A 57671-nucleotide genomic window follows, 5' to 3' on the forward strand; every position below is an offset into this window, starting at 1 on the left:
CTGCTGACCAGTTGGAACAGCCTGGACGACCAGAATACCGGTGGTGGCGACTGGCTGGAGTCCAACCCCACCACGGGACGACTGTCGGAATTGAAGGAGTCCGGCGCGTTAACACTCGCCGCTGGGGCAGTCTTCGACTTAGGGTCACTCTACAACCTCGGAATTGGTAGCAGCGATTCCGATGTAGCCTTCAGCTTCCTCATCAACGATGGCGCGGAAGGCGAATCGATCGCCACGCCAGGAGAAGTGCTATTCGCAACCATCCCTGCCGGTTTGCCGGGTGACTACAACGGCGACAGCGTCGTCAACCTGGCCGACTACACCCTGTGGCGAAATAACCTGGGCGGCGATGCATCATCGGCTTTTGCCGCCGGGTCGCGCAACCCACTCAACACCGGCGTGATCGATGCCGACGATTACACTTTTTGGAAGTCGAACTTCGGTTCGACTGCGCTTAGTGCAATCCAGGCACCTGCTGCTGTGCCCGAACCCACCACTTCGTGCTATCTACTCCTTGCGGCGGGAGTACTCATGTTTAACGCCAGTCGCCAGAAGCTCATGTGAACTAGCGATGTGAATTTGAAGCAATAGATGTCGAAGAGTTTCGCAGCAAGCAACTTGAACTACCGCTAATGAACGCTTACGCCTCAGATTCCGGACTAATCGCTAGCTGCTTTTCATTGCAGCAGCTTGCGGTTCTTCGTTCGGGTATTCTGTTCTTCGTTGCTTTTCTCGGCGTTCCTGTTCAAGCGCAATACGTGTCGGTGGACCTCGAAACCGTAGGCCCCATGAGTTCGTACAATCAGGCGGCGTGGTGGTCGCCAATTGTGGTCGATAATCGAGGGGCTGTTTACGCAAGCTATCTTTCACCGAATAGCCCCCGAGACGATGTTTTCGTAGCCAAACGTACAGGGAACAATACGTGGGTTCTCGGAGATACAGCATTCGATTCCAGGTACGATCTTGGTCATACCCAGGCGTCAATGGCGATCGACGGCGACGGCACCCTGCATGTCTTCTACGATATGCACGGCAACCCCATTCGATATTTGCAGTCAGACGCACCGAATAGCGTTACGAGCGGTTTCACCAAGTTGTCACCAACCGCTTTCGATGGCGGGAATTTTACGTATCCAAATGTTACTGCCACGCCTAATGGCGATCTCTACGCAATAATTCGCGATTACCCGACGGGAGAGCTTTATCACTTCGATAACACCTCGGATACATGGACACAACTAGCTACCTTTGCAGCACAGTCAGGCACGACGGTCTACCCCGACCATGTTTACCCCGATGCGTCTGGCGACTTGCATCTAGTCTGGGAATGGGCTGCAGGTGGAGCACAAGGATCGCGGCACTATGGATCTTACGCGCGTTACGACGTCCTGGACGATGTCTTTTACAGGGCGGATGGTAGTCCCTATCCAGCAGGGCCTATTGATATTGCCAATGCCGATATTTTTCAGGACCTTGAGGGCAACGAGACCTTTACATCCGGTGTCCACGGATTCCAGTCGGCAAAAATGACGCTCGACGGACAGGGGTACCCGGTCGTAACGTATGGCTACTCGCTTGACGGTACGGCGAGTGGCTACGAACACCGACTTGCCCGCTGGACCGGTACGGATTGGGAAGTTAGTACCGTGACGCCAGGTCCTTTCAACATCGATAAATCTTGGATCACCTATTCGGACGGTACACTAAGATTCTACGGCACTCTTTCACCGAGCGATCCGCTTCATACCGGCACGGACGATATTTTCCTAAAGACTTCAACCGACTTGGGGGCGACTTGGTCGACCCCGGTGGCAATCACCGAGGGCGTGAATGTTCAGCGGCCGGTCGGAACCACTGTCGGTGGTAAAGACTATCTTTATTTGCCTTCTGTGGACGAGAAGATTCTGCGGGTCGCAATCGTACAATCGCTAGCCCAATCACCTTTGACGCTTTTTGTTGACCGTGGAACTGGGGAGTTGCGAATTGCCAACCATCTTGGTGAGGATACTTGGAGCTTCGACGGATACACGATTTCATCACAGGCTGGGCTACTCAATACCGATTGGAATAGCCTGCAAGATCAAACAATTGCCGGAGGATGGCTCGAGGCGAACCCATCGGTCAATCGCTTGTCCGAACTGCAAGAGTCTTCGTTCACCGAGCTTTCGGTAGGCTCGGAATTGGTATTGGCAAACGGATACTCGGGTGCAATTGCCTTTGGAATTGATGGGGATTTAGAGTTTTCGTACACGGGACCTGATGGCAATGTGATTCAGGGACTGGTTGAGTATACAGGCCAAGTCAACAACCTAGTGCTCCAGATCGATCCGTCGGATGGCCGTGCTCGTCTGGTGAACCAATCGCAGTTCTCGGTTGACATCGACGGCTACACCATTACCTCGGAAGCCAACGCGCTGCTGACCAGTTGGAACAGCCTGGACGACCAGAATACCGGTGGTGGCGACTGGCTGGAGTCCAACCCCACCACGGGACGACTGTCGGAATTGAAGGAGTCCGGCGCGTTAACACTCGCCGCTGGGGCAGTCTTCGACTTAGGGTCACTCTACAACCTCGGAATTGGTAGCAGCGATTCCGATGTAGCCTTCAGCTTCCTCATCAACGATGGCGCGGAAGGCGAATCGATCGCCACGCCAGGAGAAGTGCTATTCGCAACCATCCCTGCCGGTTTGCCGGGTGACTACAACGGCGACAGCGTCGTCAACCTGGCCGACTACACCCTGTGGCGAAATAACCTGGGCGGCGATGCATCATCGGCTTTTGCCGCCGGGTCGCGCAACCCACTCAACACCGGCGTGATCGATGCCGACGATTACACTTTTTGGAAGTCGAACTTCGGTTCGACTGCGCTTAGTGCAATCCAGGCACCTGCTGCCGTGCCTGAACCGACCACTTCATGCTATCTACTCCTTGCGGCGGGAGTACTCATGATTAACGCCAGTCGCTTGAGAGTTGCTAACGGTTTGATTTGAATTGCCAACACACAGCCTATGTCCTCGCAAATGCGAGAGTGCATTGACGACAGGATTAAACTGACTGTGCCACTTTTCGTTTCCTCTCATTTTACTTCTTTGTGGAGACCAACAATGATGCGTCGAACAGTTCGAAACCGTTGTATGACACTAGCAATCTTGCTGACGGCGATTTTCTCAGCCGGATTGGCATCGGCAGACATCCTTGTCCTGACTCCTACAGACGATGCGATTCTTCGCGAATCTGCCACGAGCCCTCAGGGCGGCAATCCACTCGTAATCATTGGCGATACAACAAACGCGAATGACTTTCTTCGAAGTGCGTTTGCTTTTGATCTCTCTGGAGCAGAACTCGCTGGCGCAACCATCAATAACGTCACTCTCAGGCTAACGGCAGACAGAACGGATACAAGTAGCCAGAATGCAGACGTAGTGATTGATTTTCATGAACTTTCCGCCTCGTTCACCAACGATGATGTCACATGGACAAGCCGGAACGGCATTGATAATTGGACCACTCCCGGTGGTGATTTCGGCGGTGTCATAGCCAGTCTGACTGCCAACGCCGCCACAGTCTCTCCTGGTGACGAGCTAGAATGGTCGAGTGCACCTCTGGCGAGTGCAACGCAAGATGCCATCGGTGGTTCGCTCTACTTGATCGGCAAGCTGAATGTCGAAGACAGTTCAACTCGCAACGCCTTCTTCTTCGAGTCCCTAAGCGCGGTGGGTGCTGAGCCGGAACTAATCATCGACTACACCTCGATCCCTGAGCCTGGCTCGCTGGCCCTGATCGGCCTTGGTGGGGTGATTGTTCTGCTTCGCCGTCGCAACTAGGTGATCATAGTTTCTTCACGACGGGGCGTCGCGTTCCCTAGGTAGCGCGACGCCTTTTTGTGATAGAGGGCTCATTGTTTTCTGTTGCTGGTTTAAGACATACCTTTGAACCGTCCTGCTGGCGCACGAACGCTACTCCTGTTGGCTTGCTAGATGCTGCGTCGAGCCTTGCTCTAGCTCTACAGGCCAAGAGGATGAATGCTAGATTGGTATTTAGCGAGCAGTACCTTTCGTAATTGGATAGCGACCGAGAAAGTGTAATTAGATGAAGAATAAGAGGCTAATTATCCTGTTCTTTGTACTAGCACTGTCTAATCGCTTGTACGGTGGCAGCGTCATCCCCATCCCAGCCATTCCAGGTGCCCCCGCCAGCGATACTTATCAGGTGTGGGTGGATGGAACTCGAGTGTCGGTCAACGACGAGAGCTACTTCGATTTCCACACCGCATTCTTCACGATGGATGGGCCGGTCACAGTCCGGGTGCAACTCAATGGTGGCGCCGAGTTCGCCTCAATCCATCCCGTACGCCACCAGATAGAAGTGCGTCGCATCGACGATTCGATCACCTTCACGCTCGATAAACCTCTTAAACTTGTGATCAAGCTGAAGAAGGGTGAAAACTTCCGACCACTCGCTTTGTGCGCGACTCCGCCGGAGCAGGGCGCGCCCAGTCCAGACGATGAGGGGGTTTTGTACTTTGGACCAGGTACAAGCGAGCCGGGCCCGATCAAGGCGACCTCCGGCCAAACTATCTACCTCGCACCCGGCGCACTGGTCAAAGGGCGCATCGAAGTTCAAAATGCCGAACACGTCACCATCTGCGGACGGGGCACACTTGATGCACGTGGCTACTCAGTGCGAGAAGACAAGACGGGTGCCATTCTTTTCGACCGTTGCAAGGACGTGCATATCGATGGCATTGGTGTTCGCGGGGGCAGTTGGTGGATGACCTTGTTCTTGCTGACAGACGACGCCTCCGCGACGAACATGAATCTCTTCGGCAAGACTGTCAACACAGATGGCATTGACATTGATGGAGTTACAAACTTCGTCGCCCGCGGCTGCTTCATCCGCTGTGAGGACGATGGCTTCGGTTGGCACGCACTCGATGCCAAAGCAAACGGCGAACCCCCGACAACGAACTGCCTGGCAGAAGACTGCGTGATCTGGAATACCGCTGCGGGGAACGGCTTGCGGGTTGGTGCCTCGATGGAGACCGGGCTCTTCCGGGATATAACTTTCCGCAACATTGATGTGCTCGAACACGCCGGGGCAGCAATCTACAGCGACCATTCCGACTGGGCGAAGTGTCAAAACATCCGCTTCGAGAATTTCCACATCGAGTCTGCTGGGCAAAAGGGCCGGCAGGCCATCACGATGTACATCGCTAAGACGCGATACAGCAATATGACCGGCTTCCGCGACGCTCGCGGGCATTACGACGGTTTGCACTTCATCGATGTGACAATGCCGGCGGACACCCGTTTCACGCTCAATGGACATAGCGCCGCACACCGAATCGACAATGTGTTCATTGCGGATTGTATTCGTGGTGGTGAACCCATCGATTCGCTTGACGATATCGAGACGAATGAATTCGTCGGGCCAGTCACTTTCAAGAGCTCGACGGAGGCCAATGGTTCCAGCCACAACGTGGGTATCTCAGCATATTGTGCACCAGAGAAACGGGAAGCTGCCTCGGGGCAGCATACCGATACGTCCGTTGCGGGCACCATTGTGCCAATCCCGGCCACGCCTGGGGTTATGGCCGACGCTCGTTTTGCTCTAAAGGTCAATGGCGAGAAGGTCTTCGTTGGGGAGGAGGTGTCGCGAAACAAGCGACTTGCGATCGCTTACTTCGATATCGAAGGCGAGGCCGATGTTGAAGTCGAGGTGTCGGAGGATTCTTCCGACGTCAAGATAATGCCCAGCCGGCACCGCATTGAACCAAAGAAAGAAGGCAAGACGCTTCTGTTTCAGATTAGTGGTCCGGGGCATTTCGTTGTGCGAGTGGAAGGGGTTGGCGACCTGCTGCTGGTAGCAACACCTTTGGAAAAGGAGGTGCCCAACCCAGACGACCCGAATGTGCACTATTTCGGCCCGGGTACGCACGATGTCGGGCGGCTCAAGGTCAAGAGCAACGAGACCGTCTACATCGCCGGCGGCGCTCGCCTCTTCGGAACGATTGAGGGCGAGGAAGTCCACAATGTAAGGATTCTTGGCCGAGGTGTGCTGGACGGTTCGAAGCACACAACCTGGGAAGATCGCATCTTCACGCTGGTCTTCGACCGCTCGAGCAACATCAAGATCGACGGCGTCCGCATCCGTGAGGCATACTGGTGGGTAACCGAGTTTTTGCTCTGCCAGAATGTCCAGATCAACAACTTCTTTATCTTCAGCAATCACCGCAACAACGGCGGAATTATGGCTGACGGTTGTACGGAGCTTACTGTCCGCAACTCCTTCTTCATCACCGACGACGACTGCATCTGCCCACACGCTCTTAACGCTGCGGGCAACGGCGAACCGGTCGGCGACCACTTCCTGTTCGAGGACTGCGTACTGTGGCAGACCGGGTCGGGCAACTGCATACGCATTGGTGCATCCTTCGAGACGTCACAGGTGCTAAACTGGACTTTCCGCGGGATCGACTGCATTGGCCACACCGGTGCCGCGATCATCTCAGACCATTCCGACTGGGCGACCGTCCGCAACCTTCGCTTCATCGATGTTCACGACGAGCAGGCCAAAGGTTGGACCGTTAACATGTTTATTGACAAGACCCGCTACAGCTGCAACACCGGTTACCGCGACGAGCGCGGGCATTTCGACGGGCTCTACTTCGTGAACCTCACGTCGACCGGCGGGGGGATCCGTCTGATTGGGCACGACCCAGACCATACGTTTAATGATGTTCGCTTCTACAATTGTAAGATTGGGTCTAGTTCCATCGATTCGATCGACGACCTGACGGTAAATGAATATGTGACTGATGTGAGTTTCTATACCGATGGCTCGAAGCCTAAACCGGATACGCTACTCCCTCCGAAACTCCCAGCCGCGAATAGCCCAGAGCAGCTGTTTATCGACAACACCTCCGCACAGTTCCGGGGCATTGGGTTTGAGTTCAAAGACAACAAGCCAGGCTCGATTGGCGATGACCTGCACGTCGCCACGGTCCCCCGCGGGTTTAGCAATTTCAAAGCTGCCATCTACGAACCCTCGATCGAAGGAGAGTATGACATTTACATCCATTGGGGGCATTTCAAAAACAAGGCGACGAACGCCCGATGGATCGTCCGGCACACGGGCGGCTACTCTACGAAGTATCTGGACCAGAACGAGTCAGCGGGTTGGCATTACCACGGCCGGTACCGGCTTGATGCCAACTCTAGTGTTCGGCTGGCGCTGCCCGGGTACTTCAGCACTGCCGACGACCCCGTAGTCGCAGACTCGGTTAAGTTTCTGGCAGTGCCAGGGAATTGATGCATACCATGCTTCGGAATCTTGCCTGATGGAATTCTATATCAAGTTGAGTTGTACGGAGTTCGACGGTACTGGAGCCATCGACCCAACTGGTTTAGCTGTAGTCGACGCAAGAGGTTCTAAAGCGGTGTCTACTGGACGAACTCTTCGCAGCAAGTAGCCAGGGATCAGTCCCTTTCACCAACCGGTTTCATGCGCTCTGTGATGCGCGTTGGTTGACGGTGTCAGCGTCGTGTTTAATTCAAGACCGTCGGTTCCGCTTCAAGAAGTTGTACGGTCGAGAAGCCATCCAAATCTATCTCCTATTCGCCTCGGTCGATCCGAACCAATCCCAATATCTTGTGGAGTTCACCATTGCTGGTGAGTGTGCGCTGCAGATGCGGCTTACCCCGCGATGGATAGTTGCCCATGTTGCAAACCGGGGCAGTCTGCTTGCAATCAAGCCCGAATTACTTGCATTTCCAGGCCTGAGCTGTATTTTGACAACTGCGCAACTTTTCAAAACTTCCCATATCTCATCCAATCCCGCTGTGTCGTTATCCACCGATACAGAGTCTCTGGTTTCGGTGGTTTGATGACCAGCAACGTGGGCAGCATGCCTGCGCCGAATTGGTGAGCGAACTCAGGAGCACTCATCACAGATGGACAGTATGATGGTTCTTTTGCGGCGGCTTCTAGGCGGATTTGCGGCGGTCTCGGCATTGGCATTGTGCCAGGTGTCATTTGGCCAGAACGGCACTTGGATTGATCCTTTTGACGGTTCGTGGACGGCTGGTGGAAACTGGGCGAGCGGTACTATCGCCAACGGTGCCGATAACACAGCCGACTTCAGCACGCTAGACATCGACGCGCAGACCACTTTGGATAATGTAGCTCCCGCTGGAGATGGCACCGGCTTCCCTCGCAATGGCATCGATATCTCGCCCTCCCGCACCATTGGGCACATGATCTTTGGCGACACGAATACGGCCACGCCTGGTGGGTTCGAAGTCTACAATCTGAACGCTCCCGCATTTGGCGAAGTGTTGACCCTAGCGGGTAGCGCGCCATCGATCACCGTGCACGAACTCGGCTCGGTCGATCCCACAACGCTGACCTTTCCCAGCGGAGTTACTCAGGTTCCCGCTGGAATCATCGACGACGTATTGATGAACGCCTACATTGCTGGCTCCAACGGTTTCACCAAGTTCGGCGATGGAATATTGACCTTGGCGGCCACTTCGGCGCCCGACGCCTTCGAAGGGAACCGTTTGAACGGAACCGTTACGATTGCTGAAGGCAGGCTGCGACTGGCCTCCACATTTACCTACTACGATGCTTTCGATGCCCAGCCAGAGGATCAGTCGATTGACGAGTTCCGAATTCTGGACGGAGGGACGCTAGAACTCGATACCAACAATGCTTCCAACATCACCATGCCGGCCAATGCGACCGCCACTCTGATAGGTGACAACGGCTCCTTTGTTGCAAATGTCACTGCCGAGGGCGACGCAGCCAACCCATCCGTAGTGAACGTGGTGGTGATGAACAGAGACTCTGCTACTAGCGAGCAGTTTTCGGCACACGGCGATTGGGCCGGCATTCATACACTCAATGTTTCAGGTACGGTCGATACCATGGGTGGCACGAATCCGCTCGACAACTTTCGCCTTCGCCCTAACGGCGGAGATTTTGGGAACGCTAGTTTTGCCGAAACGGTAGTCAATCTTGATAATGTCCGCCTCGTCACTCGATCCAACTCTTTTGGCAACAACATTGCCATTGCCGAGTTGCACGGGACATCCAGCACAGAGATTGCTGGCGGAGTTATCCCGGGTGGAGTAGCCCGCTATTTCATTGGCGGAAACGATCAAGATTCGGATCATGCGGGTGCAATCACGTCCGATAGTGGTGGCCTTGATTTGATCAAAGAGGGCGCCGGAACATTGACACTATCCGGTGCACTGACCTACTCCCCAGTCAACACCGCTGAGGGAGGTCAGGCTGGTGATCCTGCCCGTCGAGGGGGCATCACCACCATCGCAGCGGGCACACTTGCGGTGACTGGCACAACATCCTTGCCCGCTGGTCTCGACGACACCGGCACGGCTAGCAACCTTGGTCTGCTATGGTCGACCGTCGATATCCAGTCGGGCGCCACTTTAGATGTCTCTGGTGCGACGGGCACCTACTCCACAGCTGAACTGCAGCAGGTAATTGGCAGCGGGACAATCGCTGGAAACTACAACCACGACGAAGGTAGGATTGCTCCCGGTGATGACAACGCAGGGACCTCAGCCGACCTAGTGCGCACCGCTGGTACGTTGAATTTCGCCAATGACCTGGTCGTGAACGGCGGCGAAATCCTCTACGACATGGGAACGACTCCCAGCGATCCCCATGACATGCTGGAGATTGGTGGCCAACTCAATCTAGGTACGGGAGGAGTTATTACTCCCAACTTCCTTGGCGCCGTGCCAACCACCGGGACGTATACCGTGGCAACTACGGTTGGCGGTATTACGGGCAGCCCCGGTGGTTGGTCCGTCGCATGGCCCGGACGTGGTGCGGGCCCGACCGTAACGGTCTCGGGCAACGATTTAGTGTTCGATGCGGTGCCAGTTACCGGCGGGGCGGACCTGGAATGGAGGGGCGACGCAGGGACCGGCGATTGGGATATCCAAAGCACGGCGAATTTCCACAACCCGGGCACCGGCGCTGATGTGTTCTTCGACGGTGACAATGTCACCTTCGCCGACACGTTTGACGGAGGCACAGCGGTGGCCAACTACAACGTCAACTTAGCCCAAGATGTCCAGCCAACCTCAATCACAGTCGACTCGACCAACGATTACACGTTTGGAGGTCCTGGCGGTATCGTCGGGTTTGCCACGCTGACCAAACGTGGCACGAGCACGCTAACCATTACACGTAATAATACGTACAGCGGGGCTACGACGATCGAAAGTGGAACCGTCGACATCGGCGCTAACACGGGGGCGCTGGGCACCGGTGTGCTCACAATGTCCGGTAGTACCCTAAGAGTGGCCAACGATGTGTCGGCTGGGATCACCAACTCGTCATTGGTCGTTAACGCATCGACATTCAACACGGTGGTGGCCAACGGATCAACTGGGGCTCCGGCGAACAATCCAGTGACGCTTCCTTCATTGGCGGGAAGCGGCGACCTGACCATCACGACAGAAGTGCCGCCCGATGTGGATGCGGGTCGTCTGGTAGACCTATCGGCCGACAACTCGTCCTTTAGTGGATCGTTGACGCTCGAGCCCGACGGTGTCAATACCACCCTTATGGGAGTCAGGTTCGCCGGCGACACCAATTCAGGAATCCCTAACGGCACGCTGCATTTGGCGGCTGGGGTCACACTCAGTCAGCGTACCAACAACGTGAGCACCATTCCTATCGGCGCACTCTCGGGCGATGCAGGATCGACGTTAGCCGGGTTTGCGGGAGGCGGCACTCCGCAGAACAAGATTTGGGAGATTGGTGCGCTCGGCACTTCGACCGCCTTTGCCGGCAACGTGGCAGACGGAGGTATGCCAAGTACCACCAGCATCACCAAGGTTGGCGCCGGATCACTCTCACTCACCGGCGATCTAACTTACACCGGCGACACTAGAGTAGAAGACGGTGTTCTGAGCATTACCAGTGCCGACAACCTGAACCTAGGCGACGATTCCACCGTTTTCATCAGCAGTGGAGCCATGTTTGACCTCGATTTCAGTGGTAACGATACCGTCAATTTCCTTTATTTGGGCGGCGTCCCACAGGCCCCAGGTATTTACAACTCGGGCAACTCGGGCGGGTTGATTACCGGCTCCGGTGGTTTGAACGTGTTGGCCATGGGACCCTCGTTGGGGTTGCCAGGCGACTTCAACGATGATGGGGTGGTGAATATCGGAGACTACACCCTCTGGCGCAACAACCTCGGCGGTACGTTCGACCTCAATGGAAACGGCGACGAAACCGGCGGTAGTGCTGGAATAGTCGATGAAGCCGACTACAACCTCTGGAAGGACAACTTTGGTAACGCCGCCGCAGCCATCCAATTCGGGTCGGTAGCAGTGCCTGAGCCCTCGACGTTGACCATTGTGGGAGTGCTGCTGAGCGCGGGAGTTCTGGTCGCTCGTCGGCGTCTTGTCATGTAGCTAGTCATCTCTTCGTGTTTTGCTTCTTGTAGAAGAAAGGAAGTAGTTCTCATGTTGAAGAATGTGTTTGGTCGGGCCCTCGCGCTCGGCATATGCGGGGCCATAATGGCCTCGAGTTCCAGCATGGCTGCCGTCATGTACGTCAGCACTGCAGATGGCAATGGTGCCGACACTAGCCTGCAGAATGACGGTCAAAATGGTGGTACCAGTGCAACCGTATTCGGAGCAGGGGAAACCGCTGACTTCCGGCGGTACGATGACGTGCGTCAGAAGATGCTGCTGCTGCGATTCGACATCTCGGATCTTGATCCAGCTGCTTACAACGACGCCATCCTGCGGTTGGATGGCTATTCCAACCGTGGACGTGACCTGCGCGTTTATGGCATCGCCGATGGCGCGCTGGATAACTGGGACGAGGCTACTACAAGTTACGCCAACGCGCCTGGTATATTACAGCCCGGCGACGGAGGTCCCGCTTATGACTTGGCTGGCTTCGACTTCCAGAACTTCAGCCAGATGTTCTTGCCGCCTGGAAATCCGCCGGTGCCGGCTGCGTATCCCCTAGGCTTGATGCCTGTGGAGGATACGGACCCAACCCCTGGATACAAGCCGTTCGTGTCCAATCCCACGGACTTGCCGTTGGGCGACTTCCTTGCTGCAGATACAAACGGGATTGTGTCGTTCCTGATTCACCACGACATCACCCACACCAGCCATACCGGCAACATCCGCACCAAGGAGAGCGGGGCTTACCAAGCGCCAATGCTCGGTATAGTGCCTCCTAACTTCATTCCTGAGCCTTCCAGCTATGCGTTGGTTCTGCTCGGAATTGGTGCGGTTGGTATGATTGTACGCCGTCGCTAGGTGAATTACATTGTAGATTACTGTGAAGGCACGACGTAATCACGTCGTGCCTTCTTTTATAGTTGACCAGGGAAGTGCTCTTATGCGAACGATGCGATCTGTCTGCTGTGTGCTGTTGGCTGTTGCGAGTCCCGCGATCGCGGCGGAGTGGTCCATCGTCGAGTTTGGGGCGCGATCCGACGGCGAGATCCACACCAGCGCCATTCAACGCGCCATCGACTCGGTCGCAGCAGAAGGGGGAGGTCGACTTGTTGTCCCTGAGGGAACGTACATGACGGGGGCGCTCTTCCTCAAGCAAAGCGTCGAGCTGCATTTAACCGATGGCGCTGTTCTGCTTGGGTCGACCGAACTGGACGACTATCCGAAAAAGATGACACGCATTGAAGGCCACTTCGAACCGTGGCGGCCGGCGTTGATCAATGCCGAGGGAGTTGACCAGGTTCGCATTACTGGGAGTGGCACGTTGGATGGCAACGGCAAGCCATTCTGGGCCGCCTTTTGGAAGAGACGCCAAGAGAACCCAAAATGCACCAATCTTGAAGTCGAGCGCCCCCGATTGATGTTTATCGATGGTGCGCAAGATGTATTGATCAGCGGCATTCGTTTCCGGAATTCGGGATTCTGGAACTTGCACCTCTATCGCTGCAAGAACGTGCTGGTCGATGGTGTGACTATTACCGCACCACACGGCGACCGGCCCAAGATCATCGACGTAGCACAACCATGGGACGAGATGTCGATCGATCGCGCCCCCAGTTCAGACGGGATCGACGTCGATAGCTGTCAGGGCGTAACAATCCACCGTTGCACTATCTCGGTGGGCGACGACTGTATTGCACTCAAGGGTACGAAAGGGCCCCTCGCTATGGAGGACGAGACGAGTCCACCGGTGCAGAATATCGTGGTGACCGATTGCGACTTCCAAAGCGGCCACGGCGTGTTGACCTGTGGCAGCGAGGCAACCATCGTGCGAAACGTGACCGTCAGGAACTCCAAGGTCGGCGCCGGCATCCCGGTGGTGCGACTGAAGCTGCGTCCGGACACGCCTCAACTCTATGAGAACTTCGTATTCGAGGATCTGCAACTTGACGGAGCTCAGGCATTGTTTGATGTCAAACCGTGGACCCAGTTCTTTGACCTTGGTGATCACGAGCCACCGGTTTCAACGGTGCAAAACGTCGTAGTGCGAGGCATCCAGGGGAACCTGCGTACCATCGGTGAGTTGCGTGGCAATCCGGGCGACGTCATCCGTAACGTATTGCTTGACGATATCGAGATAACGGCTGAAAAATCGAAGTTGGTGCGCGGCAAGATCGAAGGACTCTTGGTGCAAGACGTGCTGGTCAACGGCAAGCCGCTTGCGGTCGAATGAACCCACCTGGCTTGCAGCAATCGCATGCCTGGCAATGGCATCGAGTAGGGTAAAGCACCTTCCATGAAATTTCGAATGAGAACAGGCCAGTTTCTATTCATTGTCACGACGTTACTTGCTTGGCTCCCAGCGGTCGCGGCCTCGGCCGAATTGGAGCCTCGTGCGGGTAGCGGCGGTCGGCTCGTTGTCGAGATGCTTGCGGAGTGGAAGTTCCATCGTGGGCCTGCCACAGACGCCTGGCAAACAGCTTACGACGACACCGATTGGCTCCCAATCACGGTGCCCCACGATTGGAGCATTGCAGGTCCGTTTGACGAATCTCACCCGGCATCAGGCGAGGGTGGATTTCTGCCGACAGGTGTTGCCTGGTATCGACGAGCGTTGCCTGACAGTGTTGATCTCATCGGCAAGCGTGTGTTTGTTGAGTTTGACGGTGTGATGGCCAACAGCGACGTATGGGTCAATGGACAGCACTTGGGGCATAGGCCAAATGGATACGTGCCATTTCGGTATGAGATAACAGACCACCTGGCTCGTGGAGATGCGGCTGGAAACGTGCTTGCCGTACGTTCCGATACGAAGGAACAGGTGGCCTCGCGGTGGTACACCGGCAGCGGAATCTATCGCAAAGTGCGACTGATGATCGTCGATCCGTTGCATATCGAAGACCGAAGCGTATTCGTCACTACCCCGAGCGTTGCGCCCGAGCAAGCCAAGGTTCGCGCTACGTTCGAGGTCGTCAACTTGGGCGAAACTCCGCAACGCGCCGTTGTGCTAAGTCGCCTGCTGGACAGCTCTGGAACGGTCGTCGCAACGCAAAGCAGCGAGCACGACTTTGACGCTGGAAAGACGAAGGCCCTCGCGATTGATTTCGAAGTCGCCAAGCCGCAGTTGTGGAACCTACATGACTCGCGCATCTATACGGCTGAGATTCAGCTGCATACTGGCGGGCAAGTGGTTGATCAGTGTGAAACTCCCTTCGGCATTCGCCAGGCCGAGTTTCGTGCCGAGACCGGTTTTTGGCTAAATGGCCAGAACACAAAGATCAAAGGTGTTTGCCTCCACCACGACGGCGGGGCGTTCGGAGCCGCCGTGCCCCAGAGTATTTGGCGAGATCGCCTAGAGGGGTTAAAGGCTCTGGGAGTTAACGCTATCCGGACAGCGCACAATCCTCCGTCGCCAGAGTTTCTCGACCTTTGCGACGAACTCGGCTTCGTGGTGATGTGCGAGTTCTTCGACTGCTGGAAGGTCGGCAAACGCACTCACGATTACCACAAATTCTTCGAGGACTGGTGGCAACGCGACCTAGAAGAGACCATTTGCAGAGTTCGCAATCACCCATCGATCGTCTTGTACAGTGTGGGCAACGAGATACGCGATACCCACCGACCGGAACAAGCGAAGCGAATCCTGGGCGGCCTTGTTGACGTTTGCCACAACTCTGACCCAACCCGGCCGGTGACGCAAGGACTATTCCGCCCTAATACTACTCATGACTACGACAATGGTTTGGCTGACTTACTGGACGTCGTCGGTACGAACTACCGCGATGCCGAGTTGCTCGCCGCATGGCGTGACAAACCCGGGCGGAAGATCATCGGCACGGAACAATCGCACGAACGGAGCACGTGGTTGGCTTGCCGCGACAGTCCACCCCATGCTGGGCAGTTCTTGTGGGTCGGCATCGACTACCTGGGTGAATCTCGTCGCTGGCCCATCACGACATTCAATAGCGGTCTACTCGACCGCACCGGCAGGCAATATCCTCGGGCCTATGAGCGGCAAAGCTGGTGGAGCGACGAACCGATGGTACGCGCATTTCGGCGAGTCGCACCCACCGAGGCAACCCCCACCGACCCCGGCTATGAGGTCGTGGAGTGGAGACGCCGGCGGGTGCTATTCGACGACTGGTCACCATATCTGCTGAACCATCAGAATCCTACGGAGACCGTGGAGGTGTATAGTAATTGCGAAAGTGTACAACTTGAGTTGAACGGCCGCGCACTGGGTGCAAAGTCGTTACCTGCCGACGCCAGACCGCGAGTGTGGAAAGTGCCCTTTGAGCGAGGGACACTGGTGGCTATCGGCACCAACGATGGAGCGGAAGTTGCTCGGCATGTGCTACGGTCAGCGGGAGAAGCCGCATCGCTGCAGGCGAAGTGCAATCGAAGCAAGCTCACTTCGGACTGGGATGACGTGGCCACTATCCGAGTCGCGGTAGTCGACGGTAACGCAACGCAAGTGCCATCGAGCAACCATGAAATCGAATTCGAAGTCGAGGGCCCCGGTGAGATTGTTGCCGTCGACAACGGCTCGATCGTTAGTCACGAGCCATTCCAGGCGTCGCGCCGCCGTGCCTACCAGGGCGAGTGTGTGGCGTTTGTTCGAGCAACTGGCGAGTCGGGGGAGATTCGTGTGACCGCTCGATGTGACGACCTCGCCGGTGGATCCGAATCTGTCGTTGTGACCCTCCGTGCCGAGCCATAGTGAAGGGACCGGAACGTGTACTGCACTTTGAGCCGTTGGCTTCTAGCCGCTTTGCTGCTTTCGATCCCAGGCAGTTTGGCGGCCAACGAGAGGATGAACGTGCTGTTCATCATCTCCGATGACCTTCGCACGGAGATGGGTTGCTATGGGAGCAAGCTGGCCCATACGCCAAACTTGGATGCTCTCGCCACCGATGGCGTGTTGTTCGAGCGCGCCTATTGTCAATTTCCGTTGTGCAATCCATCGCGGACGTCTGTGCTGACCGGCCTGCGGCCTCTCACCACAGGCGTGTTAGGCAACCGCCACTGGTTTGGTGCAATGTATCCAAAGGCAGTGAGTCTTCCTCGCTACTTCCGCGACCATGGATATGTGACTCTCAGGGCGGGTAAGATCTTCCACGGCGGAATCGACGATGCCAACGCATGGACCGACGGCGGGCGGGAGCGGTACTTTGGTGAGGGTGCAACCGCGGAAGTCCCGCAGCGAGACCGCAGGGATGGCATAGCAAGCGGCTCAGGCGGTCGAGCGCTAACCAAGGCCGAACGAAGTGATCGCTGGATCGTCCTGGAAGGCGATGGTGAGAATGATGGAGACTATCGTGTCGCGACTCGAGCGATCGAACTCTTGAAGCAGAACAAGGACAAGCCCTTTTTCCTCGGGTGTGGGTTCAGCAATCCCCACAGCCCTCTGGTAGCGCCCCAGCGTTTCTTCGAACTGTTTGAACTCGACGCGATTCCCCTGCCCATAGACTTTGCCCCGCGCCCCACAGTTCCCGATGGTTTTCCCGCAGGCGCAATTCGTCCCAAGAACGCCGACTTGTTCATTGGCCGCGACGCCACGCCAGATGCGGCTCGTGAGATGATTCGCGCCTATCTAGCTTCCACCGCCTGGATGGATTGGAACGCGGGACGGGTGCTCAAGGCACTTGAAGAGTTGGGTCTGAAGCAGCGAACCATAGTCGTGTTTTGGGGCGATCACGGTTATCAACTTGGAGAGAAAGGCAAATGGTCAAAGGCCGGCTCGTTGTGGGAGCAGGGAACTCGGGTGCCGCTTGTGATTTTCGACCCGCGAGTGCGTGGCAACGGCCAATCGTGTCCTCGGGTTGTCGAGTCGCTCGACATCTATCCAACATTGGTCGACGTATGTGGCTTGCCAGCCACCGACCGTGTGGAAGGGCGCACGCTGGCACCGCTGCTTGCCGATCCATCCAGAAAGTGGAATCACCCGGCCTACACGATCTGGAGTGAGGACGGCAAAACCGCCAGCGGCGTTTCGGTCCGCACCGAACAATGGCACTTTGCCGAGTTCTTTGGGCGCGGTGCAGGCCAAATGCTCACGGACCCAAGCAACGATCCGCACGAACTTCACAACTTGGCGAATACGCCAGAAAACGCCGAAGTTGTTGCAGAACTGTCGCAGCTGGCCCACGAGTACGTGGGCCGCTAATTCTGAAAGCGCTCTAGCGTTGTCAGAGACGTGGATAGGGAACTACTAGAACGGCGCTTCGTAAAGGTCTTCGGATGCTCGACTCGCCATGCGGTAGAGCACCTGTTCCACGTCGACATCTTCCTGAATGAAATGCGCCGATCCGTCGCACATCCCAACATGAGTGCCACCGGGATGGTTGCTACCCAGGCTGACATCGGTCAGGTGCGAAGTTGCCTGTCCCGTATCCACATCAACAAGGGGTTTTTCATTGATGCCGTACCGAATGTTCTTGGCATTCTGAACGTAACCCGCCTGTTGATTGATGTCGCTGCCTAGACTGGTGCTGCCGACAATCCATGGCCCAAACGGTAGTGGGCCACTGTCATCTCGCCCCACAAAGTCGACGTCCCAAGACAGCTCTCCATACATAATCGTTTTGCTGGTGCCGTCGACTATCTTGGAGAACTTCACGTTCTTCACCCTTGAGGTAACGGGGAGGATGGTCCCATTTGTTGCGATCCCGCCAGAGCTAGCAGTAAAGCCACCGTTAGGGCATGGATCGACTGTTTGTGTATAGGAACTCAGAGGCCAGGGCAGGTTGGCAATACCTCCTCCTCCGCCGCCGTTCCGACCTCCGCCAGAGCTACCGCCGCAGTCGCGTGGACGCGCCCCGCAGTTGCCCATGTAGTGACTTGGCAGCGAACTCGACTCATGCTGTTCGCCTTCCCGGAAGCGGAAACTAGTCCACTGTTCCTGCGCTCCGCTGGGGCAGCGAAGGAAATCTAGTGTCGTGCGGAGGGCTACCGAGTTGGATGGGTGCCGCCAATGCTCCTCCTGGTTGACCAGAGACATCAGGTTCTGCTTTTCCATAAACGGCAGCAACCGTGCCTGGCTGCTAAGTGCGGTCGGAAAGTTGCCATGCGGGGGCAGTTTTCCCATCGTGTCATGAAAATTATGAGCTGCGAGCAGTAGCTGTCGCATGCGGTTAGTACAGTCGATCTTGCGAGCCGACTCTCGCGCAGCCTGCACGGCAGGGAGAAGTAGCGCAACCAGAATGCCAATGATGGCAATGACAACCAGTAGTTCAACCAGCGTGAACCCGATACGGGAAGAAGTTTGATTGGTATGTTGACCAACGCAGATACGGCGAGGCATGTGGTCCTCCCATGCATCGATGAAGAATAGTTTGTGACAAGAACCTGGCCGTCGCCAGATTCGTGGTTTTGACTACCCGAATATTTCCAAGGCACGCTTGCATGTGCCTGCTGGCAAGTCGAGGTGGAATGAAAAGTTGATCCGCGTCATGAGAAGCTAGTCTCCAATCAAACTATCACAGCCGTTGAACACCCACAATTCGATTACTCTCGGATTGCGATAAACGGATTTGGCTTTGCGTCCAAGAGGTCGCACAATATCCGTATAATTCAGCTACAATCGCGATTGTATTGTCTCCCGATGGCTATTCGCAGGCGTTCTACCTACCTCGCTAGCGGATTACCGGTCTGCGCAATGCCGCAATACGACGTGGGCTCTGCATCACGTTCCCAATATAGATTTCCCTTCTCGCTTTTACTTAGCTGATTTGAACCCCAATGCAACGCTTCTCGCCTGGTCGTTCTTTGCGGGCGCATTCCCGTCGGCTGAGTATCGAACCGCTTGAGCCACGGCGGCTATTGGCAATCACCACCGTGGTAGCTGAGGCTGATACCTACACGCAAGCCGGTGTCGGAGCTGGTTCGGCGATGGTGCTCGATGCGCTGGACACGAACGGCAATGGCGACTCGACCGTGTATGTCCGGTTTGACATCTCGGGTGTCGACCTCGGCGCAATGGAGTCGGCAACTCTCAAGCTCTACAAGACCGCCGGTACCCGCAACGATACTATTGTCGAGCCCCGGTTCGACGTCTACGGCTTACTATCACTGATTGGCAATACACCGCAAAATTGGGGCGAGGCCACCCTCGCCGAAGGAAATGTAGGCGCGGAGTACACGAATGTGTCGGGCGACGGGCTCGATACATCTGTGCTGTTTAATCTGGATGAAGAAAGCGGGGCCAACGTCTCGGAAACCGTATTCAATGCCAACGATGTTGCGCAGGAACTCACCGGGCCAGACCTGATGACGTTTCTCGAGTCGCGACAAGCGGACAATGGACTGGTCACATTTGTTCATTACATCGACGCAGGTAATTTCCGTGGCTGGGGTTACCATTCGCGCGAAGCAGCCACTTCAGCGCTGTGGCCCGTCCTCGAGTTCGACGATGGCGAGACAATCAGCGATGCGTACCCGGACGATCCCATCGTGCTGCCCCGACAAGTTGAGAAACTCGATCGTGGTGTGGTGGCAGTGCATCCCACCGCGTCGACCGCCTACATTGGATGGAGAATGCTGGGCAGCGACCCAGCAGACGTTGCCTTTAACATCTATCGATCGACGGATGGCGGAGTGGCTGCGAAACTCAATGATTCGCCGCTCACCGAGACGACCGACTACGTTGATAATTCGGCGAACACGAGTGGAGAGCACACATACCATGTTCGGGCTGTGATCAATGGCATCGAGCAGGAGCCCAGCAAGTCGTACACGCTGGCTGCCTCCTCGCCGGTGCAGCAGCATGTCGACGTTCCGCTACAGGTGCCCGACGACGCTGTGATTGTTTTGCCAGCCGGAACCGAAACACCACCTCCAAACCAAGACGACTCGCCGCATCAGCCTTTTCAGTCGTACAGCGCAAACGATGCAAGTGTTGGGGATCTGGACGGCGACGGCGATTACGAGGTGATCGTCAAGTGGGAACCTAGCTACTCTCAGGACCCGTCTCGGGAAGGGCTGACTGGCAACGTGCTGTTGGATGCCTACGACCTGGAGGATGGCCTGCTGTGGAGGATCGATCTTGGTAGGAACATTCGCGCCGGCGCGCATACCACGCCGTTTGTGGTGTACGATTTCGATGGGGACGGCCGCTCGGAAGTGGCCATGATGACCGCACCGGGAACCATTGCCGGCGACGGCCAATTTGTACTTCTTCCCGGCGACAACGCCGATGACGATTACCGAGATGGTTATACCGGATCAGGAGATGGCCGCTGGGGCCGCGTGATCGACGCCCCAGAATACCTTACGGTGTTCGATGGCCTGACCGGAGCCGAACTCGATACGGTGGCCTTCGAACCGGCTCTGGAATCGGTCTCTTCATGGGGCGATAGCTGGGGCAACCGCAAGGATCGACTCCTGGTCGCGCCTGCCTACCTGGATGGCAATCGTCCCAGCATGGTGTGGGCTCGCGGCTACGCCGGACCCTCCGGCGGGTTCAATGCCCGAAACGAAGTTGCCGCATTTGACTATCGCGACGGCCAGTTGTCGTCGCGGTGGATTTTTGAAGCCGCGACCAACGGGGAGAATCTCGGCTACGTGGGGCAGACAGCCCATAGCATCACGGTGGGGGACGTCGACGGCGACGGCAAGGACGAGGTGATCACCGGCGCGGCTGCTTTGGACGACGATGGCACGCTGCTCTACAACACAGGCCTCGGGCACGGCGACGCGTTGCACTTGTCCGACATGGACCCCAACAACCCGGGTCTGGAAATCTTCATGCCTCATGAAAGCCAGGGGGCCTATGAGAGCAACGGACGTGACGCTGGCGGCGAGTATCGTGATGCACAAACCGGTGAGTTGTTAACGCAGATTCCCTCCAACAACGACGTTGGACGCGGCGTGGCGATGGACATTGATCCCAACCATGAAGGATACGAATTCTGGGCGACTACCAACCAGGGCACCCGGATGATTTACAACGTGTCGGGCCAGCCTTTGTATGCCACCCCCAGCAACATGATGTACAACTTCGGCATCTGGTGGGACGCCGATCTTTCGCGAGAGCTTTTGGATGGCACTACCATTTCGGAGTGGAACAATCCGGGAAGATCCAACCTTGTTTCGTTCGGTAGTAGCGGAATTAATAGCACGTCGGGGCTGTCTTCGAACAACGGTTCCAAGAGTACTCCCAGCCTGACTGCAGATGTGTTCGGCGATTGGCGAGAGGAAGTGATTTGGCGACGGAGTGACAACACCGCGCTCGAGATTTGGACCACCTCGATCCCTGCGTCGTCGAGGCTCACCACGCTGATGCACGACACGCAGTATCGTGTTGCAGTCGCCTGGCAAAACTCCGGTTATAACCAGCCGCCCCACCCGAGCTATTGGATCGGCCAGGGCATGGACACACCGCCGCAGCCTTCGATTTACTTTGGCGGGGAGTTGCAAGGCGATTACAACGGCGATGGCGCTGTTGGCATATCCGATTACACAGTCTGGCGTAACTCACTTGGCAGTACCCAGAACCTTGCCGCCGACGGAGACCACAGCGGCACGGTCGATGCTGCGGATTACGACGTCTGGAAATCGAACTTCGGCGCCACCACACCTTCCCCCGCAGCTTTGGTATCCAGCGCGTCCAGCCCCCTGATGGCAGGTGCAAGCGAGGAGTCCCTTGCACCCGAAGGCAACCACGACACTCTAGGGGCGGCATTTGCATCCCTGGGCCAGAAGGCGAATGCTGACCGGGACCCCGCAATCGCCCAGTCCAAAGAGTCCAACGGACAATCCGACGCGGCGGCATTACTGCTACTTCGCTGCAGCGTCCAAGCGACAGATGGTCCGGACGCCGCCGATTGGAACGCATTAAGTTCCGTTGAAGAACTGAATTCGCCAATGGATGCAGCCCTGGACGACTTCTGGGCTCAGTTGGCCGTGGGTTGGTTGCGCGAAGAGTTCTAGAAGACAGCCGGATATGTTGAACGCTTTGGTTGTAGCTACTGGCATTAGGCCGACGTCAGCCAGAGGCGACGCCAGCGGAATTCGACCTATCGGGAACAGCTATGTTTCCCAGATAGGAGAACCCAACGATATCGTATAGAGGAGAGGCAAACCACTACCAATGAGAGAGCGACAGTTGACGGTTCGGGCACTTGGCTGTGTTGCCAACTTGCTGTTATTGGCGTACTCTCGCCAAAATGCAACTTCCAACTTGCGTACTGCTCGGCGCCGATCACGCCACCATCAATATCGTTGGGCAGTGTACCAGTCGGCGCACCAAGGTTGTTCCGCCACACGATGTAGTCGGACAAGTTAACAATGCCGTCGTCATTGTAGTCGCCTGCCAAAACAGGAGTGATTGGAGTGATCTGGGAAATTGAATACTCGAATGAGTTTTGAACATCCAAGCGTTCCACGTCATAGTAGGGCGAATAGGTCCTGACGCGCACCGTTGAGCCATCTTCCAGGAACTCGACAATCCTGATGAATCCTGCGCCGCCATTGGTGAGGAACTGGGCGTTAAAGAACATCTGATGCACGTGATTCCCACCCGAACCAACGCTGTCGATATACCCGGCACCGTCTCCACCAAAGTGGCCGTTGAACACCATTTCGAAGTTGCCATTGTCCTTCACCAACTCCTGCCATAACTCCTCGCCTGATGCGTCGGCATCTACACGGCTGTTTGCGTACCGCTGCTCCTCCGACTGAACAAAAGCGTGGGTCAGCAAAATGGCCGTGTGGTCGGCATACTCCGGTAGTGAAATCACTCGGTTAGCCCAGTCGACAGTCTGGGGGCGGGGTTCCCACTCAAGCGAGATGACAAGCATCTCGCGGCCATCAGGGGCGGTGAACTCATAGAACGCGTTTTCAATCCTTCCTGGGTTCTTGATCCCCTTGAGAATTCCTCCCTGTGCCGGATCGACTAGCGAATTGTCGGTCATCGAGAAGTATTGGTTGATGAAGGTCTGACGGCTCTGTGCATTGGTTGTGCCAAAGTCATGGTTGCCGGCGGCGAGGATGTACGCGACTTCGTCATCCAGAACGCTCATCGATGCCTTAGCATTTGCCCACTGCTGACTACTAGTCTGATCGCCACTGGAGGGGTTATCCGTATCGTTATTGTTGACGATATCTCCTTCGTGGAGCACGACCTGAACGTTGTACTCATCTCGATGATCACGAATCCACTCTGTCATTTCCGTGAAGATGTGAGCGTTCTCACTGGCCTTTGAGTAATTCTGCGTATCGGGCAACAGGACCATCGACCACACTGCGTCCGGCGAAGGAGCAAATGGCGTTTGCGATACGTTGCTCACAGTTCCCGGCGAAGCGTGGTTGATTCCGAACGAACTCTCTACAAACCTAGCGTCGTAAGCGCCTCCGAAGGAGGGTATCCAATTAGAGCCACTTCCATTGGCAAAATTGGAAAGCCCCTCGGGCAGTAGCATCAGGCTGTGGCCGTTCGAGCCATTTAGTAGGGGCCAGCTACCCGAGTTTTGATAATTGACTGTGTCACGCAGAACTCCCGTGGCGTCACGAAGCGCCACGGTTTCATTCGTTGCAGTAGGACTATTGGCCAGTATCGGGAAGTCGGCGACTTCCACGCGATTGATGCCGCCGCCCCATTCGCTGTCGAGCGTTGCCGCGTCACCTGTTACTACCAAAGCAGTTGCTGGCGGAACAATCGTTCCGGCGGGAAAAGGGCTTGCGAAATCGCCATCTTGCGAATCGCCTACCGACCAACCACTTATGTCGATTGCGCTTTCACCTGTGTTGTACAGTTCCACCCACTCTCGATTGAATCCTCCCGCTCCGTCGTCGCGGTCGGAACCTCCCGGGTTGTACATGATCTCGCTGATGATAACTTCACCGTGTACTCGATGTACCACGGCCAGTGCGACGAAAATCGCGAAGCAGAGTAGAACGAAACGAGTGAGAAGTGAAGTGCTCACCAATGCAATCCGATGAAAAAAGAGACAGAAGCGGAAGTGAGCAACACGGTGCTAGTGATGATGGTGACCATGCATTGGCTGGTGATCAGGCGTGACGGGCAGTGGCAATCCTAAATCATCCCCATTCGCCTGAAAGCCATTCCCGTCGGTATCGATATAGATCGGATTCGATACAGCGATCGGCATCGCGGTTCCTTGCTCCTCGCCGTATACTCGTCCGATTTGCCGACCTTCTGCGGCGGCAACCACGATGAGATGCGTGTCCGTAGTCACCGGCAGATCGAAGCTGCGGTCGAACTTCACCACTCCATTGTCGAAGTACTCTGCATGTTCGGTGCGAGTGAAGTTGTACTTGCCAGCGGGGCTGCCGTTCAAAAAGAACTGCACTCGATTCACATCCAGCCAGTTAGGGCATTGAACACGAACATGGACACTCACCTGCTGGTCCTCGCACCGCAGGTCATCGCCTGGCCCCACTTTATTCTGAGCATCGGACACCTCCACCTCGAGAAACGGTCCGTTGGTCATCACAACCTGACCATGCTCCAAGGCGTGGCAAACATCCATCAGTTCCAGTTCTGATGGCACATCCGACTTTGCACGAACATAGTTGCGACGCCAGCCACTGCCGTAGTAGTTCCAGTGTGCATCGGTGTTCACTACTCCTGGAATGCGGTATCCCAAATTCAACATTTGAATCCAGTTCATCACAGCGTTTCCACGATCTTTGCGATCTTCGCCACCAAGCTCCAGATCTTCGAACACCTTCGACAGGGGATGAACCTCGATGATGTCCGCGAAATGGAACATCTTGCGGAAACCTCGATCGGGGGTGCCGTCGAGATCGCGATCTCCAATCATCTGGGCGACATTGGGGTGATTAATCTGCACAACCTTGTCGCTATGATTGTCCCACAACGCTATTCGCTCAATTTGAACCTCCGGATCGACGTCAATTGCCGGCGCGCCGCCATCCTGAGTATGCGAATGGAGCTTCAAGGGAAACACATTCTGGTGATTGATCGGTAGCGGTTGTCCCGTGAGTTCCATGCCACTGCAGGTCAGCACTCGGTCCACGGCATCGAATTCTACTAAGTGATCCTGGTAGCTGCTGATGCGTTGGTGTTCGGTGCAAGGGATGAACTCGAGTTGCTCCACCAGCAGATTAAGCACTCGCCCCTTCTGGCTGGAGGTGTTGTCGCCCGATGGAGATGAGTGGCTGTGCAATTCGGCGCTGATCCACCCGGTCGTATCAACGGAGTGCTTCAACTGCCCCTCGACGCTCGTGTGGTTGCCAGCCTCCACTTCAATGGTCTCTACCAACGCGTCGTATTCAGGGCCATAGCTGATCAGCAACTCGTACTTGCCCGGCAACAGATCGACCTCGAACTGCCCATGCGGGGTGTGCCATAGGTTGCGGACTCCATATACCGCACTGTCGGGGCCGAAGTTGGGATTAGGTACGTCCTGGCCGAAGAAAGCAATACGGCAGGGAATGGGGTTGCCGTCGTCGTCCGTAATCCGCCCCGCCACCGTACCAAGTTGAGGTAACTTCACATGCACCGTAGAGGACTTGCCAACATCTACTTGGGTAGCTTGCGAAGACTGTGTGCGGCCGTTGGCCTCCACCTCCCACTGGTACTTACCTGCAGGTAATGCAGTTTTTAGATGCCCTGTGGAATCCGTGTGGCCACTACCGATCAACTGACCACCTTGCATCGCCTTGACGTATGCATCGGCCACAGCTTTGCCATCGGTCACGCGGACATCGATTCGACCGGTTGGTAGTTTGCGGTCCGAGGCGATGTGATCAACTAGCGTCAGGGTATCCGGCGCGACGTAGAGTCTACGTTCGAACAGCACCGATCCCCCTGCGGGTACAACCACCGTACCCGAATCGCCGTTCAAATACTGAATCTGGCGGGGTGCGCGTCTGGCGCGCTTCCGATCGCCGGTGTGCCACTGATCCCCCTGAGGCGCGACGCCGTACGCTTGGCGCCAATGGCTATCCTGACACCACCAAAACCGCAGCGACTCATCAGCACCGAAGGCAAACTCCCCATCCGCACGAACCCCGTCGAGCAGCTTGAACGTCTGGTCGGAATCGGTGGGGTTTTCGATGAGCGACTTGATGGTCAGGTACTGCTGGCCATCAACCAATTCGTATCCGATTCGAATGGTGCAGGGGCTCTTGGCCAGGGGCGACTCCTCCGGCGCCTCTAGTTCAAAGGCAAGTTGCGCCGCCCCCTCGTGCGAAGGCATCTGGTCGGGCCAGTCGATGGGGCCTTGCAGGGTCCAGCCACCACCGTGTGGATAGAAGCAACTAAGCTGATCGCTTTGGAGATCCCGTTGTGTAAAATCAATTAGACAACCTCCAACATCCTTGACGGTCATGTTTGCATTGCGGCGTTCGGCTGGATTGGCGATGACAGCCACCAAGCGATCGCTCGCCAGCACATGGTCGCCGTAGATGCAGTCCACTTCCTTCCCTGCGGGGGCAAACTTCTTCCAGTTTTGTTCGTCGAGTACGATTTGATCGACGCCAATTACTGGAGAGACTATAAGCAATGCCCCTACCAAGACAGCCGCAATGTAAACTGGCTTCATTAAGAACCATCCTCATCGGCTACTGAATTACCAACCATGGCCGACCACAAGGGCCGGCCATGAATAACTTCGCCTGGGTTTTGAACCACCGCCGCCTTACCGACCGCTGAAGACCTTGCGACGCATGCCGATTACCGCGATGCCTAGTACTCCGAGCACGAAGGTCGTCGGTTCCGGCACGGTGTATATCCGTAACATGGGAGCCAGGTCCGGATCCACGGCGCCGGAGGTAAATATCTGCCAACCGTCCGACGTGCCGTCGGATCCGATGTAGAACCCGTAGTTGGGATCTCCGGAAAGCCAGTTGTCCACGACGCTCGTCACGTCCATGGACATGTACTCGGCTTCGTCGATCTCCACAAAACGCCCAACTTCGGGAGCGATTTCATTGGCTGCGAGCATATCGTCGACGTCACCAGAATAATCGCTGTACACACTGGTGGTGTCGAACGGCGTGAGCATCTGATGTACGGTGTAAGGGCCGCCTGAGTCGGAGACGCCGCTGGAGAAGCCGGTGGCAATCAGCAACTCGGCCTTGTAAACACGGCCAGTCAGCGCTTCAACATCGGCAAACTTGATCAGGTAAGGTGTATCGTACGAATCACCGTCGTTGTTGCCGTCGAGGAACAACTCGCTCTCGGTGGATGCATCGATTCCACCTAGCACGGTGTCGTCGTCTCGTTCAGGAGTACCACCAGTGTCCGTAACCAGGTTCAACATCACGTCGGTCGTGCCATCGTATCCACCTAGTCCGTCTTGGAATTCGTGCACTTGAACATTTGGACTGGTTGTGTAGGTGACCGTAAGTTTCGGTCGGTACGACACCTCCGACGAGCCCGTCGAGTGTACTCCCCACCCGTTGTCGTTGTCGCGGTGGTCGCTCACCACGGCGAGTCCATAATTCGTGTCGCCGTCTACCCAACTTTGGACAGCACGTGTGACCGATGCACTATAGGACTTGTCGAAGTCCATGGGCGATTCGCCGATGGGATGATCAAAAGTCCCCAGGATGAAGTCGGCTTCCCCCTGCTCGGGTTCCACACCGTCGACGTAGTTGGTAAACAGCCCATCACCATCTCCAAAGTCACTATCGAGCGTGGAATTACTGTCAAATCCTTGAGTCAATCGATAGACGTTGAAACTTTCGGTAGTGTCGGCCGAAGAGCTGGCGTCGGACGACTGAGTCCGAAGCGTTAACTGAGCATCCAGAATGATCGCACCGGCCGGGATGCCCGCGCCCCCCAAAATGTCGTCGAATCGAATCAGATAGTCGTCTCGGGCTGCATCTTCGGGATCGCCATCGATGAAGAAACTGGTAGCTGTCGAGTCGACTGTGGCGCCATCCTGCCCGCTGGTGAGGCTGATGCGACGGTCAAAAGTTCCCGAGTAACCGTCAGCGCCATGCTGGAACATAACCGATTCAACAGTGATCTGTGCGTCGGCAGTTTCTGCGGCAACTAGGACGGCGCAGATGGACAAGGCCGATGATAAGAAGTACGGCCGAAATCGTCTGGTCATTGGTGCTACTCCTGAAGCTGAGTGAAAGAACTGCTTACAAGGTTGCCTTTTCCCTGCTAAAGCAAGGGTAAAGTTTAGCGTCCAAAAATGAGGTCTAGGTTAGCACGATGTGAAGATCGTGTTAACGACTCAAGCTGCAACATTTTGGACTACTAACGCACAAAACGACGAAGCTGCTGGTAGAATGAAAAACGAAAGGAAGAGAAAAGCATCAAATGCGAACGCATCTACGTAGCGAATACAACCTCCGATTAGTGGTCATTGCGGCGACGCTTGTTTTTGTATTTGGTCGCGCACGACAGACAGAAGGTTTCGTCCCTCACGACCGATGGTATCAGACGGCTACAGGGATTTCAAGTTTTCGAGGTGCACCAATTACCTTGACCTGGAGCATCGTTCCCGATGGAACCACCATCGACGGGGGTGGAACGAGCGGGCTAGTTGAGATGCTCGACAACCACTTCGACGTCGCCAACCGATCAGAACCACTTGGAAATCGGCCATGGAAGTGGCTATTCGACTCGGCATTTAGTCGTTGGGGTGAAGTGGGAGGGGTTAGCTTCCACTACGAGTCGTTCGACGACGGCGCGATGCATAAAAATTCACCGGGAACACTCCTCACACGCGGCGATATACGGTTCGCCGCTGAGTCGATTGATGGATCGCGCGGTATTCTTGCGAGCAGTCAGTATCCCGATGGAGGTGATATTACCATCGACATCGACGGACCGGGATACTTGCTTGATCCCGCGGGAGATTACCTGCGATTCCGCAACACCTTGATGCACGAAATCGGGCACTCTCTTGGATTAGATCACTTGGTTTCAAGCGACGCACAGTTGCTGATGGAACCAGTGCTTTCACTCGACTTCGAAGGACCTCAACTCGATGACGTCCGCGGTCTGCATTACCTCTATGGAGATCGTTTCGAAAAGTCTGGCAACAACACTCTGGACCAGGCAACTCCACTAGGGACGCTGTTGCGCAATGAATCGATATTCATCGGTAGCGATGCGGGGATGGAGCAGGCCCTGACGCCAAGTAGCACCGATTTTTTAAGCATTTCCGGACAATCGGACGCAGACTACTACCGCTTTACAACCGACGAGTCTGGCTTGCTTAGTGTTGTGTTGTCGCCCGTTGGTGGCCGCTTCCGACAAGCAGCGGTTGGCGATGTCGAACTGCTGACGAACGCAGCCGCGAGTAGCAATCTCAACCTCGCGCTAATTGATTCAAATGGCAACAGTCTTGCACTGGTCGACGACACCTTACACGGCAGCGCTGAATATCTATTCAACTACTCGATTGAAGCTAACAGTGCCTACTACATTCGCGTACGTGGAACTCGCGACACCGTGCAACTTTACACCTTGAATATTTCGCATCAGCAAGGTATTTTGGTTCCAGAGCCGCTAACAGAAACAATATTGTTGGCATCACTTTTCTGCACTTACTTTCTACATCGTTTGCGTTGCCATCGCAGAGTCTTGCCAACTCGCCTGAGGTCGCAGGGTTAAAGCAAATTGCGACGCGAGATTGAGTAAACGCTTCTTCGGCGCTCTTGTGCCTCTTCCATAGAAGAAGTCCATAGCGTCAAACGCTGATCGTTAAGGTTAAGTCATTGAGTCTTAACTGTTTCTGCTCGCTGTCTTCATACCGCCTTAATCATTGCTGGGTGAAATCTCAATCCACGGGGAGCCACGCAACTAAACCTAGATGGAGAACCTTCGAGATGAGACTGCGCAACGTTGAGATGATTCGATTTGCTTGTGTCGCACTGCTTGCCAGCGGCGTCCTTAGTACTACGAGTTATTCCCAAGTCACGACGACCAGTTTTCAGAACGGACTGAATGGCTACAGCGGTAATTATGTTCGCCGCATCAGTAGTACGCCCGACCGGGACCTGGAAGGTACCGATGTCACTTACTTCTACGTCGACGGGTACAACGCAGCAGGCTCCCCTGATGACCAGGGGTTTATCCGTTTTGACAACATCATCGGCAATGGCCCTGGCCAAATTCCCTCGGGCGCCACAATTCTCGACGCCCAGCTTCGCCTTGTGACCGCCCTGACGGGCAACGCCGATAGTGGGGGTCCGTTTGGAGTAGCTGGTCTAATGCAGCCGTTCGACGCAAGCACTTCGTATTTCGGCAGTTTCAGCAGCACGACCGATTACACGAGCCGCGGTGCATGGTGGCAGGATGGCTCCGCCACGCGGCCGGTAGGCGGGTATGGCCCCACCCTTGAAGGTGATGTCGAACGAGCGCCCATCACGTCGATCGTCCAAGGCTGGGCAGATGGCAGCCTGGCGAACAACGGATTGGTAGTGCAGGCGGGCATGAATGACGCGCTGGCCGAAGATAACGCGGGACACACCACCAACGGTTGGGCATTTCGTTCCACAGGTTTCCCATTTAGTGATGCCCGACCCAAGCTCGAAGTCAGCTACACCACCGAGCCGATCGAAGTCAACACGTTTCAACGCGGCCAGGACGGTTACAACAGTGACACCATGGCCATCGTTCACAGCGGAGACAACGCGCTGATTCCCGACACCGACAATGTCGAGGAACCGGAGATGACCACCGATGGGTCGCTGCTCGATCTGGCGTTTCTCGACGGCGTTTTCTTTGGCCAAGGCGGCACCGACGGCACCACAAGTTCACCAGATCTGTTTGCTCTGATGAAGTTTGGCGACGTTTTTGGCGCTGGAACCGGTCAAGCTCCAACCGATGTGCCTGTCGCCAAAGCGTGGGTGGTCCTGACGACAGGGAACGTCAGTGGTGCAGCCCAAACTGGCGGTCCCTGGGCTGCTTATACCATGCTGCGAGATTGGGATACCACTACGCTTCACTCCGAGTTCGGTGCCGTTAATGGACTGCAAGAAGGCGATGGCGACATCAGCGCCGCCTTGTCGAGTGTCGAAGGTTTCATTCGAGGATCGGAAGCTTGGTTTGATGTGACCGACTACCTCGAAGGCGTTCGCAATGGTGCCGACGACTACGGCGTTGCCATTGTTGCCGATGGTACCGCCGATGGCTGGGAGATCCACGCCAACGGTTCGACGACGCCAGACGCGCGGCCACGCTTGGTTGTGTACTCGGGTGACGTAAATGTCGTTGTTCCCGGCCTGCCCGGCGACTTCAACGATGATGGCAGTGTCAACATCGCCGACTACACGGTCTGGCGCAACAACCTGGGATCCAGCTTTGCACTCAATGGCAATGGGGATGAAACTGGCGGCAGCGCCAACGTTGTCGACGCGGCCGACTACGAGCTGTGGAAGGCCAACTTTGGACAAACCAGCGGGGGTGGAGGAACGGCCCTCGTCCAGGTGCCAGAGCCTTCTAGCGTATTGTTGGGATTGATTTCCCTACTGGGAATGACGCAAATCCGACGCCTACGGAAGTAACGCAAGTCCTCGTGCTTGCGTGGCATACGGCCGGGGTGCAGTGGCAGCGGCGCCCCGGTCGCATGCTTTTTTCAACGGATGACTTGATACAAAGCGAAACACTGGAGTTGGAAGTAGAATAATGACCACCCCACAACACACGGACCACCAACGGGCCTTCACACTAGTAGAACTGCTAGTGGTCATTGCCATCATCGGCATTTTGGTGGCTTTGCTACTTCCCGCCGTGCAATCCGCACGCAGTGCGGCCCGTCGCGTCTCGTGCCAGAACAACATGAAGCAGTTGGGGCTCGCGACGCTCAACTATGAGGATACCACCGGCGAATTGCCGCCGGGGCATTGGGAAGAAACTGTTACCACTTCGAACTCGGGTGGTGGGTTTCCCAGTGTCACCAGAGTTCAGCACAGCACGATATCTTATATTCTGGCCCAGATGGAACAGACCTCGATTTCCGACCAGTGGGACTTTGAACAGACTTGGAACCATAGTGCTGCTGGACAACCGATCGATAATTTGCGATTGAGCCAGACAAGGATCGCTATGGTACAGTGCCCCGAAGTTTCCGAACCCCGCGGCGAATGGCCGGGCGCCACCGACTACACGGTTTGCGAAGACTTGGCCATGGGGAGCACCAACGCAGTTCCCGAACTCATTAACCAAGGTTTGATACAGCCGCGTTCCAATGCCCGTGGGCGGTACGTCAGCATGCTGGGACCTCGTGTGAAGAACAACAAGTTCTCCGCCCCCAAGTTGCGGCACTGCACCGACGGCACATCGCAAACGTTCATGTGGTTTGAAACCGGCGGCAGACCCGTCAGGTACAAGGATGGTGAACCGTATCTAGCGGGCGGCTTTGGTGGGGGCGGCCAGCCTCAAGAGACGCAAGGTGGACATAGCTGGGCCGAGTACGAGAATTGGCATGCCGTCCATAATCGTTGTGGTACGAGCATGATGAACTGCAATAATCACGAAGAGATCTACAGCTTCCATGTTGGGGGCTGCTATTACACCTTCGGTGATGGGTCCGTACGGTTCATCCGAGAAACTGTTGACCCTGACGTGTTCGTCTCGTTATTCACTCGCGATGCACAAGATATCATCGACGAATCAGAATTGTAGCCTAGCTCAATTGTTCTTATGGGTACTCTTACAGGAGACGATTGCTTTCCATGAAGACTAACTTGTGTTTTCTACTTCTTTTCCTGCTGACCACATGCGGCTGTGAGAGCCAGCCCGAAGGTCGTATGAAGGTGTACCGTACTACGGGTAGTGTTACCGTCGATGGCCAGCCCGCAGAGGGAGTGAAAATAGTCCTCTATGGAGCGACCCCCGACTTGACAGGGCCAGGCACCGTGGCGCCTTATGCCGAAACCGACGCGGAGGGCGAGTTTAGCCTTACCTCCTACGAATCCGGAGATGGCGCTCCTGCGGGCAAGTTCAAAGTGACTGCTATTTGGCCCGAACCGGCTCCACCCGACGCGGATGCGGAGTTCTTCGAGCCCAAGGACTTACTTAAGGATAAGTATCTGACCCCCGATTCGACTCCGCTGGAAGCCACCGTGGAAGAAGGCTCCACCACATTGCCGCCTTTCGAACTCACGACTAATTGACTCTCTACCCGCTCGCCAATAGTCATCGGTAACCATGGACCTTGGCGCTCCAGAAGAGCGCAAACAAGAATGCCTTCTTGGCACTGCGGGATGAACCTGGCGCGGAAGTCATTGCCGGGGCACGGTACTCCTCAGCCAAGGCTGGGGCCATCTGATCCGACCAGTGCATTCCACAGTCCCGCACGGCGAACAAGGTCGAGCACCGTGTAACGGCGTCGAATGTAGTAGGCCTTCAGGTGACTGGCGCAAAGCCGCTCGGCGGATATCCCAATTTGTTCCGAATCCGTCGGGCACCCCGCAGCAGACAACATATCCCGAGCTTCCTCGTATGGATAAAGCTGCTGAGTCAGACGACTGCGTAGAGGTTCCCAAACGGCTGACAGCTTTCGTAGTTCGCTTTTTAGCGAGGCTGGCGTTGCGTGTTTCGCGCTGCTCTCCTCCATTGCTTTTCCGACCAAAGCTTCATCGGTGAAGAGACTGCGGATTGTCCTCTCCTCCGCGTTCCAGTCCGGCCACTTGCTAATCGCTTTTTCGACGTCCACCTGATCTAGCGGCCTCGACAACAAAGCGTCGTACAGGCGGATCGAAGCCAAAGATCCTATGCCGACCTTAAACCCGTGGGAAGGCGTTGAGTCATGATGCACATGCTTTTCCATATCCCATAGGTGGCTGAATTGGTGTTCCGCTCCCGACGCAGGACGACTCGTTAGCGCTGTCTGCATCGCGAATCCCGTCATCATCAGTGCGGTCGTGAGGCGGCGTATCGTTTCGGGCTCGCTTCGACTCACTCCTTGGGGGTCTGATAGCCATTGGCGGAGCCGATCCTGAACCATGGCCCATACCGAGATATCCACGGGGTCGACTTCCACTGCTGCGGCCAGCAGCCAATCTGCGCCAGCGGGGCATTTGGCGAACAGGTCGGCGTAACCGGAAGCATTGAGCCACGGTGGCGCCGCCGCAATGATATCAATGTCCGCGACGACCCCAAGCGGCGCAGGGCAGTCGAAGGTCTGCTTTGATCCTCTGTGAGAGATCGAAGCACCGTAGGCCGTGTATCCATCCATCGATGCCGCGGTCGAAACGCACAAGTAACGGCAACTGGCGCGATGTGACGCCAGTTTCACGATGTCGTTGATCGTACCGGCGCCAACGGCAACTGGAATGGCTCCGGAAGCCTCAATGCACTTTTGGGCTTGATTGACGTAGGACGACTCAGCATAGAGGCCATCCGCCGGAAACACATGCGTCGTGATCGGAATGCCCGACTGGGAAAGGAGCGACTCGGCCTGTTCGCCGGCGGCGGCGTGCGTGTTGGCGTCGCAGATAACGATCGCTGCTTGCTTTGGGAACAGGGAGCGAAATACCGATCCCAATTCACGAAGCGCGCCGGACCCAAGTGCCAGATGCTTCGTGTCGCGCGCTGACTGCAGGGCCTTTGCAACCAGCAACTGATCGGTTCGGTCATCGGTCATCGCTGCAGTGCTCCCGACTTCGCCTCATAGTTAGCCGTGCGTCGCCTTCACTGGTAATTTCGAGAAGATCAGCGATACGGCAAGTTCTCTCCTGGGTCTGTCCCCGCCTCACCAGATCTGAATTTATGCAAGAAGGGGTTGCAACCCGACTAGCATGAATTTATATTCAGAATGGTTATTCCGCCTCACAGCTTATCAAACTGGACTTTCGCTTGGAAGCAATGACCCCGTAGTCGCGAGGGTAAACTTGTCCTCTTCCACAAAAGCTGCGGCCGCCGCTTACAGCGATGACCAACTCATCGTCGCTGCGCGTATGTACTTCATCGACGAGATGTCGCAGGCTGAGGTTGGCAAGACACTCGGCGTCTCGCAGGCCAAGGTCTCGCGCATGCTTGGCCTGGCTCGCCAGCAAGGCATCGTCCAGATCAAGGTGCCCGACTACAATCCGCGCGACAATGCCCTTGAGGATGCGCTCACCCAACGCTTTGGGCTTAAGGCCGCTATCGTGATTCGGCGGATCGAATCTCAGTCGATCGACGACTTGCGTAATACAATCGGGTACTTCGCAGCGCCAGAGGTAGCCACTTGGATATCTCCAGGCGCGACGGTGGCAATTGCGGGTGGGAGGACGCTTCAAGCACTTGCCCATCGGATGCAGCCATCCCAGGCTGCCAAGAACGTCTCCATTGTGCAGGCGATGGGAAGCATTGATGAGACATCTGGTAGCTATGACGCCTTGGAAATTGGGCGCAAGCTCGCTTCTCGTTGGTCGGGCTCATTCGTCGCGCTGAATACGCCGGCGATTGTAAAAGACCCCAACGTATGCCGACATCTTCTGGAAGTAGAGCAGATCAAGAACGTGCTGGAAGTTCTCAAGAAGTCAACCGTCGCGTTTGTCGGCATTGGCACTTTGCACAATTCGCTATTCCGTGAACGAAATGCCCTGACGGAGTCCGACATCGCGAAGTTGCTGGAAGCCGGCGCTGTGGGAGAAGTGGTTGGCCGTTTCTATGACGCCAATGGGGGCGAATGCGACACGCCTCTCCGAAGTCGCGTCATTGGAATTGGGCTCGGAGAACTGCAGCGCATGGACCTAGTGGCTGGAATCGTCGCGGGAAGCGACCGAACCGAGGCCCTGCTGGCGGCGCTGCGTGGACGCATTCTCAATGCACTTGTCATCGACGATGCAGCGGCAACCTCCTTACTGGAATCAAGTCCCTAGCCTATCAAGGACAGTCGAGTTGCACGGGAGCTTTCGGCCATCTCATCTGACACTCCATTGTTGCTGACCGCATTCACCAAGTCACCGATTCGAAAACTAAGACACACAAACAATGGCAAGTGTTGATAACGTCAAACATATCGCGCTCGACATGGACGGAACGATCTACCTTGGGGGTGCCTTGTTCCCCAGTACGATTCCGTTTCTAGACACACTTGATGACCTGGGAATTGAGTTCAGTTTCATTACCAACAACAATTCACGAAGTCGGGCTGCCTACGCGTCACGTCTTCGAAGCATGGGGATCCACATCGCTCCCAAACAGGTCTATACATCGGCGCACGCGACCATTCACTACCTGCAAGAGACTTGGCCCGATGTGAAGCGCCTGTTTGTGGTTGGCACCAGTGATTTGAAGGCGGAATTCACCGACGCGGGGTTTGCGTGCGTCGACGATGAACCCGAGGCCGTCGTGGTCGGATTTGATACTGCGATCGACTACGACCGCCTGTCGCGCACCGCCTATTGGATCTCTCAATCTCTGCCCTATATCGCCACCCACCCCGATCGTGTTTGCCCAACCGACCAACCGATCGTGTTGCCCGACTGTGGCGCATTCTGTGCACTTTTGGAATCGGCAACCGGCCGGCAGCCCGACGCAATCCCCGGCAAACCAAATGCGCTGATGCTTCAAGGGGTACAGCAGGCAGGAGGGCTCTCGCCACATGAAATCGCCGTGGTTGGCGACCGCCTTTACACGGATGTGCGAATGGCCCGCGACGCAGGTGCACTTGCGGTGCTAACGTTGACTGGCGAGACAACGGAGGACGATTTGTCGGCGGAACCGCCACATCGTCGTCCCGACCTGGTGATAACCGGACTCGACTCATTGGCAGAACAGCTACAGCGGTCGCATGCCCAAAGAAAGGCGAGCAAGTTCGTATGATTGGATCGCTGCTCAAGGGCATAAAAGACTGGTATGCTCCGCCTGCTTATCGACCACGGCTCCCGCCCGACGAAGTAAGTCGTCAATACCGCGGTTACCGCTGGCGGGCGATGGAGTCGACCTTCATTGGCTACGCATCATTTTACTTGGTGCGAAACAATCTGGGGATTGTCGCCAAAGACGTCGAAGGAACGCTGCTCTACAGCAAGTCGATGATTGGCGACATACTGGCAATCACTGCCATTAGCTATGGAATTGCGAAGTTCCTGATGGGCTCGCTCTCCGATCGTAGCGATCCGCGGAAGTTCATGGCCACAGGATTGCTACTGTCGGCGATACTCAACTTCGCTTTCGGGGGCACCGAGAGTTACTATGTCCACTTGGTATTGTGGTCGATGAACGGTTTCGTTCAAGGCATGGGCTGGCCCCCTTGCGGACGTGTAATGGGGCATTGGTTTAGCGAGTCGGAGCGTGGCTATACCTTCAGCATTTGGAATACATCGCACAATCTTGGAGGTGCCATTGCAGGAGTACTCGCTGCCGAAGCTGTGAGTCGTTTCGGGGGGTGGCAGTACGCCTTCTATGTGCCTGGAGCGATAGCCGCGGTCGGCGCGATTTACCTGTTCGTAAGATTGCGTGATACACCACAATCGGTCGGATTGCCGCCCATCGAAGAGTATCGAAACGACTACCCAGCCAATCAGTCACCCGATGATTTGGAACGCGAACTGTCGACGCGAGAGTTGTTTGTCGACAAGGTGCTCGCCAACAAGTTTGTCTGGCTCCTAGCGTTTGCAAACTTCTTTGCTTATATCACACGTTATAGCATGCTCGACTGGGGGCCGACTTACCTTCGCGAAATCAAGGGAGCCGACATCAGCCAGGCAGCTTGGGCCATCTCGGGACTTGAGCTGGCCGGCATTCCATCCACGATTTTCTTGGGCTGGATTTCCGACAAGCTTGGTGGACGACGTGGTATGGTAGCCGCGCTGTCGATGATACCTATTGTTGTGGCCTTTGCTGCGATTCCCTTCGTACCACCTGGCTACCTGTGGGTGGATGTCTGCTTGCTGGGCGTAGTAGGCTTCTTTATCTATCCCGTGATCAACCTTATTGTCATTGCGGCTCTGGATGTCGTGTCTAAGAAGGCCATCGGAACGGCCGCCGGCTTCATCGGCCTCTTCGGCTACATCGGCCGGACCGTACAGGCCAAGGGATTTGGCTGGGGCGTCGACACCTATACCGAGTCGTATAGCAAGCTAACAGCCTGGAATGGTGTGCTCGCAGTTATTGTCGTATCGGGAATCATCTCTGCGGTACTACTTGCACTGACGTGGAATGTTCGTACTCGAGAGTAGCGTGTTGAAATGGAGTTACGTCAGGCATACCCAAGGGCTACCGTTGCTGGGGTCAAGTTATGCATCCGCAGTTTGATCCTGCATTGCCAACTCGACATGCATAATTATGCGTCAGGAAGTGTGCCATGAAATAAACGGAGAAACTGGAGAAATAACACGAAATTAACTGTAAGTTGGTAGGCCGAGTTGTTACGATCATTCACACGAATTTCGATCAAGCTCAACAACAAAACTTTGTTGAGCAATCGACAAATGCGATTCAGCAACCCGCATCGTCTTATTGACGACTTGTATATGTGAAACCAGTGCAGCGATTTTATATTCTATGCGGTGGAGAAGCGGCAACTTGGAAGACTGTGTAGAGGTTTTCTGGCTAGCTCAATTTGAGATGCTGGTCAGTCATACTTTTGATTCACAATCGTGAAGGGAGAACTCGCGACCAATGAACAAGATCTTTCTACGTTGGAGCACGGCGGCAGCAATTGCCGGAGGCGTTTTTCTTTCTTGTGGGCCCGCTGCCCTAGCTGAGTCGACCCCGTTGCAGGATGGGCTAGTTAGCTACTGGTCTCTGTCCGAAGGTTCTGGAACAGAGGCTGGCGATACAGCGGCCAGTGGCGCGGTTGCCGACAATGGCACTCTTCGAGAATCGCCTGCTTGGGTCAACGGCATCTTCAATTCCGGTCTGCAATTCACGGGCACTGAGGACGTGTTGATCCCGAACAGTGTTGACATGGACCTGGGAAGCAACGCAGTAACCCTGTCGGCTTGGGTCAAACTCGATAAACTGCCCGCGGATATTTCCGGATCCTTTGCTGGTATTCTTGATTCGCAGGCTGACAACTACATCATGTACCTAGACAAGGGGAATAACGAACTGAGGTTCAAGGTCACCGACGCAAATGGCACATCTACCAGTGCCCACCCTGGCATTCCTGCAGCGATGCTGGACACCACCGACTGGCATCATGTCATGGGTGTTTACGATGGATCTGCAGGATCAGTAAAGATCTACTACGATGGCGTCCTGGCCGATATCGCCTCGCTTCCCACAACGGTTGGAACTGTCCGATCCGGTCAGGTGACTTCACTGGGAGCACAACCGACCACCGCCGATCCGTATACTGCAAGCAACTTCTACGAGGGTGGCATTTCAGATGTGGCCTTGTGGACGAGATCGCTTGGCGAAGCGGAGGCCGAGTACTTGTATAACGGCGGCACGGGCAACGCAGTAGGTGCAGCGAATCCCTCGATTGATGCAGTCGCACCGCTTGCCGCGACAAAGCCAACCGCCCAACCCGTGATTTACTATGCCATGGATGGCGACCTAACAAACCAAGGTACTGGAGGTGCCGCGCTCAACGGCGTGTTTCACGATGGACCAGGCATGGCGGGGCCACAGTTTGCCACTACCAATCACGGTCAGGGGTTAGATTTGTCCTCCAACCCGGAGGCGACTAGCTCAACATCAGGAAACGAAGACGTTGGGCAGTATGTTTCGGTCGATTACACTTTGCCCGATCAGGGAACGATTGAACTCCGTTTTTCTTCGGAAAGCTCGTACAATTTTCAGTCACTCTGGGCGAATTCGGTACACTCCAATGCTTGGGAGTCATGGGTCTACGGAAACCAGCGACTCGCTGCCCGAGGTAACAATGCAGCAAACGCTGCAAATCTCGATTTCCTACTGACACTAGTTGGCGGTATCGAAGAGAACCACCACATCGCTTTCACTTGGGAGCGATCGGGCGACACGATGGATGCCAGTTTATACATCGATGGAGTCCTGCGCGAAGTTTCAACGGAAAACTGGCTGGCCCCCGGTTCGACCTTCTACCTTGGTGGCGGTCCAGGCAACCATCTGGGTAAGGGTGTATATGACGAGTTTCGAATCTACGATGTTCCGCTGAACGACAGCGAGATCCTCTACCTTACCCAAGTCCCAGAACCAAGCAGCGTGCTGTTAGTGGCTTTGTTGGCAGCGTTAGGTGGTGTCTCGCACGGCCGTCGAAGAGCATGCTGATTGCTCGAAAGGAACTGAGGGATTGGTCGTTTCGTTGCGGTCATTGGCCACGTCCGCCATTGCTATATCAACCGTATCTTCGGAGTTCTTCTTATGAGGCGTGATCTGGTGCGTGGAATAACCTTGGCACTTGTCGTCGGGATGGGGCTAGTGTGGTCAGGAACAGCCAGTCGGTCATTGGCCGTGCCCTTGCAAGACGGACTGATAAGCTACTGGCCGCTCAACGAAGGGTCTGGCACTACCGCAATGGATAATGGCCCAGCAGGGAGCGTGGCGGACCATGGGGAAGTGAGGAACAGTCCCACCTGGATTGCTGGCCAGTTCGGAGCTGGATTGCAATTCAACGGTGTTGATCAGGACGTACTGATACCGGCCAGCACCGATATGGATCTCAACTCTAGCGGTGTGACTCTCTCTGCTTGGGTGAAGCTCGATCAACTGCCAGCCGATATCGCCGGTGGTTTTTCTGGCATCTACGATTCGAGCCCTGATAACTATGTAGTGTATCTGGACAAGGGCAACAACGAGCTGCGATTCAAAGCAACAACATCGGGAGGCAGTGCCGAACGCCCTGGCATTCCGGCCAAGGACCTTGATACGACGGGTTGGCACCATGTCATGGGTGTGTTTGACGGCATCAAGGGATCCAACGAAATCTACTTCAATGGTCAATTGATCGACAGGCACTCCGCCATCGGGCTGGTCGATGTTGTACGTGCAGGCCAGATTGCAAGTATCGGCAGCCAACCCGGCGTGGATCCCCCCAATGAACCGTCGAGCCTTTTTCAAGGAGGCATCTCCGATGTAGCCGTTTGGAATCGCGCGCTCGGCAAAGCCGAGGCCGAATACCTCTACAACAGTGGCACCGGAAACGCCGTTGGCACGGCGAATCCCAATATCGCCCCGGCCTCGCCCCTAACCCCCGTTCAACCAGCGGCGCAGCCCGTAGTCTACTTTGATTTCAACGGGAGCCTGTCGAACCAAGGTACTGGTGGATCCGGTTACGACGCCACATTGAATGATGTGGCCGGCAGAAACGACACGCTCTACACCACTACGACTTTCGGGCAGGGTCTCAGTCTGATTGAGAATCCACTATCGACCTCTTCGGACACGGACCCCGGCGACTATCTTTCCGTGGACTACATGCTCGCCGAATCGGGTACGATCGCCATGCGCGTGGCAATCGACAAGCTTTACAACTTCCAGACACTGTGGGCCAATTCCTCACAAGCGAACGACTGGGAGGGTTGGATCTATGAAGATGGGCGTTTTGCCGCACGCGCGGACCGTGGCGCCGCTCGGCTCGAGTACAACGTATTCCTGTTCGACGATTCACTGGCTGAGCATCACTATGCTTACACCTGGGAGCGAGATGGCGATACCTTGGTAGCTTCGATTTACATCGATGGCGAATTCCAAGGGCAGTCCATCGGTCCTTGGCGGGATCCTGGTGAGACTTTTTACCTCGGAGGTGGCCCAGGCAACCACCTCGGAAGTTCGATCTTCGACGAGGTTCGCATTTATGAATCGGCGCTCAGTGAAGCAGAGATCCTGTATCTTTCGATGAACGCCCCTGAGACAACCGCTCTGGTGGGGGATTACAACGGAGATGGGACCGTTAATTTGGCTGACTATACGGTGTGGCGGAACACTCTAGGTAGCAACGTGGCGGCGGGTTCCGGCGCCGATGGGAGTGGCAATGGAGTGGTGGGTGCCGAAGACTACACGTTCTGGAAGACAAACTTCGGTAACTCGTCTGGCGCAAGCGCACTAAGCAATGCTGTGGTTCCCGAGCCGGCTTCGTATGTACTTTTGCTTGTAACATCCGTTGGAATGCTGGTGTGCTCTTCGCGGAAGCGAGGATAAGTCACTGGCTGTTAGACAACGAAGTTCGTTGTGGAGTTGGCTACCTAAGGGGAATCGAAGAGAGTTTCGGAACGCGATCTATGCACAGATGTAGTCTATTGGCAAGGGCCTTGGTTCTTCTCTTGTTGGGCATTGCATTGCCACGGATGATGATGCCCGTCCAGGCTGCTTCAGTACCTCTGCATAATGGGTTGCTGAGCTATTGGGCGCTTGATGAGAAAGCGGGTAGTACGGCCTTCGACTCGGCGCCAGGTGGGGTGGTTTCTGACAGCGGCTCACTGCGAAACGGACCATCTTGGATCGACGGCATCTTTGGTGCCGGCGTGCAGCTCAACGGAACAAACCAGGATATTCTGATTCCGAATAGCCTCGATATGGACATCGGCACGAGCGCCGTCTCGATTTCCGCTTGGGTAAAGTTGGATCAGTTGCCAGCAGATATTTCGGGGTCGTTTTCGGGTATTTTCGATTCCCAACCTGACAACTACGTTCTTTACCTCGACAAAGGCAACGACGAACTGCGCTTCAAGGTCACCACCACTGCCGGCGGCGCCGCCCGGCCAGGCGTACCTGCTTCGCTGCTCAATACCACTGAATGGCTGCATGTGATGGGAGTCTACGGTGGTGAAGGTGAAGCCCGCATCTACTACAACGGCGAACTTGCTGGAGCGCTTTCGGCGTCAGGACTGACGGCCAACGTGCGTTCGGGGCAAGTCGCTGGCATTGGCTCCCAAGTGACCGCGGGTGCGCCTCACTCGTCGAGCAGCCTCTTCAAAGGGGCAATTGCCGATATGGGAGTTTGGAACCGAGCATTGGGTTTGGCAGAAGCCCGGTATCTGTACAACGAAGGGGCAGGTAACGCGATAGGTGCTGCCAATCCCGCCATCGAGCCAATCCTGCCCGATCCTCCAGACAACCCTTCCATTATTGTCGAAGCCCATCGGGGCAATTCGGTGGCAGCCCCGGAGAATACGCTATCTGCCATCATCGCCGCAGCCGGATTCGCCGACTATGTCGAGTTCGATGTCCGCGTTACACGCGATAACCGGTTGGTCCTCATGCACGATGGTTCACTCAATCGCACGACCAACGGCTCGGGTTCGGTTGATAGTCGCGACTACGTGGGCTACATCGATGGCCTCGATGCCGGTAGTTGGTTCTCATCCGAGTTCACGGGTGAAGTTGTCCCAACTATGACCGAGGCGGTCCAAACCACCTTTGCTCACGGCATGACACCGCTTATCGAACGTAAGGCCGGTAGTGCTGCGGCCTACGTGGATGAACTCAATGGGTTGGGAGTATTGGACGAGTCGGTCATCATCGCATTCGACTGGGATTTCCTCGAGGATGTCCGCGCTCTCAACAGCGAAGTAAAGCTGGGCGGTCTGGGAAGTGGGTCGCTCACGGCTTCTACCGTCAGCAATGCTGTGAACGCAGGCCTAGATTTCATTGACTGGGGCGACGGCGGATCGATTAGCGAATCGACAGTGGCCATGGTTCACGCGGCGGGTCTGGAATTGCATGTCTGGACCGTCAATAGCCTGACTCGCATGCAGGAGTTAATCGACCTCGGGGTTGATGGCATCACGACCGATGCTCCTGAGACATTGCGGTCCATTGTGCCCTTTCCTTCCATACCAGGCGACTACAACGGCGATGGCAATGTCAACCTGGCTGATTACACCGTTTGGAGAAACTCGCTCGGGAGCACCGTCCCAGCCGGCACTGGTGCCGATGGCACTGGTGATGGGCTGATTGACACCCAGGACTACACGCATTGGAAGTCGAATTTCAGCTTCTCCTCTGCTGGCGTTGCAACTTCGCTTGGCGTTCCCGAGCCGACAGGGCTGAGTGTCTTGTTGGTAGGGAGTGTGGTAGGTCTGTCAATCCTTCGTCGCCCACAGACTCGATCGTCACGCGTAAATGCGGAACTGATGGTTTTACACAGTCAATGAATCATTGTTGTATAGCAAGACTTCCTGGTAGCCTATTATCTTGAAGTCATCTAGATATCCCATGAGTTGAAGGAGTCAGCGATGTGCTATTTCGCTTTCAAGCCCAGGCAAGCGGGAAGACTGTCTCGTTTCTCAGGATTCACACTCGTTGAACTGCTGGTAGTGATTGCCATCATCGGCATACTCGTGGCGCTGCTCTTGCCGGCAGTGCAGGCAGCTCGCGAGGCTGCGCGACGCACCCAGTGCACGAATCAGCTCAAGCAAATCAGCCTCGCCTGGCAGAACCATCACGATACTCACAAACACTTTCCGACTGGTGGATGGGGTTGGAAGTGGCAAGGGGATCCGGATTTAGGTTATGGAGTCGATCAACCAGGGGGCTGGGTCTACAACGTTTTAGAGTTCATGGAGCTGGGAACGCTTCGAGACATGGGGGCCGGCATGAGCGATGCAGACAAACGCATTGCCTTAACCCAATTGTCCCAAACCCAACCCCCAGGCTTCATTTGCCCAACCAAGCGCAGTTCCAGGCCGACAGCCCCAAAGAACCACTGGTCTCCCAAGAATATCAATTTTTCAGTCGGAGATTTAGCCGGCAAGAGCGACTACGCCGCCTGCAGCGGCGATCCTGCCGTGCCGGAGGCGTCCGTGAATCCAGCGGGCCCCCCCAACGTTTCGGTGGCAAGTAGTGCTTTGTGGAGATGGGCTCCACCGCACAATGGTGTTTGCTATTTGCGAAGTCGCGTGAAGATGAAAGACATTATCGACGGAAGTTCCAAAACCTTTATGGTGGGCGAGAAATACCAGCGTCCCGAAAGCTATGAGGGCACTTTTGCATCTGGAAGTTCTACCTACGACTTAGGTGACAACGAATCGATGTTTTCTGGTTACAATCGCGACCAACATCGAAGCACGCATCCTAGCCTGATTCCTCACCAAGATCGGCCGGGCATTCAAGATGACTACGCTTTCGGCAGTGCGCACTCGGGGGCCTTCGGAATGGCGATGTGTGATGGATCAGTCGACAGGATCAAATACGATATTGATATGGTCGCCTATCGTTGGCTCGGTGTTGTCAACGACGGCAACATCACCGACGGCGCAAACTAGGGAACCACTCTGGTTTCGCCGGAGGCGTAGAATTCGAGGCAAACTCTTTCTGGTCATTGGGAGTTGATGATGCATGGACGGGGTCTGAAATGGTGGTTGCTGTCGGCGGTCTTGCTCATGAGTGCGGGCTGTGGTGGCGGCCAGTCGCGCTTGGCCGCCCCAGGAGTCGCGGGGGATGCATCCGAAGCAGCCATCGCCAAGTACGATAATGATGGAGATGGAGCGATCGGCGGAAATGAGCTTGATCTGTGCCCCGCCTTAAAGTCTTCGCTGAAACGTGCTGACCAGGATGGGGACGGAAAAATCTCCGCGGCCGAAATCGATGAGCGGATTGCCGTCTGGAAGAAATCGGGATTGGCTCTGACCCGACTGGCAGTCACTGTGAAGCAGAACGGACAGCCGGTCACCGACGCTGAGGTGACGTTTGTCCCCGAAGACTTCTTGGGGACCGGCATCAAGCAGGCTCAGGGAACCACGGACGCGGACGGAGTTGCCCACATGAGGATCTCCGACGATCCAGACGAGGCCGGCGTGCACCTCGGTTACTACCGCGTGGAAGTATCCAAGATACAACCCAGCGGCAAGGAGAGCTTGCCAGCAAGGAACAATGCGAAGACGGAACACGGGGTCGAGGTGGCGCCAGACGACCCCAGTTTGAGCGGGATCACTTTGAATGTGCTGTCGGATTGAGCAGCAAGAGTCGCGGTGTAATACACGCTATATAGATATAGCCACCCTTGCGGGCATTGTCCGGGTGAACTTGTCCAAACCGGGAGTCGTTCTGTCTGCCTACGAAAAAGGCCATGCAAGCATAGGGAGCTTTGCATGGCCTCAGTGTGTTTGCTCGCGACACCGTGCTAGGTGAGCGTCGGTGTTGCCTTTGACTTTTCTATTGTAATTACACCAACTCGTTGGCGTTGAAACAAATCCGCTACACAACTCATCGAGTGCACTCAGGCTGAGGCAGTCAAACAGAACTGACAACCGAGTGGAGTCCGATTCAAGCTCTCATCTAGCTAGATGCTTCATCCGGCGTCAAGCTGGCAACGCTGTTGCTCGATGAAACACGAACGGCGGTCCAGGCAGGGTTTCGCTCCAGACCAAAGTAACCTGCCGGATAGCAAGATGTCATCCAGCTCTCCGGTAGCCAAGCGGTGAGAAACGTGGCATGCCGGCGAGCACCAACTTCTGCTTTAAGTGGTTCACGATCTAAGGCGACTGCTTGGGTGCGCACATGCCCTGCAGCTCGTTCGACGGCTCGCAGATCTTCAGTGGCATAGGCTTTGGCAACGTCTGATACATCCAGCACGCGAAGATGGCAATCCTTGCGGTTGTCGTCTGCTGTGTACAGGAGGTAGTTGCCACAGGGTGACCAACAGGGCGAGTAGTCGGCTCCCTGATTCTCGGTGAGCTTCACCACCAACTCACCTTGCTTGGTCATCATCCAGATGTCTTTGTCGCGGTCTTTGTACGGGTTGTTGGGATCGGGGGTCTCTTGGCGATTCGAGACAAACGCGATCAAAGCGCCATCTGGGCTTGGCGAGGGAGAAAAGTCTCCCCCGCGATCTTCGTTGAGCTGCGTCCTGGACTCCGATGCAAAGTCGTAGTGCCAAATGTCGGCATCGTCGCCTCGATCACTCGACCACAGCAATCCCTGACCATCGGGCGTCCAGGCGACAGAATCGTCAGAACCTTCGTGTGTGGTCACCTGGGTATGGTTGTTTCCTTCCACGTCCATAATCCAAAGGTCGTTGTTGCCCGCTTCGTTCGAGACGTAAGCAATATACTTGCCATCGGGGCTGAACACTGGCGAATCCGCCCAACGACCACCAAGGTGTGTTAGCTGAATAGCCTCGCCACCGCTGGCTGGAACCTTGAAGACTTCCCGCGCTCCGGTTTGATCACTCACAAATACCACCCACTGACCATCCGGAGAAAACTTCGGCTTGTCGTTCCAACCATTTCCAAATGTCAACTGGATGAGTCGTCCTGTCACAAGGTCACAGGTCCAAATGTCGTAGTCGCCAGTCTTGCCGCTAGCAAAGGCGATGGTTCCGTTTAGTGTTGCAGCCATGATTCGCTTCTCTTTTGGGCGGTTCGAGAGTTTGGATTCGATGCCGCGCACAAACCAGCGCGCACGGAACTTCTAAATCCTAGCTCATCATTGCGGCGTAGCGACAAGCGATTGTAGCGGATGTAACGCTTGCCACGGCTGTTAGTACATGAGAACGCGCTGCGGGATACCAACTTCTCGATGCATCTTCCGTCTGCCTACTAAAAAGGCCATGAAAGCTTGGGAGCTTAGCATGGCCTCAGCGTGTTTGCTGGTAACACCTCGATAGCAAGGCGCGGGTGTTGCCTCAAGTTCTTTGGTAGGTGAATTACGTTAAATGCCGCCTGAAAAGACCAACCAGAAGGTATTGCAAATTCTGTCGCCCAACATCGCAAGCGGATCTTTGTATCGCGCATCGCAGCGATAACCCTCCGATGGCCGCTTTTGGCACTTTCGAGGCAAGCTCATTGGCCAGCCGCCGTTTACTCGCTCGCCAACACCTCGCTGAGGGCCTTCATGATTGCCTGCGGGTCCATGCCGGGCGAAAGCTGCACCACGCCGATCGACGAGTCGGCCGGGCCCGTGTCGAGACGTTTGACGAGGGCCAGCACTTCGTCGATGAGGTAGGCCGGTGCTGAGAGTATCAGCTTGTTGGATTCCTCGTCGGCACTCACCGAAAGCAAACCCTGGTACTGCGGCTCGCCATCGATTTCCGCCGCACGTCCGCCGGCGTAACCTAGCTGCCTCTCGACGTTGTTGGCGGCAAACGTCTTGTCGCTACTGCTTAGCAAATCGCGATAGACCTCTTTGATCGTTTCGGCCAACTCGATCGACTTGGCGTTCTGCACCTGATAGATCTCCTGCACCCGCTGCACTTGTTCGTCCTTCGGCTTGGGTGTATCCAGCAGTGGCGTCATCCTTTCTACCAACCGCAATTGCTCGGCCGACAAGTTCTGCAGGATCAGCGTATTCGAGCGCAGATCGGTTTCGATCGAATACGGTTGCTTGGGTGCGAGTGTCGAACTGGGTGTCGTATCCGCCTTGGCTAGCACCGCCATCAACTGTTCTCGTACCGCAGGCGCATCGGCATGTTCGAGCTTCACCAACCGCACGGTCGCGGCGGGTGGGACGATACCTTCGAGCAGCGCCTTGGCCGCTGCTGCGGCTTGGGTGTCTTGTGAAGAAATCAACACCTTGCCGTCGGCGCTTTCGATGACATGCACCACCGGCGGCGTATTTGTTTCGCTGCCGGCGTTCGCCTCGGCAGGTGCGGCCGCTTCGCCGGCCGGTGCTTCGGTCGAGGTGAACTGCGCCGCGACCACCAACTTGTCGCCCGGTGCGGCGGGCGGATCAGGCGGGGGGTTGGCGGTCGAATGCTCGCTCGCTTCGTCACTGGGCGATACCGGCTCGGCGGTCGGCGGCGGAGCGTCGTCCGACTTCTCGATCATCAGCGGCACGTCGCTCACCCGCTGCCACATTGATTCAAACCGGTCTTCGAGCATCGCCAACCGCACGCCATTGGTAGAAACGACGTGCAACGATTGGCCAGCGTCCCTGGCGACAAACGACTCGCCCAGCTTCGCCAAAAACGCCTTGACTTCGTCCGTCTCTTGCGGTGTTGCCCACAACAGCAAGCGATCGTTGTTCGGGTCGGGTTCGATTTGGAACGTCCCGTCGCTCGCCGAGCCAGGCACTGCCGACGGCCGCGCTGGATTCTTCAGCACCGTTTGCACCGCCTGGGTGGCGTAGTAGGGGTCGAGTGAGACTAGGGGAATCACCTGCGCGCTGCGCGACTCCGCCTTGAAACTATCCAATAGCTCTGCCACCGTTAGCTGATCCTCCGGCGGACCGAACACGATGATGCGGTTGTAGCCCGTGTCGTGTTCGACGCGGGTTTCCTTGGCCAATTTGCGATCTTCTTGCAGCGAGGCCACGAATCGCAACAACGTCGCCACGTCGAATCCCTGGGCATCGAACGTCCGAATGCGGCTCGAATTCTCCCACATCGCCTGCTTTTCAGGCAGCGGTTTGTCGAGTGTTTCGATCACCTGCCGGGCGACTTCGATTTGGTCGGCGCGAGCGTTCACGACAATGCTGTTTTCTTCTTCGTTGACGATCAAGTGCATCACCGGCCGATCGTCTAGAAGTGGCTCGGCACCCGCGCCCAGTTGTTTGATCGCTTCGTTGCGGAATCGAGTTTTCTCCAAATCGAGTTGCGTCGGAACTAGCGCTTCGGCGGTTTCGGCGGGAGAGAGACCCAACAACTGGCGCACCTTGGGGGCGATCTCTTCGGCACGGCGGTGCTTCATCGGGAATTCAACGATTCGCTCGCGGCGACCTTCGTCGGCTTCGGCTTTCTCTAGTAGCCGATGCAATGTCCGCAAATTCACGGCGGCGTCGACCGCCTCCAAGCGATTCGTCGACGACATGGCGTGTAGCTTGCCGTAGGGACTCAGCAGCGAGGCGAACTCCTCGGCCGCCTCGTCGGCTATCATCCAATCCATTGCGAAAGACACCCGCGCGAATTGATGCGGCGGCAACGATTCGAGTTCCTCGGGCTTGATTCGCTTGACCAGCGTGGGATCGAGCGTCGCGAGCTTCGCCACCCGCAACACCTCGCCATGCACCAGTAGCGTGAACCCCCGCGCGAGCAATTGCATGTTGATCAAGTCGTGCGCTTCGGCCAGCGTGTACTCTTTCGAACTCGCCAGGTTCAACACGCCATCAGGAAGTTCCTGCCAGTCAAGATTCAACTCCGACGTTTCCGCCAACCACTGCAGCGCATCCGGCCACGGCTGGCCACGGAACTCCATCCGCACCATTTTTTCTTCCGTCGTCGGTTCGCTAGCGACCGATCGTTCAGTCGAATCTTGCGCGAAGCCCGACGAATGGACAACCAATCCCAAGAATACGAAAGTCAGAATCTGTTTCGCGTACATTGTGAGGACCGCCTGATGGGAGTGAGCGACAATCGAGTTGTGCTGCCCGATTCGCTGGCACCGCAAGTTGAAAGAGCACTCGCCGGTGAGTTGACTCACTCGTGTTGAGCTGGGTGGGGGCGACCTGCGGTGCAGATCGCATACTCGTGGGAGGGATGGAATCAACAGCGACTCCGATCGACACCGGCGATCGAAATCGCGCCATTTCAAATCTGCCGTTCGCTGTTCCCATAGACTAGAGCGTCCACTACCAGTCACCGTAACCGTATCGCCGCGCCGTGTCAACAAACCTCGATTTAGAACAGGGCGATTTAAAAGTCCAAACTAGGTGAACTAGGTTCTTGCCCTGCGAATGAGGGCGAAGCGTGCAAAGTTTGCGGGGAGACTCACGGTTTGCACATAGAAAACCCTGCCACTCGGCAGGGCCTTTTGTTGGTTGATTCTTCGTCGTCGGGCTATCTTGCTTTTTGGTAACCCTCAAACCTACGTGCCCGCAGTATCTCACGCACATTCTCAAGCATGGAGGGATCAATTGGCTCCGATTTCATGTTGCTGCCGACTGTGCGCTGTACAGCCTTGGGCTTATCGGCTTTGTTTGGATTCACCTTCTTGTCGTCAGGGGCCTTGGGCCTATTCCCAGAGATGGCCTCAGCGTACTTCTCGTAGCTGTCAGGAAAGCCATAGTTGCCAAGCATGACGCGTTTGCCATTGACCTTCACGTAAGCACAATCGGGGCGTCCGGTCTGCTTCTGGCAGTAATACGAGGGGGCCGAGATCGAGTTTTTGGCATCGGTGCGGTACCTCCAAAACTTGTTGAAGGTAGCCATTGGCTACCTTTGTGTTTGGTCGGCCGCACCTCCAACCATTGGAGGGTCGCCTCGAAGGGCTTATCGGCAAAGAACTTAGAACAAGTCGGGCTGAAAGGATTTGAACCTTCGACCTCAGCGTCCCGAATCCGGCACCGAAGTGGCATCCTCTAAGCGTTGTCCTCTACGTTTCCCAACACTTTACGCCACTCATTCCCGAAATGCAACCATTGCAGACGAGTGCGTTGTTTCTCGGAGTCTAGCGGTATGTTGCGGGGGTTATTGAGCAGTATACTCGGAAACTATTTGGGATCGCTGCCACCGTCAACGATTTTGGCGACCTACCAAAGGTGGTTGAGGCAGCGGTAGGTAGTTTGGCCGCATAAATTGCATGCCTCTCCCTTGACCGACAACTGCGGTGATATCGGAGAACTGTAGACTTCAAGTTTGCGAGACAAATGGGCTGAAAGGTGCGCCGAGTTTCTTCATGAATTACTCTCGATGTTCGATTCGCATGGGGCACGCATTCATTACGATACTATCCTCAAAAGTTTAGCCAGTAGGGAGTAGTCCCCCTGACGCGATTTTCTGCGAAGGTGTCCGTGGTAGAACGCACTGCTGTTCAAGCGAATTGGGTGGAACTGGGTCCTTCAATCGGTGACATTGACGCCAGGCTGGGGAAATGTGCCGGTGCGATCGCCTTAGAGTCCTACCTATTTCTCTGAATCATCGAGTCGGATGCCATTATAGTTCTTGTCCTTCAACCGCCATCTGCCACAGGTCGTAGCCGTATGCTTCACGAACGACCAGCATCCTCATAACATCAGTAGTCCCATCAGCTATCCGGAGGCCCATGAGGTCTCGGACGCGATCACCCAGATCAACATCACGGCTGTAGCCAAGAGCGCCGTGAGCTCTCATCGCTGCGTCGCAGGCGGCCAACGCAGTCTCTACTCCTTCCGCCTTAATGCCGGCGACCAATGATTCCGCTGCGTCGTAGTTGCCGGCATCGTAGAGTCTCGCAGCTTCACGGGAGAGAGCCAAAGCCATTCGCAACTTCGTCAGTTGCTCACCGATGGGTTGCTGCAAATGTGAGAAGCGACCAATAGGTGCGTCAAATACGTGCCGCTCACGGATACGCTCAGCCATAATCTCCGAGGCCCGCTCGCCACAGCCAATGGCGGCGGCAGACTGCATTAGCCGCCAATACAGAAAGTGTTCCTCAAAGAGATCACCACCATCTCCATCACTTCCGATCAGATGATCTGGTCCGACATACATGCTGTCAAACGTGAGCCCTCCAAAGGAATTACCTGTTAGACCATGAGCGTAGCGGTCTAAGATCTCTAAGCCCGGGTGATCGATAGGTAGCAGGAATGCTGTCTGTTTCCCTCCCCCCTGCGCCGCCTTCGTGTAGAGGACCACATGAGTGGCTTGTCGAAGTCGAGCATTCCATAGCTTCGATCCCGTCAGTCGAACGCCCTCTCCATCTCTGATTGCTCGGCTCTGAATATTCTCGGTGTGCGTTCCGGCACCCTCTTCAGTGATTGCGACAGCGAAATAGGCCCTGCCTTTGACTAGCTCGTCTAATGCCGCCGTGGCAAGATTAGAATTCATCTTCGCGACAGGCCTGCCGTGAGCTCCGCCAACGACATCACGCAAGTTTAAATTGTAACGCCCAGCGTGACGAAACACTTCGAGCATCTGCTCAGCCGTCCAATCGCTGCCGCCAACTTCCTTGGGAAGGTCAAGTCCGGGAAGTCCAAATGCCGCCCCCCTCCGCCTCCACGCCCTTGGTGACGTTAGCTTGTCCTCCACCTGCAGCGCTTCGGCCAATAGATCAATTTGAGTCTTAACCTGATCAACCGTCAGTGGTCGCCGAGGGGCATTAGCTCCACCAGATGGAGAGAGTTTTACATTGAATATGGTATTCAGCTCGAATGTAGGTTCGTCCTCATCATTACTGGCGAGATTATCTAAGAACAGTCGCTTTCTTGGCTCCGCCAAATTCCCCTTCGTTTCGATGGCATACTGATAGTCCTTAAAAGGGCGTGATGGATCGAGTACGCGTATCTGTCGCCCTTCGATTTTCCTCAGTAGTACGAAGTGTCGCCCGCGAACTTTGCCGGTAGATGTAGTATGCGTATATGAGAGAATCTTCAGCTCACCTGGGTTAATGGTTAAGTCAGGACCTGTTTCACCCGACCAGTAGGAACCTTCGGTCGCATGATCACTGTTTGCTGCAGAGATCGTTCGCATGTGAACATCGAACCCCTCCAGCTCCTTAGTCACTCTTCTTACCAAATCGACGAAACGTTGGTTCGTGATTCGACCTTCCTTTAGTTCGGGCTGCTCTTGGAAAAGCCGCAACGCGTAGCGATGCGGATGTTGCTCTAAGGAATGTCCAGCCACGGATCGAATCGTTTGCATCGCAATTAGGGCTGCGGAAATTGGACACGCTCCGCCCCCATCTGGAGCAATGAGTTCATCAAGCTCACTTTGAATCACTATGGTAGGCGAATCGCTTGAGTGCGCGTCGCGAACGAGGCGGGCGTGGGAGGTGGCGTACTAAAGTCGAAACGCCTACTCTGGGCGTCGTCCGGGGGTGGCACCGTGGGCCTGACGATGGCAGCCAGTTACTCAACCTCGGTTTTTGGAGAAATACTATGGCAAAGAAGAAGACCACCACGCGTTCGCGGAGCACCGGTCGATCAAAGGGCGTTGGCAAGAAGCAAGCTACGGCTCGGAAAACGAACAAGAAGAAAACGGCTCCCACGAAGACCCTGAAGAAGACCTCCAAGAAACTGAGCGCCCTGGACGCCGCGGCCAAGGTACTCGGCGGCTCGAAGGAGCCCATGACGACCAAGGAGATGATCGAGGCGATGGCAGCCAAGAAGCTGTGGACCTCGCCCGGTGGCCAGACGCCGGACCGGACGCTCTACTCAGCGATTCTGCGGGAGATCAATCGGAAGGGGAAGGAATCTCGGTTCAAGAAGGCGGAGTGGGGGAAGTTTGCGCTGGCCAAGTAGCTAGCGGGATTCAGAATCGACGACTTTTCACCCCGCTCTCTGGCGGGGTTTTCTCGTAGACGTGCCTCATTTGGATGCCGGGGTATCTGGCCGCCCACCTAGTGTCTCAATCCGCTCGCGGTGAAAACGACCGCTGCGCCGGAGGCGGAATCGATAATGCTGTCGGGCGATGCATCTGCCAGTGGCTCGATGCGAGCGAAAGTGCCTTGGCGTGTCGGGTCGACGCACGTCCCGAACAACCTGCAAGGTGCTCAGGACACGCCCTCCTGTGCGTGCAACGTTCATCATGCCGGTGGCGTCAGCGTGTCGGGCGTGTGTCGGGCCGACGCAGGTTAGCGACCAGCCTTAGAAGCATCGCGCACCAGGGGCATCAATTCTCGAACTTCCTAACTTGCGTTATGGAGTCCAATGGTTGGGACATAGTCATGGTGTGCCTGTGGAGCAAACCACGCCTTCTCTCGGCGCATGTGACAGTAGCGCTTCGAGCTTTGAAAGTCAGGAATGAAACCGTGGGTCTCGATCGACAGTGACCATCTACCTTCCTGTCGCGAGATTGAGCGTAACGCCCTGGCGGGACGGCCATATGCACAACCGCTTATCCTCTTCTTCGATAGCTCCTTGCCCTAGGCCCACTTGATAGCTTGTCCCTTGAAACTCATACGACAGAGCCGTTTGTGTGATCCGCTTGAGGGGAAGACCGTTCCGATCGGCTGTTTCTAACTCAAGCCACCAGCGCAGCTCTGTTCTGTCAGTTGACACTGACATTGACTTCTCATCAAGCACAATGGAGAGTCGACCATCAACATTTGTGAGCGGCCACTCAATGCTCAAAGTGTCGGGCATACTCTTGAAAACCCGTGGGCTTCTACCACTCAAGACAACCACTTTTCCATCAACCTCGGCTTTGAAAATCAGGCCAGCTCGCGTTTCCCGTGAGCTCCAACGGAATCCGTCTACTACTGGTAGCGTGAAGAACTCAACCGCAGGCTTGTCAACTTTGTCCGCCAGTATCGGCGACGCGACAGACTCGTCGAACAGATGGATATCTCGCACGCGCAGATGCTCATCCTCCCAGATCAGATTGGCACGATAGAAACGGCTGTTGAACCAAACAGTCTGACGGTTATCGTTGTCCAATGGGGAGAGATAGGCCATGGAGGTAGCCGGCGTGGTTGCAAACTTCTGACGAAACCACTCACCGGAGCTAGCCAAGGTTTCCACTCGCAGCTCGCCCTTGTCTCGTAGCTGTGCGATTAACGGGAACTGATACTGCAGACCTCTTCGCATCGACCGCCAAGTGAAAGAGTTCTCTTGGCCTGCTTGGGCGTAGTTGAACGCCAGGCACTCGCCTTCCACCAGGTTCTTCATGTACCAATCCACCCATTGGCGACCGCCGCCACTATCGCCGTAGACCGGCTCGAGCGAGATGACCCCTTGGGCGCCGCTGCCTACGCCGGTGTCGTACTGGCGAAGTGGATCGCTGCCGAGCATGCGGAAGATAGGCACGGGAATCTGCCCATCTTCCGTCTGGGCCGGCATGTATGCGTTCCGCTTGCTTGGATAGTACGCCTGATTCCAGTAACCACCCCAAAGAGTGTATCCGTCGGTGCCAACTTGATCTTTGCAGTTGGCGCTAGCCACGACACCGTACTTCTCGTGCATATAGCGGAGTGTGTGCGCGTCGATGAACCAGGAAGCAACCGACTTGGGGTAATCGCCGAAGATAGAATGAAAGTCGGCCATGTACACATCGACTAATTTCTCCCGCTCTGCAGGAGTGTAGCCCGACGCAAATCCAACGTTTGCATGCCAGTCCCACGCATAACGACCACGCCAGGGAAGTCCCGCCTTCTCGACTAGCGGTTGAGGTAGTTCCCACCAACCGCCAATCTCAAACTGTTCGGTCGGCAGCGACTTGAGAAACTCCTGATACCGGGGGTCCATCAAGGCATCGTACTGCAGCAAGAACGTCCCCGGCAGATTGTGCTGTTGCATCAACTCAGCCTGCCGCTGCACCGTGCGAAACAGTCGCTCCTCGGTGATCTCTTCGCTGCGAGGTTCAAGCAAGCGAATGAAGTTTACGATGTTGACGATGCGAGGCGCAGACTCCGCGTCTAAAGGCTCACCGGCCCCGACCGGCGTTGCGGCCGGTAGAAGCAGGAACAGGGCGATAGCGAAGGTTGGTCTCTCTTGCAGCATTCGGTGGATCCTGAAATCGGCGTTAGGTATGCCAGACGGAAGTGTGATTTGCAATACGGACGTTGGTGGACGTTAGCTCACAGTTTATTACCACAAACGTTCCAATCTGCAAACGCAGCATGCAGCGTTCCCTCTCGAAGTGATCGCAGTTTTGGTGATTGTCCGCGTTCATGGCTCTCGTCGTGTTCAATCGCCCCGGAAGGAGCTGCGTCACGACTTCGCGAATAGCCGTGCTCGGAAAGCAAGAGTAGAGCTTCTGCTCGGGTGGTGTGGGAACTCACCCCACCCCGTCGCACCTTCTCATTGGCGTATGTGATCTCTTGTTGGTTCGCTGCAGATTCGAAAGCTGCGCGAACGAAAGCACTCTGGCGTTCAGAAGCCTGGGCGACTATTGCTACTGTAGGTGCGGGTTTGCTCGCAGTGGACTCCGCCGACGGCGCGGAAGAACTCGCGCCAGCGATCGCAGCGGGGCTCGAGAGACTGAGTGAAGTAGACAATGCCATCACGGGAAGCACTTCACCAAACACGGCGATGCCCGGTTCCTCTTCCGTCATGCTTGCTTGCGCGAACTCCAACGACAAGCCCGAGAGCGGCTTCGACGTGTCGAACAAGTGACCAAGCCCAATGGTCTCTCCCGGTGCGAAGCTGAACGGCATGTCGATGCTGAGTTCAGAGAGATAACTCGCGGTCGGTGCTGCTTCAAACCAGTCGGCGGCCATCTGATCGGCGAGGCTATTCCAATCGCCTTCGCCGGGCAGCAACGCGTCGCCGGTTGAGCCAATCGAGTAGCCGAGGAGTTCAATAGTTTGTTCGGTATCGTTCTTTAGAGTTCCTTCCCCGGATTGGGGATCGACAAACAAGACCAGGTTGTTCAGGAACGGCGTCTCCCCGTTACTGCTGCCAAGCGAGTTCCGCCAGACAGTATAGTCGGCCAGATCGACCACACCGTCCCCATTGCCATCTGCCGCCTGGGTTCCAGCCGCGCCGATGCCCTGCTTCCAGACAAGGTAATCGGCGGTGGTGACCCAGCCATTTCGGTTGTAATCGCCAGGTGTTGGATTGAGCACCGCATCCAGAGCTACCGGTCCATTGTTCTGAGCTAGCCACTGTGCATTCAGGAGATTCCAGTCATCCAGATCGGTGTCGCCGTCGAAATCGAG

General features: G+C 55.8%; 34 protein-coding genes and 1 other RNA gene (2 of these 35 only partly in view). 24 read left to right on the forward strand and 11 right to left on the reverse strand.

Annotation, left to right across the window (positions count from 1 at the left end):
* The 9 genes from ACQK2L_RS26700 to ACQK2L_RS26740 all read left to right on the forward strand — a co-directional run.
* Positions 1-564: the final stretch of a hypothetical protein gene (locus ACQK2L_RS26700; protein ID WP_425400100.1), read on the forward strand. The gene continues 1224 nt to the left of window position 1, outside the view; 564 of the gene's 1788 nt are visible here — the last part of the coding sequence; the start codon falls outside the window, past its left edge; its stop codon occupies positions 562-564.
* A 68-nt stretch (positions 565-632) separates the two neighbouring features.
* Positions 633-2990 carry a BNR-4 repeat-containing protein gene (locus ACQK2L_RS26705; RefSeq protein WP_425400101.1) on the forward strand — a complete coding sequence of 786 codons (2358 nt, stop codon included), beginning with the start codon at positions 633-635 and terminating at the stop codon, positions 2988-2990.
* A 144-nt stretch (positions 2991-3134) separates the two neighbouring features.
* Positions 3135-3824 carry a DNRLRE domain-containing protein gene (locus ACQK2L_RS26710; protein ID WP_425400102.1) on the forward strand — a complete coding sequence of 230 codons (690 nt, stop codon included), beginning with the start codon at positions 3135-3137 and terminating at the stop codon, positions 3822-3824.
* Positions 3825-4089: 265 nt separating this feature from the next.
* On the forward strand, positions 4090-7311 hold the full coding sequence (locus ACQK2L_RS26715; protein WP_425400103.1) for a glycosyl hydrolase family 28 protein: 3222 nt from the start codon (positions 4090-4092) through the stop codon (positions 7309-7311).
* A gap of 650 nt (positions 7312-7961) precedes the next feature.
* Positions 7962-11459 carry a beta strand repeat-containing protein gene (locus tag ACQK2L_RS26720; protein ID WP_425400104.1) on the forward strand — a complete coding sequence of 1166 codons (3498 nt, stop codon included), beginning with the start codon at positions 7962-7964 and terminating at the stop codon, positions 11457-11459.
* Positions 11460-11582: 123 nt separating this feature from the next.
* Positions 11583-12323: a PEP-CTERM sorting domain-containing protein gene (locus tag ACQK2L_RS26725; RefSeq protein ID WP_425400105.1), complete on the forward strand. Its 741-nt coding sequence runs from the start codon at positions 11583-11585 to the stop codon at positions 12321-12323.
* An 82-nt stretch (positions 12324-12405) separates the two neighbouring features.
* A complete protein-coding gene (locus ACQK2L_RS26730) occupies positions 12406-13695 on the forward strand; it encodes a glycoside hydrolase family 28 protein (RefSeq protein ID WP_425400106.1) in 1290 nt (429 codons plus the stop codon).
* A 63-nt stretch (positions 13696-13758) separates the two neighbouring features.
* A complete protein-coding gene (locus ACQK2L_RS26735) occupies positions 13759-16182 on the forward strand; it encodes a glycoside hydrolase family 2 TIM barrel-domain containing protein (protein WP_425400107.1) in 2424 nt (807 codons plus the stop codon).
* 27 nt (positions 16183-16209) lie between these two features.
* Positions 16210-17628, forward strand: a complete 1419-nt coding sequence (locus ACQK2L_RS26740) for a sulfatase (protein ID WP_425400108.1) — start codon at positions 16210-16212, stop codon at positions 17626-17628.
* A 45-nt stretch (positions 17629-17673) separates the two neighbouring features.
* Here the strand turns inward: ACQK2L_RS26740 and ACQK2L_RS26745 are convergent, their stop codons facing one another.
* On the reverse strand, positions 17674-18765 hold the full coding sequence (locus ACQK2L_RS26745) for a DUF1559 domain-containing protein (RefSeq protein ID WP_425400109.1): 1092 nt from the start codon (positions 18763-18765) through the stop codon (positions 17674-17676).
* Between the two features lie 437 nt (positions 18766-19202).
* Here ACQK2L_RS26745 and ACQK2L_RS26750 point away from each other — a divergent pair, with 437 nt between their 5' ends.
* A complete protein-coding gene (locus tag ACQK2L_RS26750) occupies positions 19203-22391 on the forward strand; it encodes a hypothetical protein (protein WP_425400110.1) in 3189 nt (1062 codons plus the stop codon).
* An 86-nt stretch (positions 22392-22477) separates the two neighbouring features.
* Here the strand turns inward: ACQK2L_RS26750 and ACQK2L_RS26755 are convergent, their stop codons facing one another.
* The 3 genes from ACQK2L_RS26755 to ACQK2L_RS26765 form a co-directional block, all read right to left on the reverse strand.
* Entirely contained in the window at positions 22478-24385 is a 1908-nt protein-coding gene (locus ACQK2L_RS26755) for a lamin tail domain-containing protein (protein ID WP_425400111.1), read from the reverse strand.
* A gap of 51 nt (positions 24386-24436) precedes the next feature.
* A complete protein-coding gene (locus ACQK2L_RS26760) occupies positions 24437-26992 on the reverse strand; it encodes a CehA/McbA family metallohydrolase (protein WP_425400112.1) in 2556 nt (851 codons plus the stop codon).
* 96 nt (positions 26993-27088) lie between these two features.
* On the reverse strand, positions 27089-28510 hold the full coding sequence (locus ACQK2L_RS26765) for a DNRLRE domain-containing protein (RefSeq protein WP_425400113.1): 1422 nt from the start codon (positions 28508-28510) through the stop codon (positions 27089-27091).
* A gap of 254 nt (positions 28511-28764) precedes the next feature.
* Here ACQK2L_RS26765 and ACQK2L_RS26770 point away from each other — a divergent pair, with 254 nt between their 5' ends.
* The 4 genes from ACQK2L_RS26770 to ACQK2L_RS26785 all read left to right on the forward strand — a co-directional run bounded on the left by ACQK2L_RS26770 (position 28765) and on the right by ACQK2L_RS26785 (position 33533).
* Positions 28765-30027 carry a matrixin family metalloprotease gene (locus ACQK2L_RS26770; RefSeq protein WP_425400114.1) on the forward strand — a complete coding sequence of 421 codons (1263 nt, stop codon included), beginning with the start codon at positions 28765-28767 and terminating at the stop codon, positions 30025-30027.
* Between the two features lie 215 nt (positions 30028-30242).
* On the forward strand, positions 30243-31922 hold the full coding sequence (locus ACQK2L_RS26775) for a DNRLRE domain-containing protein (RefSeq protein ID WP_425400115.1): 1680 nt from the start codon (positions 30243-30245) through the stop codon (positions 31920-31922).
* A 121-nt stretch (positions 31923-32043) separates the two neighbouring features.
* A complete protein-coding gene (locus ACQK2L_RS26780) occupies positions 32044-33042 on the forward strand; it encodes a DUF1559 domain-containing protein (protein ID WP_425400116.1) in 999 nt (332 codons plus the stop codon).
* A 50-nt stretch (positions 33043-33092) separates the two neighbouring features.
* Positions 33093-33533, forward strand: a complete 441-nt coding sequence (locus ACQK2L_RS26785) for a hypothetical protein (RefSeq protein WP_425400117.1) — start codon at positions 33093-33095, stop codon at positions 33531-33533.
* Between the two features lie 131 nt (positions 33534-33664).
* Here ACQK2L_RS26785 and ACQK2L_RS26790 read toward each other — a convergent pair whose 3' ends face one another.
* Entirely contained in the window at positions 33665-35005 is a 1341-nt protein-coding gene (locus ACQK2L_RS26790) for a sn-glycerol-1-phosphate dehydrogenase (protein WP_425400118.1), read from the reverse strand.
* A gap of 247 nt (positions 35006-35252) precedes the next feature.
* Between ACQK2L_RS26790 and ACQK2L_RS26795 the strand changes: the two genes are divergently transcribed.
* The 8 genes from ACQK2L_RS26795 to ACQK2L_RS26830 all read left to right on the forward strand — a co-directional run bounded on the left by ACQK2L_RS26795 (position 35253) and on the right by ACQK2L_RS26830 (position 46175).
* A complete protein-coding gene (locus tag ACQK2L_RS26795) occupies positions 35253-36227 on the forward strand; it encodes a sugar-binding transcriptional regulator (protein WP_425400119.1) in 975 nt (324 codons plus the stop codon).
* Between the two features lie 112 nt (positions 36228-36339).
* Complete coding sequence (locus ACQK2L_RS26800; RefSeq protein WP_425400120.1) at positions 36340-37173, forward strand: HAD-IIA family hydrolase; 834 nt, start codon at positions 36340-36342, stop codon at positions 37171-37173.
* Positions 37170-38531 carry an MFS transporter gene (locus ACQK2L_RS26805; RefSeq protein WP_425400121.1) on the forward strand — a complete coding sequence of 454 codons (1362 nt, stop codon included), beginning with the start codon at positions 37170-37172 and terminating at the stop codon, positions 38529-38531. Before ACQK2L_RS26800 ends, ACQK2L_RS26805 begins: the two co-directional genes overlap by 4 nt.
* A 442-nt stretch (positions 38532-38973) precedes the next feature.
* Positions 38974-40551 (forward strand): LamG-like jellyroll fold domain-containing protein, encoded by a 1578-nt coding sequence (locus ACQK2L_RS26810; RefSeq protein ID WP_425400122.1) that lies wholly within the window; start codon positions 38974-38976, stop codon positions 40549-40551.
* Between the two features lie 246 nt (positions 40552-40797).
* Entirely contained in the window at positions 40798-42420 is a 1623-nt protein-coding gene (locus tag ACQK2L_RS26815) for a LamG-like jellyroll fold domain-containing protein (RefSeq protein WP_425400123.1), read from the forward strand.
* 146 nt (positions 42421-42566) lie between these two features.
* The gene (locus ACQK2L_RS26820; RefSeq protein WP_425400124.1) at positions 42567-44375 is read left to right on the forward strand and encodes a glycerophosphodiester phosphodiesterase family protein; all 1809 of its coding nucleotides are present in this window, start codon (positions 42567-42569) and stop codon (positions 44373-44375) included.
* An 81-nt stretch (positions 44376-44456) separates the two neighbouring features.
* Positions 44457-45485 (forward strand): DUF1559 domain-containing protein, encoded by a 1029-nt coding sequence (locus ACQK2L_RS26825; protein ID WP_425400125.1) that lies wholly within the window; start codon positions 44457-44459, stop codon positions 45483-45485.
* Between the two features lie 66 nt (positions 45486-45551).
* Positions 45552-46175 carry a hypothetical protein gene (locus tag ACQK2L_RS26830; RefSeq protein WP_425400126.1) on the forward strand — a complete coding sequence of 208 codons (624 nt, stop codon included), beginning with the start codon at positions 45552-45554 and terminating at the stop codon, positions 46173-46175.
* A gap of 322 nt (positions 46176-46497) precedes the next feature.
* Here the strand turns inward: ACQK2L_RS26830 and ACQK2L_RS26835 are convergent, their stop codons facing one another.
* The 4 genes from ACQK2L_RS26835 to ACQK2L_RS26850 all read right to left on the reverse strand — a co-directional run bounded on the left by ACQK2L_RS26835 (position 46498) and on the right by ACQK2L_RS26850 (position 53713).
* Entirely contained in the window at positions 46498-47559 is a 1062-nt protein-coding gene (locus ACQK2L_RS26835; RefSeq protein ID WP_425400127.1) for a TolB family protein, read from the reverse strand.
* A gap of 461 nt (positions 47560-48020) precedes the next feature.
* The gene (locus ACQK2L_RS26840; protein ID WP_425400128.1) at positions 48021-50576 is read right to left on the reverse strand and encodes a secretin N-terminal domain-containing protein; all 2556 of its coding nucleotides are present in this window, start codon (positions 50574-50576) and stop codon (positions 48021-48023) included.
* 356 nt (positions 50577-50932) lie between these two features.
* On the reverse strand, positions 50933-51304 hold the full coding sequence (locus tag ACQK2L_RS26845) for a hypothetical protein (RefSeq protein ID WP_425400129.1): 372 nt from the start codon (positions 51302-51304) through the stop codon (positions 50933-50935).
* A 723-nt stretch (positions 51305-52027) separates the two neighbouring features.
* A complete protein-coding gene (locus tag ACQK2L_RS26850) occupies positions 52028-53713 on the reverse strand; it encodes an acyl-CoA dehydrogenase family protein (RefSeq protein WP_425400130.1) in 1686 nt (561 codons plus the stop codon).
* A 142-nt stretch (positions 53714-53855) separates the two neighbouring features.
* On the opposite strand from ACQK2L_RS26850, the gene ACQK2L_RS26855 reads away from it, so the two are divergent.
* An RNA gene (locus ACQK2L_RS26855) (hammerhead ribozyme type II) lies at positions 53856-53921 on the forward strand.
* Positions 53922-53949: 28 nt separating this feature from the next.
* A complete protein-coding gene (locus ACQK2L_RS26860; RefSeq protein ID WP_425400131.1) occupies positions 53950-54312 on the forward strand; it encodes an HTH domain-containing protein in 363 nt (120 codons plus the stop codon).
* 534 nt (positions 54313-54846) lie between these two features.
* Here ACQK2L_RS26860 and ACQK2L_RS26865 read toward each other — a convergent pair.
* Entirely contained in the window at positions 54847-56511 is a 1665-nt protein-coding gene (locus ACQK2L_RS26865; protein WP_425400132.1) for a hypothetical protein, read from the reverse strand.
* Positions 56512-56588: 77 nt separating this feature from the next.
* Positions 56589-57671, reverse strand: the end of a protein-coding gene (locus ACQK2L_RS26870; protein ID WP_425400133.1) for an NPCBM/NEW2 domain-containing protein. The gene runs 2985 nt beyond the window's last position; the window shows 1083 of its 4068 coding nt (coding positions 2986-4068); the start codon falls outside the window, past its right edge — the gene reads right to left on this strand; its stop codon occupies positions 56589-56591.

Source organism: Aeoliella sp. (genome assembly GCF_965227375.1).
Classification (GTDB): domain Bacteria; phylum Planctomycetota; class Planctomycetia; order Pirellulales; family Lacipirellulaceae; genus Aeoliella.

What these genes read in the sequence shown, in the direction of transcription:
- ACQK2L_RS26785 (WP_425400117.1), top strand. Translation starts at nt 33,093, where the DNA reads ATGAAGACTAACTTGTGTTTTCTACTTCTTTTCCTGCTGACCACATGC.
- ACQK2L_RS26765 (WP_425400113.1), bottom strand. Translation starts at nt 28,510, where the DNA reads ATGACCAGACGATTTCGGCCGTACTTCTTATCATCGGCCTTGTCCATC.
- ACQK2L_RS26715 (WP_425400103.1), top strand. Translation starts at nt 4,090, where the DNA reads ATGAAGAATAAGAGGCTAATTATCCTGTTCTTTGTACTAGCACTGTCT.
- ACQK2L_RS26865 (WP_425400132.1), bottom strand. Translation starts at nt 56,511, where the DNA reads ATGCTGCAAGAGAGACCAACCTTCGCTATCGCCCTGTTCCTGCTTCTA.
- ACQK2L_RS26745 (WP_425400109.1), bottom strand. Translation starts at nt 18,765, where the DNA reads ATGCCTCGCCGTATCTGCGTTGGTCAACATACCAATCAAACTTCTTCC.
- ACQK2L_RS26810 (WP_425400122.1), top strand. Translation starts at nt 38,974, where the DNA reads ATGAACAAGATCTTTCTACGTTGGAGCACGGCGGCAGCAATTGCCGGA.
- ACQK2L_RS26860 (WP_425400131.1), top strand. Translation starts at nt 53,950, where the DNA reads ATGGCAAAGAAGAAGACCACCACGCGTTCGCGGAGCACCGGTCGATCA.
- ACQK2L_RS26760 (WP_425400112.1), bottom strand. Translation starts at nt 26,992, where the DNA reads ATGAAGCCAGTTTACATTGCGGCTGTCTTGGTAGGGGCATTGCTTATA.
- ACQK2L_RS26825 (WP_425400125.1), top strand. Translation starts at nt 44,457, where the DNA reads ATGTGCTATTTCGCTTTCAAGCCCAGGCAAGCGGGAAGACTGTCTCGT.
- ACQK2L_RS26730 (WP_425400106.1), top strand. Translation starts at nt 12,406, where the DNA reads ATGCGAACGATGCGATCTGTCTGCTGTGTGCTGTTGGCTGTTGCGAGT.
- ACQK2L_RS26790 (WP_425400118.1), bottom strand. Translation starts at nt 35,005, where the DNA reads ATGACCGATGACCGAACCGATCAGTTGCTGGTTGCAAAGGCCCTGCAG.
- ACQK2L_RS26850 (WP_425400130.1), bottom strand. Translation starts at nt 53,713, where the DNA reads ATGCAAACGATTCGATCCGTGGCTGGACATTCCTTAGAGCAACATCCG.
- ACQK2L_RS26720 (WP_425400104.1), top strand. Translation starts at nt 7,962, where the DNA reads ATGATGGTTCTTTTGCGGCGGCTTCTAGGCGGATTTGCGGCGGTCTCG.
- ACQK2L_RS26705 (WP_425400101.1), top strand. Translation starts at nt 633, where the DNA reads ATGAACGCTTACGCCTCAGATTCCGGACTAATCGCTAGCTGCTTTTCA.
- ACQK2L_RS26820 (WP_425400124.1), top strand. Translation starts at nt 42,567, where the DNA reads ATGATGATGCCCGTCCAGGCTGCTTCAGTACCTCTGCATAATGGGTTG.
- ACQK2L_RS26710 (WP_425400102.1), top strand. Translation starts at nt 3,135, where the DNA reads ATGACACTAGCAATCTTGCTGACGGCGATTTTCTCAGCCGGATTGGCA.
- ACQK2L_RS26775 (WP_425400115.1), top strand. Translation starts at nt 30,243, where the DNA reads ATGAGACTGCGCAACGTTGAGATGATTCGATTTGCTTGTGTCGCACTG.
- ACQK2L_RS26750 (WP_425400110.1), top strand. Translation starts at nt 19,203, where the DNA reads ATGCAACGCTTCTCGCCTGGTCGTTCTTTGCGGGCGCATTCCCGTCGG.
- ACQK2L_RS26805 (WP_425400121.1), top strand. Translation starts at nt 37,170, where the DNA reads ATGATTGGATCGCTGCTCAAGGGCATAAAAGACTGGTATGCTCCGCCT.
- ACQK2L_RS26830 (WP_425400126.1), top strand. Translation starts at nt 45,552, where the DNA reads ATGATGCATGGACGGGGTCTGAAATGGTGGTTGCTGTCGGCGGTCTTG.
- ACQK2L_RS26780 (WP_425400116.1), top strand. Translation starts at nt 32,044, where the DNA reads ATGACCACCCCACAACACACGGACCACCAACGGGCCTTCACACTAGTA.
- ACQK2L_RS26835 (WP_425400127.1), bottom strand. Translation starts at nt 47,559, where the DNA reads ATGGCTGCAACACTAAACGGAACCATCGCCTTTGCTAGCGGCAAGACT.
- ACQK2L_RS26815 (WP_425400123.1), top strand. Translation starts at nt 40,798, where the DNA reads ATGGATAATGGCCCAGCAGGGAGCGTGGCGGACCATGGGGAAGTGAGG.
- ACQK2L_RS26800 (WP_425400120.1), top strand. Translation starts at nt 36,340, where the DNA reads ATGGCAAGTGTTGATAACGTCAAACATATCGCGCTCGACATGGACGGA.
- ACQK2L_RS26735 (WP_425400107.1), top strand. Translation starts at nt 13,759, where the DNA reads ATGAAATTTCGAATGAGAACAGGCCAGTTTCTATTCATTGTCACGACG.
- ACQK2L_RS26845 (WP_425400129.1), bottom strand. Translation starts at nt 51,304, where the DNA reads ATGGCTACCTTCAACAAGTTTTGGAGGTACCGCACCGATGCCAAAAAC.
- ACQK2L_RS26725 (WP_425400105.1), top strand. Translation starts at nt 11,583, where the DNA reads ATGGCTGCCGTCATGTACGTCAGCACTGCAGATGGCAATGGTGCCGAC.